Origin of the sequence: Streptomyces sp. ISL-66 (assembly GCF_018614135.1) — a bacterium.
Classification (GTDB): domain Bacteria; phylum Actinomycetota; class Actinomycetes; order Streptomycetales; family Streptomycetaceae; genus Streptomyces.
In genome coordinates this window covers 1-55,081 of record NZ_JAGGOW010000029.1, presented here as the reverse complement: position 1 = coordinate 55,081, position 55,081 = coordinate 1, and the positions used below count along the sequence as shown (strand labels likewise).

At 72.0% G+C, this 55,081-nt stretch carries 53 protein-coding genes, 1 tRNA gene and 1 riboswitch (1 of these 55 cut by a window edge); of the genes, 24 read left to right on the top strand and 30 right to left on the bottom strand.

What is annotated here, in order from left to right:
• On the top strand, positions 1 to 109 hold the final stretch of the coding sequence (locus tag J7E97_RS05820; RefSeq protein ID WP_215023054.1) for a hypothetical protein. It extends 560 nt beyond the left edge of the window; the window shows 109 of its 669 coding nt (coding positions 561–669); its start codon lies beyond the left edge, outside the window; it ends in the stop codon at positions 107 to 109.
• Positions 110 to 218: 109 nt separating this feature from the next.
• Positions 219 to 296: transfer RNA gene (locus tag J7E97_RS05815), tRNA-Thr, on the top strand.
• Positions 297 to 384: 88 nt separating this feature from the next.
• Here the strand turns inward: J7E97_RS05815 and J7E97_RS05810 are convergent.
• Complete coding sequence (locus J7E97_RS05810; protein ID WP_215023046.1) at positions 385 to 1,767, bottom strand: FAD-binding oxidoreductase; 1,383 nt, start codon at positions 1,765 to 1,767, stop codon at positions 385 to 387.
• 104 nt (positions 1,768 to 1,871) lie between these two features.
• On the bottom strand, positions 1,872 to 2,864 hold the full coding sequence (locus J7E97_RS05805; protein WP_215023134.1) for a zinc-binding dehydrogenase: 993 nt from the start codon (positions 2,862 to 2,864) through the stop codon (positions 1,872 to 1,874).
• Between the two features lie 237 nt (positions 2,865 to 3,101).
• On the opposite strand from J7E97_RS05805, the gene J7E97_RS05800 reads away from it, so the two are divergent.
• Positions 3,102 to 3,776: a pentapeptide repeat-containing protein gene (locus tag J7E97_RS05800; protein WP_215023044.1), complete on the top strand. Its 675-nt coding sequence runs from the start codon at positions 3,102 to 3,104 to the stop codon at positions 3,774 to 3,776.
• Positions 3,777 to 3,853: 77 nt separating this feature from the next.
• Here J7E97_RS05800 and J7E97_RS05795 read toward each other — a convergent pair whose 3' ends face one another.
• Entirely contained in the window at positions 3,854 to 4,357 is a 504-nt protein-coding gene (locus J7E97_RS05795) for a hypothetical protein (protein WP_215023042.1), read from the bottom strand.
• Between the two features lie 518 nt (positions 4,358 to 4,875).
• On the opposite strand from J7E97_RS05795, the gene J7E97_RS05790 reads away from it, so the two are divergent.
• Both J7E97_RS05790 and J7E97_RS05785 read left to right on the top strand, forming a co-directional pair.
• Complete coding sequence (locus J7E97_RS05790) at positions 4,876 to 5,592, top strand: sensor histidine kinase (protein ID WP_215023040.1); 717 nt, start codon at positions 4,876 to 4,878, stop codon at positions 5,590 to 5,592.
• The gene (locus J7E97_RS05785; RefSeq protein WP_215023038.1) at positions 5,589 to 6,215 is read left to right on the top strand and encodes a response regulator transcription factor; all 627 of its coding nucleotides are present in this window, start codon (positions 5,589 to 5,591) and stop codon (positions 6,213 to 6,215) included. The genes J7E97_RS05790 and J7E97_RS05785 overlap by 4 nt, the downstream gene beginning before the upstream one ends.
• A 109-nt stretch (positions 6,216 to 6,324) precedes the next feature.
• On the opposite strand, the gene J7E97_RS05780 is transcribed toward J7E97_RS05785, so the two are convergent.
• The 3 genes from J7E97_RS05780 to J7E97_RS05770 form a co-directional block, all read right to left on the bottom strand.
• A complete protein-coding gene (locus J7E97_RS05780; RefSeq protein WP_215023036.1) occupies positions 6,325 to 6,930 on the bottom strand; it encodes a nuclear transport factor 2 family protein in 606 nt (201 codons plus the stop codon).
• Between the two features lie 161 nt (positions 6,931 to 7,091).
• On the bottom strand, positions 7,092 to 7,715 hold the full coding sequence (locus J7E97_RS05775) for a response regulator transcription factor (protein WP_215023034.1): 624 nt from the start codon (positions 7,713 to 7,715) through the stop codon (positions 7,092 to 7,094).
• A complete protein-coding gene (locus J7E97_RS05770) occupies positions 7,712 to 8,968 on the bottom strand; it encodes a sensor histidine kinase (protein WP_215023132.1) in 1,257 nt (418 codons plus the stop codon). Before J7E97_RS05770 ends, J7E97_RS05775 begins: the two co-directional genes overlap by 4 nt.
• Before the next feature lie 452 nt (positions 8,969 to 9,420).
• On the opposite strand from J7E97_RS05770, the gene J7E97_RS05765 reads away from it, so the two are divergent.
• Positions 9,421 to 9,972: a heme-binding protein gene (locus J7E97_RS05765; protein ID WP_215023032.1), complete on the top strand. Its 552-nt coding sequence runs from the start codon at positions 9,421 to 9,423 to the stop codon at positions 9,970 to 9,972.
• A 205-nt stretch (positions 9,973 to 10,177) separates the two neighbouring features.
• Positions 10,178 to 11,635 carry a M1 family metallopeptidase gene (locus J7E97_RS05760; protein WP_215023030.1) on the top strand — a complete coding sequence of 486 codons (1,458 nt, stop codon included), beginning with the start codon at positions 10,178 to 10,180 and terminating at the stop codon, positions 11,633 to 11,635.
• Between the two features lie 88 nt (positions 11,636 to 11,723).
• Here J7E97_RS05760 and J7E97_RS05755 read toward each other — a convergent pair whose 3' ends face one another.
• Positions 11,724 to 12,233: a GNAT family N-acetyltransferase gene (locus tag J7E97_RS05755; RefSeq protein WP_251053918.1), complete on the bottom strand. Its 510-nt coding sequence runs from the start codon at positions 12,231 to 12,233 to the stop codon at positions 11,724 to 11,726.
• A gap of 96 nt (positions 12,234 to 12,329) precedes the next feature.
• Positions 12,330 to 12,905: a TerD family protein gene (locus tag J7E97_RS05750; protein ID WP_215023027.1), complete on the bottom strand. Its 576-nt coding sequence runs from the start codon at positions 12,903 to 12,905 to the stop codon at positions 12,330 to 12,332.
• 235 nt (positions 12,906 to 13,140) lie between these two features.
• Here J7E97_RS05750 and arfB point away from each other — a divergent pair, with 235 nt between their 5' ends.
• Positions 13,141 to 13,566: an alternative ribosome rescue aminoacyl-tRNA hydrolase ArfB gene (arfB, locus tag J7E97_RS05745; protein WP_215023025.1), complete on the top strand. Its 426-nt coding sequence runs from the start codon at positions 13,141 to 13,143 to the stop codon at positions 13,564 to 13,566.
• Positions 13,567 to 13,696: 130 nt separating this feature from the next.
• On the opposite strand, the gene J7E97_RS05740 is transcribed toward arfB, so the two are convergent.
• Positions 13,697 to 14,242, bottom strand: a complete 546-nt coding sequence (locus tag J7E97_RS05740; RefSeq protein WP_215023130.1) for a flavin reductase family protein — start codon at positions 14,240 to 14,242, stop codon at positions 13,697 to 13,699.
• Between the two features lie 350 nt (positions 14,243 to 14,592).
• Between J7E97_RS05740 and cdgB the strand changes: the two genes are divergently transcribed.
• Together cdgB and J7E97_RS05730 are read left to right on the top strand one after the other, a co-directional pair.
• Positions 14,593 to 16,326: a diguanylate cyclase CdgB gene (gene cdgB, locus J7E97_RS05735; protein ID WP_215023015.1), complete on the top strand. Its 1,734-nt coding sequence runs from the start codon at positions 14,593 to 14,595 to the stop codon at positions 16,324 to 16,326.
• A gap of 68 nt (positions 16,327 to 16,394) precedes the next feature.
• Complete coding sequence (locus J7E97_RS05730; RefSeq protein WP_215023006.1) at positions 16,395 to 17,438, top strand: CBM35 domain-containing protein; 1,044 nt, start codon at positions 16,395 to 16,397, stop codon at positions 17,436 to 17,438.
• Between the two features lie 20 nt (positions 17,439 to 17,458).
• On the opposite strand, the gene J7E97_RS05725 is transcribed toward J7E97_RS05730, so the two are convergent.
• From J7E97_RS05725 to J7E97_RS05715, 3 genes are all read right to left on the bottom strand, one after another.
• Entirely contained in the window at positions 17,459 to 18,382 is a 924-nt protein-coding gene (locus J7E97_RS05725) for a 1-phosphofructokinase family hexose kinase (RefSeq protein ID WP_215022998.1), read from the bottom strand.
• A 98-nt stretch (positions 18,383 to 18,480) separates the two neighbouring features.
• Positions 18,481 to 19,650 (bottom strand): N-acetylglucosamine-6-phosphate deacetylase, encoded by a 1,170-nt coding sequence (nagA, locus tag J7E97_RS05720; protein WP_215022995.1) that lies wholly within the window; start codon positions 19,648 to 19,650, stop codon positions 18,481 to 18,483.
• Positions 19,650 to 20,582 (bottom strand): ROK family protein, encoded by a 933-nt coding sequence (locus J7E97_RS05715; protein WP_215023128.1) that lies wholly within the window; start codon positions 20,580 to 20,582, stop codon positions 19,650 to 19,652. The genes nagA and J7E97_RS05715 overlap by 1 nt, the downstream gene beginning before the upstream one ends.
• 219 nt (positions 20,583 to 20,801) lie before the next feature.
• Here J7E97_RS05715 and J7E97_RS05710 point away from each other — a divergent pair, with 219 nt between their 5' ends.
• The 3 genes from J7E97_RS05710 (at position 20,802) to otsB (ending at position 23,355) form a co-directional block, all read left to right on the top strand.
• Positions 20,802 to 22,103, top strand: a complete 1,302-nt coding sequence (locus J7E97_RS05710) for an extracellular solute-binding protein (protein WP_215022993.1) — start codon at positions 20,802 to 20,804, stop codon at positions 22,101 to 22,103.
• A gap of 95 nt (positions 22,104 to 22,198) precedes the next feature.
• On the top strand, positions 22,199 to 22,447 hold the full coding sequence (locus tag J7E97_RS05705) for a DUF3263 domain-containing protein (RefSeq protein WP_215022991.1): 249 nt from the start codon (positions 22,199 to 22,201) through the stop codon (positions 22,445 to 22,447).
• A 53-nt stretch (positions 22,448 to 22,500) separates the two neighbouring features.
• A complete protein-coding gene (gene otsB, locus J7E97_RS05700; protein WP_215022989.1) occupies positions 22,501 to 23,355 on the top strand; it encodes a trehalose-phosphatase in 855 nt (284 codons plus the stop codon).
• Positions 23,356 to 23,590: 235 nt separating this feature from the next.
• On the opposite strand, the gene J7E97_RS05695 is transcribed toward otsB, so the two are convergent.
• Positions 23,591 to 24,940, bottom strand: coding sequence for a trehalose-6-phosphate synthase (locus J7E97_RS05695; protein ID WP_215022987.1), 1,350 nt, complete (start codon positions 24,938 to 24,940; stop codon positions 23,591 to 23,593).
• A 118-nt stretch (positions 24,941 to 25,058) separates the two neighbouring features.
• Positions 25,059 to 26,063 (bottom strand): glucosyl-3-phosphoglycerate synthase, encoded by a 1,005-nt coding sequence (locus tag J7E97_RS05690; RefSeq protein ID WP_215022985.1) that lies wholly within the window; start codon positions 26,061 to 26,063, stop codon positions 25,059 to 25,061.
• A 197-nt stretch (positions 26,064 to 26,260) separates the two neighbouring features.
• Positions 26,261 to 26,417: riboswitch (SAM riboswitch) on the top strand.
• Positions 26,418 to 26,434: 17 nt separating this feature from the next.
• Here J7E97_RS05690 and thrC point away from each other — a divergent pair.
• From thrC to J7E97_RS05660, 6 genes are all read left to right on the top strand, one after another.
• Entirely contained in the window at positions 26,435 to 27,748 is a 1,314-nt protein-coding gene (thrC, locus tag J7E97_RS05685) for a threonine synthase (protein WP_374224117.1), read from the top strand.
• 35 nt (positions 27,749 to 27,783) lie between these two features.
• Positions 27,784 to 28,062 (top strand): ubiquitin-like small modifier protein 1, encoded by a 279-nt coding sequence (locus J7E97_RS05680; RefSeq protein ID WP_215022983.1) that lies wholly within the window; start codon positions 27,784 to 27,786, stop codon positions 28,060 to 28,062.
• A 416-nt stretch (positions 28,063 to 28,478) separates the two neighbouring features.
• Positions 28,479 to 28,685: a cold-shock protein gene (locus tag J7E97_RS05675; protein ID WP_003967346.1), complete on the top strand. Its 207-nt coding sequence runs from the start codon at positions 28,479 to 28,481 to the stop codon at positions 28,683 to 28,685.
• Positions 28,686 to 29,014: 329 nt separating this feature from the next.
• Entirely contained in the window at positions 29,015 to 30,637 is a 1,623-nt protein-coding gene (gene groL, locus J7E97_RS05670; protein ID WP_215022981.1) for a chaperonin GroEL, read from the top strand.
• Between the two features lie 262 nt (positions 30,638 to 30,899).
• A complete protein-coding gene (locus J7E97_RS05665; protein ID WP_215022978.1) occupies positions 30,900 to 31,508 on the top strand; it encodes a phosphoribosylanthranilate isomerase in 609 nt (202 codons plus the stop codon).
• 189 nt (positions 31,509 to 31,697) lie between these two features.
• Positions 31,698 to 32,435: a beta-glucanase gene (locus J7E97_RS05660; protein WP_251053904.1), complete on the top strand. Its 738-nt coding sequence runs from the start codon at positions 31,698 to 31,700 to the stop codon at positions 32,433 to 32,435.
• A gap of 390 nt (positions 32,436 to 32,825) precedes the next feature.
• On the opposite strand, the gene J7E97_RS05655 is transcribed toward J7E97_RS05660, so the two are convergent.
• The 3 genes from J7E97_RS05655 to J7E97_RS05645 all read right to left on the bottom strand — a co-directional run bounded on the left by J7E97_RS05655 (position 32,826) and on the right by J7E97_RS05645 (position 35,270).
• Positions 32,826 to 33,404 (bottom strand): Uma2 family endonuclease, encoded by a 579-nt coding sequence (locus J7E97_RS05655; RefSeq protein ID WP_215022976.1) that lies wholly within the window; start codon positions 33,402 to 33,404, stop codon positions 32,826 to 32,828.
• Positions 33,405 to 33,610: 206 nt separating this feature from the next.
• Positions 33,611 to 34,060: a hypothetical protein gene (locus J7E97_RS36955; RefSeq protein ID WP_215022974.1), complete on the bottom strand. Its 450-nt coding sequence runs from the start codon at positions 34,058 to 34,060 to the stop codon at positions 33,611 to 33,613.
• A gap of 7 nt (positions 34,061 to 34,067) precedes the next feature.
• Positions 34,068 to 35,270, bottom strand: a complete 1,203-nt coding sequence (locus J7E97_RS05645; RefSeq protein ID WP_215023123.1) for an FAD-dependent monooxygenase — start codon at positions 35,268 to 35,270, stop codon at positions 34,068 to 34,070.
• 115 nt (positions 35,271 to 35,385) lie between these two features.
• On the opposite strand from J7E97_RS05645, the gene J7E97_RS05640 reads away from it, so the two are divergent.
• Positions 35,386 to 36,114 carry a TetR/AcrR family transcriptional regulator gene (locus J7E97_RS05640; RefSeq protein WP_308346405.1) on the top strand — a complete coding sequence of 243 codons (729 nt, stop codon included), beginning with the start codon at positions 35,386 to 35,388 and terminating at the stop codon, positions 36,112 to 36,114.
• A 118-nt stretch (positions 36,115 to 36,232) separates the two neighbouring features.
• On the opposite strand, the gene J7E97_RS05635 is transcribed toward J7E97_RS05640, so the two are convergent.
• From J7E97_RS05635 to J7E97_RS05620, 4 genes are all read right to left on the bottom strand, one after another.
• Positions 36,233 to 36,742: a GNAT family N-acetyltransferase gene (locus J7E97_RS05635; protein WP_374224116.1), complete on the bottom strand. Its 510-nt coding sequence runs from the start codon at positions 36,740 to 36,742 to the stop codon at positions 36,233 to 36,235.
• Between the two features lie 137 nt (positions 36,743 to 36,879).
• Entirely contained in the window at positions 36,880 to 38,358 is a 1,479-nt protein-coding gene (locus tag J7E97_RS05630) for a PTS transporter subunit EIIC (protein WP_215022972.1), read from the bottom strand.
• Between the two features lie 35 nt (positions 38,359 to 38,393).
• Positions 38,394 to 39,371, bottom strand: a complete 978-nt coding sequence (murQ, locus tag J7E97_RS05625; RefSeq protein ID WP_215022970.1) for an N-acetylmuramic acid 6-phosphate etherase — start codon at positions 39,369 to 39,371, stop codon at positions 38,394 to 38,396.
• Between the two features lie 28 nt (positions 39,372 to 39,399).
• Positions 39,400 to 40,449 carry a MurR/RpiR family transcriptional regulator gene (locus J7E97_RS05620; RefSeq protein WP_215022968.1) on the bottom strand — a complete coding sequence of 350 codons (1,050 nt, stop codon included), beginning with the start codon at positions 40,447 to 40,449 and terminating at the stop codon, positions 39,400 to 39,402.
• Positions 40,450 to 40,571: 122 nt separating this feature from the next.
• On the opposite strand from J7E97_RS05620, the gene J7E97_RS05615 reads away from it, so the two are divergent.
• Together J7E97_RS05615 and J7E97_RS05610 are read left to right on the top strand one after the other, a co-directional pair.
• Positions 40,572 to 40,952, top strand: a complete 381-nt coding sequence (locus tag J7E97_RS05615) for a hypothetical protein (RefSeq protein WP_215022966.1) — start codon at positions 40,572 to 40,574, stop codon at positions 40,950 to 40,952.
• Between the two features lie 7 nt (positions 40,953 to 40,959).
• A complete protein-coding gene (locus J7E97_RS05610) occupies positions 40,960 to 41,226 on the top strand; it encodes a DUF4031 domain-containing protein (protein WP_215022964.1) in 267 nt (88 codons plus the stop codon).
• A gap of 41 nt (positions 41,227 to 41,267) precedes the next feature.
• Here the strand turns inward: J7E97_RS05610 and J7E97_RS05605 are convergent, their stop codons facing one another.
• On the bottom strand, positions 41,268 to 42,479 hold the full coding sequence (locus tag J7E97_RS05605; protein WP_215023118.1) for a Cmx/CmrA family chloramphenicol efflux MFS transporter: 1,212 nt from the start codon (positions 42,477 to 42,479) through the stop codon (positions 41,268 to 41,270).
• Between the two features lie 81 nt (positions 42,480 to 42,560).
• The gene (locus J7E97_RS05600) at positions 42,561 to 43,286 is read right to left on the bottom strand and encodes a hypothetical protein (protein ID WP_215022962.1); all 726 of its coding nucleotides are present in this window, start codon (positions 43,284 to 43,286) and stop codon (positions 42,561 to 42,563) included.
• A 109-nt stretch (positions 43,287 to 43,395) separates the two neighbouring features.
• On the opposite strand from J7E97_RS05600, the gene J7E97_RS05595 reads away from it, so the two are divergent.
• Positions 43,396 to 44,097, top strand: a complete 702-nt coding sequence (locus J7E97_RS05595; RefSeq protein WP_215022960.1) for a copper homeostasis protein CutC — start codon at positions 43,396 to 43,398, stop codon at positions 44,095 to 44,097.
• Between the two features lie 117 nt (positions 44,098 to 44,214).
• On the opposite strand, the gene J7E97_RS05590 is transcribed toward J7E97_RS05595, so the two are convergent.
• Positions 44,215 to 46,371: an ATP-binding domain-containing protein gene (locus J7E97_RS05590; RefSeq protein ID WP_374224115.1), complete on the bottom strand. Its 2,157-nt coding sequence runs from the start codon at positions 46,369 to 46,371 to the stop codon at positions 44,215 to 44,217.
• A 372-nt stretch (positions 46,372 to 46,743) separates the two neighbouring features.
• Here J7E97_RS05590 and J7E97_RS05585 point away from each other — a divergent pair, with 372 nt between their 5' ends.
• Complete coding sequence (locus J7E97_RS05585) at positions 46,744 to 46,953, top strand: hypothetical protein (RefSeq protein ID WP_215022958.1); 210 nt, start codon at positions 46,744 to 46,746, stop codon at positions 46,951 to 46,953.
• Positions 46,954 to 47,076: 123 nt separating this feature from the next.
• On the opposite strand, the gene J7E97_RS05580 is transcribed toward J7E97_RS05585, so the two are convergent.
• The 6 genes from J7E97_RS05580 to J7E97_RS05555 form a co-directional block, all read right to left on the bottom strand.
• Positions 47,077 to 48,720, bottom strand: a complete 1,644-nt coding sequence (locus J7E97_RS05580; protein WP_215022956.1) for a DNA repair helicase XPB — start codon at positions 48,718 to 48,720, stop codon at positions 47,077 to 47,079.
• Between the two features lie 89 nt (positions 48,721 to 48,809).
• Positions 48,810 to 49,640: a restriction endonuclease gene (locus tag J7E97_RS05575; RefSeq protein WP_215022955.1), complete on the bottom strand. Its 831-nt coding sequence runs from the start codon at positions 49,638 to 49,640 to the stop codon at positions 48,810 to 48,812.
• On the bottom strand, positions 49,637 to 50,773 hold the full coding sequence (locus J7E97_RS05570) for a helix-turn-helix domain-containing protein (RefSeq protein ID WP_215022953.1): 1,137 nt from the start codon (positions 50,771 to 50,773) through the stop codon (positions 49,637 to 49,639). The genes J7E97_RS05575 and J7E97_RS05570 overlap by 4 nt, the downstream gene beginning before the upstream one ends.
• Positions 50,774 to 51,567: 794 nt before the next feature.
• Positions 51,568 to 52,212, bottom strand: a complete 645-nt coding sequence (locus J7E97_RS05565) for an HAD-IA family hydrolase (RefSeq protein WP_215023114.1) — start codon at positions 52,210 to 52,212, stop codon at positions 51,568 to 51,570.
• Between the two features lie 260 nt (positions 52,213 to 52,472).
• A complete protein-coding gene (locus J7E97_RS05560) occupies positions 52,473 to 53,750 on the bottom strand; it encodes an LPXTG cell wall anchor domain-containing protein (protein WP_215022951.1) in 1,278 nt (425 codons plus the stop codon).
• A 352-nt stretch (positions 53,751 to 54,102) separates the two neighbouring features.
• Positions 54,103 to 55,081, bottom strand: a 979-nt coding sequence (locus J7E97_RS05555) for a helicase C-terminal domain-containing protein (RefSeq protein WP_215022949.1), incomplete at its 5' end; no start/stop codon positions are given.

Below are 55,081 nucleotides of genomic sequence, written 5' to 3'. Positions count from 1 at the left end.
GTGGTCGCTGCGCCCGCTCACCCAGGAGATCGTCGACGCCCTCAACCCGGGGCTGCCGCTGGAGGCGGTGGGCCCGCGACTGGGTGGTGCGGGGTACCCGGGGGTGTGAGGGCGGCGGAGGCGGGCGAGGGGTTGCAGGGGCCGGAAAGTTCTTCGCTGGGGCGTCTGGTGGATGTGTAGAGTGAAGGCGATTCTGTGCGTTGTGCAGTGTCACGTGTGCCCCCTTAGCTCAGCCCGGCCAGAGCAACGCACTTGTAATGCGTAGGTCGTCGGTTCGAATCCGACAGGGGGCCCCATCCCTGATCAGCGGCATGATGATCAAGTGGATTCGTACAGAAGTGGAAGGCCCCGGGTGATCGCCCGGGGCCTTTTGCGTGCCCGCTCTCAGGCTCGGCCCGAGATGCGGTTCGCCAGGCGGGCCAGTGGGGTCGTGGCCGGGGTGTGGGTGGTGGATTCGCGGCGGTCGGCCTCGCGGTAGGCGGCGTACAGGGCCTGGACGCCGAGCCAGCGGAAGGGCTCCGGCTCCCAGCGGCGGACGCGGTGGTTGACCCAGGGGAGGGTCGTGAGCTCGGTCGGGTCGCCGAGGACCAGGTCGCGCAGGGTGCGGGCGGCGAGGTTGGCGGTGGCCACGCCGGAGCCCACGTAGCCGCCGGCCCAGCCGAGGCCGGTCGTGGCGTCCAGGGTGACCGTGGCGCACCAGTCGCGGGGCACGCCGAGGACGCCCGACCAGGCGTGGGTGATCTCGACTCCGGTGAGGGCGGGGAAGAAGGACTCCAGGAGGCGGGTCAGGGCGGTGATGGTGGCGGGCTGGGTGCGGCCGTCGTTGTCGGTGCGGGAGCCGTAGCGGTAGGGGACGCCGCGGCCGCCGAGGGCGATGCGGTCGTCGGCGGTGCGCTGGGCGTACATGTAGGCGTGGGCCATGTCGCCGAGGGTGGCGGCATCGGACCAGCCGATCTTGGACCAGACCTCCGGGGGGAGCGGCGCCGTCGCGATCATCGAGGAGTTCATCGGGAGCCACGAGCGCTTCTGGCCCTTGAGGGAGGCGGTGAAGCCTTCCGTGCAGCGCAGGACGTAGGGGGCACGGACGGTGCCGTACGGGGTGCGGGCGCGGCCGGGGCTGATCTCGGTGACCGGAGTGGATTCATGGACGGTGACGCCGAGGCGTTCGCAGGCGGCGGCCAGTCCCTTGACGAGTTTCAGGGGGTGGACGCGGGCTCCGTGCGGGGTCCAGCTGGAGCCGACGGCGTCGGCGATGTCGATGCGGGCGCGGGTGTCGGTGGCGTCGTAGAGCGCGCGGTCGGTTTCGCCGAAGGCGAGTTCGGCGGCGTGGAAGGCCTTGAGGCGGCTCAGTTGGGCGGGGGTGCGGGCGACTTCGAGGACTCCGCCGCGGTGGATGTCGGCGGCGATGCCCTCTTTGGCGGCGGTGTCGATGACTTCGGTGACGGTCTCGTTCATGGCGTGCTGGAGGCGCTGGGCGGCCTGGCGGCCGTGGAGGGCGGCGTAGCGGTCGCGGCCGGCGATGCCGTTGTAGAGCCAGCCTCCGTTGCGGCCGGAGGCTCCGTAGCCGCAGAACTTCTGTTCCAGGACGGTGATGCGGAGGTCGGGGGCGGCGGTCTTGAGGTAGTAGGCGGTCCACAGGCCGGTGTAGCCGCCGCCGACGATGACGACGTCGGCCGTGGAGTCGCCGGTGAGGGGGGTGCGCGGTGGGTGGGTGGTGGCGGTGTCGTCGGTCGCGTACCAGAAGGAGATGCCGCCGTTGATCGTCATGGGGGAGTTGCTACACCGCGTTCCGGAGGGGTGTCCAGGGTCGTGGCGTCGGGCTGCCGGGTAGGGGTGCGTTGGGTTGGGTTGGGCTGGGCCGCGGTCCGGGGTCAGGGTTCCAGGACGACCTTGCCGGTGGTGGCGCGGGTTTCCAGGTCGTGGTGGGCGGTGGCGGCTTCGGCGAGGGGGTAGCGCTGGAGGGCGGGGCGCAGGCGGCCGGCGGCGGCTTCGTCGAGGGCGCGGGTTTCGAGGAGGCGCAGCGGGTTGTCGCCGCCGGCGAGTTGGAGCATGGCGGGGCCCAGGACGCTCTGGGTGGTGACGCGGCGGGCGTCGAGGTCGGCGCGGTCGGCGTCGGTGAGCGGGATGGGGCCGCAGGACCAGCCGAAGACGAGGTGGAGGCCTCCGTCGGCGAGGAGGTCGAGGGCGGTGCGGGCGAGGGGTCCGCCGACGGAGTCGAAGAGGACGGTGGCACCGGCGGGGTGGTGTGCGCGGACGGTGTCGGCCCAGTCGGGGCGGGTGTAGTCGAGGGCGAGGTCGGCGCCGTTGGCGGCGGCGAGGGCGGTTTTGGCGGGGCCGCCGGCGAGGGCGACGACGGTGGCTCCGGCGTGCTTCGCGTACTGGACGAGCAGGGTGCCGATGCCGCCCGCGGCGGCGGGTACGAGGGCTACGGAGCCGGGGCCGAGGTCGGTGAACTGGAGGATCCCGAGCGTGGTGCGGCCGGTGCCGATCATGGCGACGGCGGTGGCGGGGTCCAGGCCGGGTGGGATGGCCTGGAGGCGGTCGGCGTCGGTGACGGCGTACTCGGCGTAGCCGCCGGGGGCGAATCCGAGGTGGGCGACGACGGGGCGGCCGAGCCAGGCGGGATCGGTGCCGGGACCGAGGGCGTCGACGGTGCCGGCGACCTCGCGGCCGGGGATGGTGGGGAGCTCGGGGAGGGGCGTGGGCGGGCCCTGGACGCCGCGGCGGAGGGAGGTGTCGAGGAGGTGGACTCCGGCGGCGGCGACGGCAATGCGGACCTGGCCGGGGGCGGGAACGGGGAGGGGGGTGGGTTCGTAGGTGAGGTTTTCGGCGGGGCCGAAGGTGTGGAGGCGGATGGCGTTCATGGTGGCTCGGGTGCCGGTGGTGGTGCCGGTGGCGGTGGCGGTGCCGGTGGCGGTGCCGGTGGTGGTGCCGGTGGCGGTGGCGGTGTCGGTGGTGGTGGTGGTGGCGGTTGTGCTCGTGGCGTTCGAGGCGGTCGGGGTGTTCGGGGTGGCGCTCGTCGTGGTCATGCGGTCAGCCTGTGACCTCAAGTGGGATCGAGGTCAAGGGGTTCTGTCAGTGCTGTGGTTCAGGATGGGGGAATGGCGCGCAAAGGGCACGAGCAGGATGTGAAGGCGGCGCGGCGGCCGGAGGTTCGGCTGCCGGAGCTGAGTGCGTGGGGCGGCGGTGAGCTGGAACCCGACGGGGACTACGACGGGCTGGAGCTCGCGGACGTCGACCTGACGGGCCAGGAGGGGATCGGGGCCCGGTTCATGGACTGCGCGCTACGGCGCTGCGCGCTGGACGAGCCGGGGCTCGCGAAGGCGAGGTTCCTGGACTCGGTGCTGGAGGGGGTCCGGGGCGTCGGGACCGACCTGTCGGGGGCTTCGCTGCGGGACGTGGAACTGCTGGAGGCGCGGCTGGGCGGGGTTCAGCTGCACGGGGCGGTGCTGGAGCGGGTCCTCGTACGCGGGGGCAAGATCGATTACCTGAATCTGCGGAGTGCGAAGCTGAAGGACGTGGTCTTCGAAGGGTGCGTCCTGGTGGAGCCGGACTTCGCGGGGGCGGTGCTGGAGCGGGTGGAGTTCCGGGACTGCGCGCTGCGGGGGGCGGACTTCACGGGGGCGCGGCTGTCGGAGGTGGACCTGCGGGGCGCGGCGGAGCTGGGCATCGCGCGGGGGGTGGAGGCGTTGTCGGGGGCGGTGATCAGCCCGGGGCAGCTGTTCGAGCTGGCTCCGGCGTTGGCGGCGCAGCTGGGGCTGAGGGTGCTGGCGTAGGGGCCGCGGGCCGGCAAGATCCGAAAGGGACGGCCACAGCACTAGGACCAGGCAGGGACCAGGCGACTAGGTAGGGACTAGGCAGGGACCCGGGGGAAGCGGGACTGGAGGGTCCAGATGACGGGGTTGTCGGCGAGGCCGTCGTGCATGTCGATGAGGTCCGCGATCAGGTCGTGGAGGAAGTCGCGGGCTTCGCGGCGCAGCAGGCGGTGGCTGAAGGTCAGCGGGTCTTCTTCCGACGGCATCCAGTCCGCCTCGACGTCGACCCAGCCGAAGCGGCGTTCGAAGAGCATGCGGTCGCTGGACTCGGTGAAGTCGAGTTCGGCGTACTGGCGGTTCGCGGAGCGGCTGCCGCGGGGGTCCTGGTCGAGCTGCTCGACGATGTCGCACAGGGCCCAGGCGAAGTCCAGTACCGGCACCCATCCCCAGGCTGTGGATACTTCCCGGTCCGCGTTGGTGTCGGCGAGGTAGACGTCCCCGCAGAACAGGTCGTGGCGCAGCGAGTGGACGTCCGCCGAGCGGTAGTCGGTCTGCGGAGGGTCGGGGAAGCGCCGGGAGAGGGAGTAGCCGATGTCGAGCACGTATCCGATGGTGTCACGCCCCCGTCGGTGTCCCGCACATCCGGTGCCCTGGTCGCTCGCCTTCGCCCCTCGCCTCCGGCCCTCGCCTTCGCCCCTCGCCTCCGGCCGGCCTCGTCACCTCTGACGGGGCGGTCGGCGCCGTCACCTGACCGGGCGGCCGCGTCGTCACGTCTGACCGGGCGGTCGGCGTCGGCGCGAATCAGAGTTCCTGATTCGTCGTGGGGGTCGGCGGCGGCTGCGGGCCGGTCTCGGGCTGTGGTGTGGCGGGCGGCGGGCTGGTGGTGCGGGCGGGTCGTCGGATCCCGTGTCACCTGCGCAAACGCTCTTGGTGGCGGTGTGTCTCACCAGGGCCGTCGGGCCGGTTGTGCGGGTGCGGTCCGGGGGAATTCGTCCCGGGGCGGGGGTGTGCGGGCGGCCGCCCGGGTGCCGGGAGGGCTGGGGGGAGCCGGGGGAGCCGTCTTAAGCTCGGCGCGTCCGGGGGGTCCGGGATCCGGGGGTGGGGGAGGGGACGGGTCGGCGTGGCTGGATCGGGGGGACGGCGCGAGGCGCCCGGGGCCGGGGTGCTCCAGGAGCGCAACCGGCTGGCGGCCGAGCTGCACGACACGGTGGCGCAGGGCCTGACCAGCATGCACATGCTGCTCGACGCGGCCGACCGGCAGTGGACGCGGGAGCCGGGGCAGGCGCGGGTCCTGGTACGGCAGGCCGCGGCTGCGGCGCGCGAGAACCTCGCGCAGGCCCGTCGGCTGATCCACGACCTGGCCCCGCCCGAACTGGACGGCACCTCGCTGCCGCAGGCCCTGCGCCGGATGTGCGCCGCGGCGCAGACGGGGGCCGGGGCGGGGGCGGGAGACGGAGACGGGGTGTCCGGGGCGTCCCGCGCGCCCGGGGCGCCCGGGGGGCGGGTTCGGTTTCGGGTGGTGGGGGAGGCCCGCGGGGTCGGGGGGATCGTGGAGGGGGCTGTGGTGCGGGCGGTGCAGGGGGCCTTGGGCAACGTGCGGCGGCACGCGCGGGCTTCGGAGGCGGTGGTGACGCTGACCTATCAGCCGGACGCGGTCGTGTTGGACGTGTGGGACGACGGCGTCGGGTTCGATCCGGCCGAGCTCCGGGGGGACGGGCTGCGGCTGCTGCGGCGCCGGATCGAGTACCTGGGGGGTACGGCCGTGGTGGAGAGCACGCCGGGCGGTGGCACGGTGGTGTCGGTGTGTCTGCCGGCTCCGGCCGGGGGCCCGGCATGACGCGGATCCTGCTGGTGGACGACCATCCGGTGGTGCGGGCGGGACTGCGGGCGCTGCTGTCGGGCTCCGCCGAGTTCGAGGTGTGCGGGGAGGCGGCGGACGGTGTGGCGGCGCTCCGGCTGGTCCGCGAACTGTCCCCGGACCTGGTCCTGATGGACATCAGGCTGGGCGAGGGGATGTGCGGGCTGGAGACGACGCGGCGCATCGCCCGGCTGCCCGACGCGCCCCGGGTGGTCGTCCTGACCAGCTACGAGTCCGACGCGTACGTGGTGCGGGCGGTGGAGGCGGGTGTGGCGGGGTACCTGTTGAAGGGGTCCCCGCCCGACCTGCTGTTCCAGTCGCTGCGGACGGTCGCGGCCGGTGAGTCGGCGCTGTCGCCCTCGGTGGTCTCGCGGCTGATGAACCGGTACCGCGCGCCGCGGACGGTGCTCACGGCCCGGGAGACGGAGATCCTGGAGCTGATCGCGACGGGCCGGTCCAACCGGGAGATCGGCTCGGCGCTGTTCATCAGCGGGACGACGGTCAAGACGCACCTGGCGCACGTCTACGAGAAGCTCGGGGTGGAGAACCGTACGGCGGCCGCGCGGGTGGCGGCCGACCGGGGTCTCATCGTCCCCGGATAGCCGGATAGCCGGATAGCCGGATAGCCGGTAGCCGACAGCCCGGATGGCCGGACGGATGGCCGGGGACGGACGGCCGGACGGACGGTCCGCGCGTGCTGTGGCCCCCGGCCTAGTTCGGGTAGGCGATCTGGACGGCGGTGCCGTTGTACTGCCACAGCGGGGAGAAGACGCGCTTGCGGATCTTCCAGCCGCCCGTGGTCTTCACGTACTCGTCGCGGTAGCGGATGCCGCGCACGACGACGGTCTCCGGCGCGGTCGCGGTGGCCGGGTACACGAGCTGCGCGGTGGCGTGGCTGTCACCGGTCGCGGTCCTGCCGGCCACGCGGACGAAGGCGTTCGCGGTGACGTGGGTGGAGTAGCCCCAGGCAGCGGCGCCGTCGAGGTTGGCGACGACCGCTTCGATGCCGGACTTTACGATGCCGGCGGTGCCGTCGGGGTGGGCCATCACCGTGAGGGTGGCGTCGTCGGTGAAGAGGGTCCGGAAGACCGCCTTGTCCTTGGTGTCGACGGCGAAGAGGTAGGTCTCCAGCAGGCGGTGGATCGCCAGCTCGTCCTCCACCGAACCGGTCGGCCCGCAGGAGGAGGTGGTGGCGGCGAGGTCCTCGGCGTTGGCGGGCGTCGCGGCGGCGAGTGCGCCGAAACCGGCGACGGCCGCGCCGGCGCCCAGCATGGTGAGCATGCGGCGGCGTTCGGGGGCGAAATCGGTGGGCGGCATGGCGGGTTCCTCTCGACACGGCGGGTGGCGCCCTGGTCCGTGCGGGGCGGTCCGGGGCACTCACGAGCCTCCCGCCTGGCCGCCTGCGGCGGATCGGCGCGGCGTACGAGCCCGATCTCGTACGGATGGACGATGTGCTCGGCGGTCGTGTCCGCGCGCGTTCAGGGCAGGAGGCGTTGTTCCTTGGCCACCGAGACCGCTCCCGCGCGCGTGTCGACGCCGAGCTTGTCGTAGATCCGGCCCAGGTGGGTCTTGACCGTGGCCTCGCTGATGAACAGCGCGCGGGCGATGTCGCGGTTGCCGAGGCCACGCGCGAGCTGGCCGAGGATGTCGAGCTCGCGGTCCGTCAGCGGGGTGGGGCGCGTGCCGCGCATGTGGGCCATCACGCGGCTGGCCACCGGCGCGGAGAGCGTGGTGCGGCCCTGGGCCGCCGAGTGGATCGCGGCGAAGAGCTCTTCCGGGCGTTCGGCCTTGAGGAGGTAGCCGGTGGCGCCCGCGCCGATGGCCCGGGTGATGTCCGCGTCCGTGTCGTACGTGGTCAGGACCAGTACGTGCGGGGGGTGCGGGGCGGCCGTGATGCGGCGCGTGGCCTCGACCCCGTCGATGCCCTCGCCCAGCTGGAGGTCCATCAGGACGACGTCGGGGCGGAGCTTGGCCGCGAGCGCGACCGCCTCCTCGCCGCTGCCCGCCTCGCCGAGCACCTCGATGTCCGGCTCGCTGCCGAGGAGCGCGAGCAGGCCGGCGCGGACCACCACGTGGTCGTCGCACAGGAGGATCGTCGTCATGGTGTGGGCTCCAGGGGGATCGAGGCCGAGAGGACGGTGCCCTCGCCCGGGGTGGATTCGACGGTCAGGGTGCCGCCGAGCTGACGGACGCGGGCGCGCATCGCGGGGAGGCCGTGGCCCCGGTTTCCGGTCCGGCTCCGGTGTCGGGGTCCGGTGCCGCTGCTGCCGGTGTCGCTGCCGGTCCCGCTGCTGCCGGTGCTGTTTTCCGGACCCGGGTCCTGGGCGAAGCCGTGGCCGTCGTCCGCGATGTCCAGGACCACCTGGTCGCCCAGGAAGCTGAGCGTGAGGGCGGCGGTACGGGCCCCCGAGTGCTCCCGTACGTTCGCCAGCGCGCCCTGCGCGATGCGCAGCAGCGCCGACTCCGCGCGGTCGGGCAGCCGTACCGGCGTGCCCTCCAGGTGGAAGCGGACCTCGATGTCCGGACCCGCGCCCAGCGCGCGCAGGGCCTCCGGGAGGCCGGCGCCGTCGGCGAGTTCGGGCGGGGCGAGGTCGTGGACCAGGCGGCGGGCCTCGGCGAGGCCGCGCGCTGTGATGTCGGTGGCGGTACGGACGTGCGCGCGGGCGGTGGCCGGGTCCGTGTCCCAGGTGCGGTCGGCGGCCTGCAGCAGCATCTGCTGGCTGGACAGGTGCTGGGCCAGGGTGTCGTGGATCTCCATGGACAGCCGCTGCCGTTCGGCGAGGGTGCCTTCGCGGCGTTCGGTGGCGGCCAGTTCGCGTCGGGTGCGGATCAGGTCGTCGATCAGCGTGCGCTGGGCGGTGGCCTGGCGCTCCATGTGGATGAAGACGGCGGTCGCGAGCGCGGCGACGGCGGGCGGGGCGAGGAGGAGGTTGGGGTCGAAGGGTTCGCCGCCGCCGGTGGTCCCGGAGAGCTTGAGCTGCGCGGCGACGACGAACACCGTCAGCAGGGCGACGAGGACGACGGCGGCGCGGGGCGGGAGGGTGCGCAGGGCGGTGTAGAAGAGCGGGACGGCGCACCAGGCGAAGCTCGGGGCGAGGACGACGAGGACGACCCAGACGGCGACGACGAGGCCGAGCCAGAGGAAGCGGCGGGGGCGGGCGGCGCCGGGGCCGGGGCCGGGGGTGGGGCCGGGGGTGGTGGAGGCGGAGGTGGCGCCCACGGCGGGGCCGAGGACGTACAGCGCGGCCAGCGTGAGGCTGAGGGCGATGATCCACGGCGTGCGGGGTTCGCCGGGGTGGCGCAGGAGGAAGCGGGCCACGGAAGCGCCGAGGAGGAGGAAGAACGCGGTGTGCATGACCGTGGCCAGTGCGCGGGTGCCCTGGGGGGGTGGGGTGGGGGTCACGGGGCTCGTGGGGCTCGCGCTGGTCACGTGGTGCTCCTGGCTGCTGGTGGTGCGTCCATCGTCGTCGGTCGGGGGTGTGGCGCGGGGGCGGCCGGGCCGGTCGGGCGGGCGCCGAAGCGCGGGGCGGGGTCCCTACCCACCCTTCCATCGTTCCCAGGGCTCCCGCCCGTTCCCGCCCCGTCAGGGCCCGGCCCGCGCCCGAGGATCCTGGGGCCCCGCCCGGGGCCGTGACCAGGTAAGCCGTCGCCGGAACCACACCGCATCAGCCGATCGGTTGACCCCGGGGTCAACCGGTGGGGTGGGCGTTGCGAGCCGGTACGGGGACGGGTGGGCGGGGGTGGCGGGGAGAGGGTGGGAACACGGCAGGAGAGCCCGCCGCGCCGACGTCCACAGGAGCAGCAGACATGAAGACCCGCACCCGCGTTCTCACTGGTACCGCCCTCGCCGTCGCCCTCGGCGCCGGAACGTTCGGCGCCGTCAGCGCCAACGCCGCGTCGGCCCCGGAGTCCGCCCCGGCGGCGGCCTCCGCCAAGCGGGACGACGACAGCAACTTCACCACCTCCACCCACCTCACCGTCGACGCCGCCACCCGCGCCGCCCAGGCCGCGCTGGACGCCGCCGCGAAGGAGAACCAGAAGGTGACCGTCGCGGTCGTCGACCGCAACGGCAACACCATCGTCACCCTGCGCGGCGACGGCGCGGGCCCGCAGTCCTACGAGTCGGCGCAGCGCAAGGCCTACACGGCCGTCTCCTGGAACGCCCCGACCTCCGTGCTCGCGGGCCGCCTCGCGCAGACCCCGAACCTGAAGGACATCCCCGGCACCCTCTTCCTCGGCGGCGGCACCCCGGTGCAGTCGAAGGGCGCCCCGGTGGCGGGCGTCGGCGTGGCCGGCGCCCCGAGCGGCGACCTGGACGAGAAGTACGCCAAGGCGGGCGTGGACGCGCTCGACAAGTAGTCGGGCAACACGGCGTCCGGGCGCCACGGCGTCCGGGTGACGAGGCGTCCGGGTGCAAAGCGGTCCGGGCGCCGAACAGCCCGGCCAAAGGAGCGTCCGGACGCCAAGCAGTCCGCGAGCCACGCGTCCCGGCGCCGAACAGTCCGGGCGAAGGGGCGCGGTCGTCGGCGCCCCCCGGCGAAGGTGCTGCGCGTAGGCTCGGCGCGTGGATCACCGTTTTCCGCGGCGTCTCGCCGCCTGCGCCCTCGCCGCCCTGTTCGCCCTCACCACGGGTTGTACGGGCGGCGTCGTGCAGGGGCGGCCGGGTGCGCCGGGGGTGCGCGACCCGTTCTTTCCGAAGGCCGGGAACGGCGGGTACCAGGTCGAGCACTACGATCTCGACCTCGACTACGACCCCGTCAGCGGCCGGATGGACGCCACCGCCGTCGTCACCGCGCGCGCCGAGCAGGCGCTGAGCTCCTTCAACCTCGACCTCAGCGGCCTCGATGTCGAGGGCGTCACCGTGCAGGGTGCCGGGGCCCGGTTCAACCGGACCGGCAACGAGCTGACCGTGCGTCCCGCCGAGGACGTGCGCCGGGGCCAGGTCTTCCGCACGGAGATCGAGTACGGCGGCAAGCCCCAGCACGTCACCGATCCGGACGGCTCGCGCGAGGGCTGGATCCCGCTCGCGGGCGGGCCGGGCGCGGTCGGCGTCGGGGAGCCGGTCGGGTCGATGGCCTGGTTCCCCGGCAACCACCACCCGAGCGACAAGGCTTCGTACGACATCACGGTCACCGTCCCCAAGGGCTACGAGGCCGTGTCGAACGGGGAGTTGGGTGCGCGGACCGACGATCCGGGCGAGAGCGAAGGCTCCGGCGACGGCGCGCGGACCGTGTTCTCCTGGCACAGCGCGGAGCCGATGGCGAGTTACCTGGCGACGCTCGCCGTCGGGAAGTTCACGGTGACGAGCGGCCGGACCGCGTCCGGGATCCCCGTCTACGACGCGGTCGCGCCGGGGGAGGCGGCCGCGAGCGCGCCCGTGCTGGGGCGGCTGCCGGAGATGGTGGAGTGGGGCAGTGGCCGGTTCGGCCCGTACCCCTTCTCCGCGACCGGCCTGATCGTGCTGCCCAAGGGAACGCTCGGCTACGCCTTGGAGACGCAGACCAGGCCCGTGTTCTCGGGGGCGCCCACCGGTGAGGAGGGCGAGCTGCTGGTCCTGCACGAGCTGGCCCACCAGTGGTTCGGGAACTCGGTGTCGCCGAAGTCGTGGAAGGACATGTGGCTCAACGAGGGCTTCGCGACGTACGCCGAGTGGCTCTGGTCCGAGGACCACGGCGGGCCCGGCGCGCAGCAGCACTTCGACGCCTACGTGGCCGGGGACACCGACGTCGACAAGGCGGCGGACTCCGACTGGGACGCCTTCCCGCCGGCCGCCCCGCCGGGACCCGAGGACATCTCCGAGCCCCCGGTGTACGGGCGCGGGGCGATGGTCTTGCAGCGGATCCGGCAGGAGGTCGGCGACGAGAAGTTCTTCGCCCTGGTGCGGGGCTGGGCCGCCGACCACCGGCACGGGAACGCGAGCACGGCCGATTTCACCGCCTACGCGCAGGAGAAGACGGGCCACGACCTGAAGAAGGTCTGGGACGTGTGGCTGTACGGCAAGGAGCGGCCCGAAGCCCCTTAGACCCAAGGCCCCTTAGACCCAAGGCCCCTTAGGCCCGAGGCTCCCTGGTACCGGGTGGCGAACCTTCCGGGCCACAGTGCGAGCCCGGCTAGAGCGCCTTGCGCAGGACCGTGCAGGGGCGGCCGGCATCGCGGTCCGCGGCCTGGCGCAGGACCGTGTACCCCTGGGACCGCCAGAACGCCAATCCCTCCGGGTTGTTGTCGAGTACGGCGATCCGTACGCCCGTGCGGCCGGCGGCGCGGAAGCGGTCCTCGACCAGGGCGGCCACGGCGCGCCCGTGCCCCTCGCGGTGGGCGGTGGCGTCGATGAGCAGCAGGCCGATCCACGGGTCCGGGTCCTCGGCGGCCGGGTCCGGGTGGTGGGCGAGGGTGGCTGCCAGGCCCACGAGGCGGCCGCCGGAGCGGGCGAGGAGGACCTCGGCGCCCTCGTGGGCGAGCTCGTCGGCGAGGGCGGCTGCGACCTGCTCGACCGTGATGCGGCCGGGGTCGGGGAAATCGCCGCTGAGCTCGAAGAACGCGTGGTTGGTCGCGTAGAGCGCGGCGATTTCGGTGAGGACCGGGCCCGGCAGGGCGCCGTCCTCGACAGGAGCGAGTGGCATGAGGATCACGTGCCGAACGGTAGCGAAGTCCCCTCCCCGGACGGCCGGGAGGGGACTTCTGCCGCTGTGACGCCCGGGTGGGGGCGGCGGCCCGTCTTAGACGTTGACGCCGAAGTCCTGGGCGATGCCGGTCAGGCCCGAGGCGTAGCCCTGGCCGACGGCGCGGAACTTCCACTCGGCGCCGTTGCGGTAGAGCTCGCCGAAGACCATGGCGGTCTCGGTCGCGGCGTCCTCGGAGAGGTCGTAGCGGGCGATCTCGGCGCCGCCGGCCTGGTTGATCACGCGGATGTACGCGTTGCGGACCTGGCCGAAGTTCTGGCTGCGGGTCTCGGCGTCGTAGATCGAGACCGGGAAGACGATCTTGTCCACGTCGGGGGAGAGGCCGGCGAGGTTGACGTTGATCGACTCGTCGTCGCCCGAGCCCTCGCCGGTGCGGTTGTCACCGGTGTGGACGATGGTCTGGTCCGGGGTGGACTTGTTGTTGAAGAAGACGAAGTGGCCGTCGGAGACGACCTTGCCCATGGGGTTGACCGCGATGGCGGACGCGTCGAGGTCGAAGTCGACACCCGTCGTCGTACGGACGTCCCAGCCGAGGCCGACCGTGACGGCCGTGAGGCCCGGGGCCTCCTTGCTGAGCGAGACGTTTCCGCCCTTGGAGAGGCTTACTGCCATGGTGACTGGTGTCCCTTCCTAGTCTCACTTGGACCGTGAGATGCCCAAGCCAAGTTACCGCTGACCTCCATAACGCGGGGAGGGGGCCCGTAGGTTCCGGGGGCCGTGAATTGTCCCCGGGATCGTCCGTCTGGTGGATCGTGCCGGTGGATCGTGCGGCCGGTGGATCGTGCCGTTGGATCGGCCGTGCGAAATGCGGGTGACGGGGGCCTGGCGGGGCGGGATCATAGGGGGCATGCCTGGTCCCCATGTCATCCGCGGTTCCGTCGTGCTCCCCGAGGGCGAGCTCGCCTGGCGCTTCTCGCGGTCCTCCGGACCCGGGGGCCAGCACGTGAACACCTCCGACTCCCGCGTGGAGCTCCTCTTCGACCTCGCGGCGACGAAGTCGCTGCCGGACGTGTGGAAGGAGCGCGCGCTGGAGCGCCTCGCGTCGCGTCTGGTCGACGGGGTGGTGACGGTACGGGCCTCCGAGCACCGCTCGCAGCTGCGCAACCGGGAGATGGCGCTGGTCCGGCTGACCTCGCTGCTGGCGGAGGCGACGGCGCCGCCGCCGAAGGCGCGCCGGGCGACGAAGATCCCCCGGGGGATCAACGAGCGGCGGCTGCGCGAGAAGAAGGCCCGCGGCGAGACGAAGCGGGGACGCACCGCGCGGGACTGGTAGCCCCCGCCGGGGACCCGGGCCGGGGCTACGGCTACGCGCCCACCGGCCCACTCGCCACCGCATACGCGCCAACCGCCCACCGGCTACGTACCTACTACCGCACCCGCTACCGCACCCACTACCGCACTCGCTACGGCGCCAAGTGGCGGTAGCGCCCGCGGAAGTACGTCAGGGGCGGGGAGTCCGGCGACGGCTGGGAGGCGCCCAGGACGCGGCCGATGACCAGGGTGTGGTCCCCGGCTTCGACGCGGTTCTCGGTTCGGCATTCGAGTGTGGCGAGGGCGTCGGTCAGGATCGGGGCGCCGGAGATCTCGCCGCGCGTGACGGGCATGTCGGCGAAGAGCAGGCGGTCGCTGATGCGGCCCTTCATGGAGAACCGGCTCGCCACCTGGACCTGGTGGTCGGCGAGGACGGACACCGACCACAGCGGCTGCTCCGCCAGCAGGTCGTCCATCCGGGAGCCCTCGCGCAGGCTGACCAGGACCAGGGGCGGGTCCATGGACACGGACATGAAGGCGGTCGCCGTCATGCCGACGTCCTCGCCGGCCCGGCCGCCGGCCCGCAGTGGGGGTTCGGTCGCGGTGATCAGGCAGACGCCCGCCGCCAGTCGGGACATCGCGGCCCGGAACTCGTCGTTGCTCACTCCCTCAGGATGGGGTGCGGGATGGGGAAGCATGGTCGCGGGGGTCGTGTTCGGCACAGTGGGGACGCTACTGTCGCCCTCTTGCGCGGCACATCGGGCTCAGGTCTGAGCCGCGCCCCCGCCCCTCGGCCTAGGCCCAGGCGTATCGTTTGCTTCCGGGAACGAACCGGAGTGACAAGGGGAGCGCTCCCAGTCGGCGCGGGTCCGGAGCGGGTCCCAAGGCACCGCTTTATTCATCTCATGTGACTTGAGTCACACAGGGCAAGATTTGTTGACCCTGTGTACCTGCCGCACAGCTCACTGTGATTCAGTGGACGGGACACCGCAACGAAACGCCGATGCCAAACCTGGAGTTGCTGTCGAGGTCTCGGGGAGAGCGAGCAATGGAGACCGAGTCGGAGCCGTACGTCCGTCTTGCGACCCTGCGTCAGCTGCACCAGGTGGTGGCCGAGCTCAATACGGCCAGGAGCCTGGCTGACACCCTGCAGACCGTCGTGGACGGCATCGTCGTGGGCCTCGGCTACGAACTCGCCTGTGTCAACCTCGTGCGCCCGGACGGAGATCTCGTCGTCGCCGCCTTCGCGGGCGACCCCTCGGCCGAGGCCCTGATCACCGGCCGCGTCGGCTCGCGACCCTCCTGGGAACGTCGTCTGACGATGGGTGAGAGCTGGGACGGGCTGCGCTTCATCCCGCACACCGAGGGCTGGGTCCTCATGGAGGACGACGTCCCCCAGTGGCATACCGAAGGCCCCGATCCGCGCTTCGAAGACGAGTGGCACCCCGAGGACCGGCTCTACGCACCCATGTACGCGTCCGGCGGCGAGCTCCTCGGCGTGATCTCCGTGGACCGGCCGCGCAACGGGCGCCGGCCCGGCGCCTGGGGCCGCGAAGCACTCCAGATGTACGCCTTCCAAGCCGCGATCGCGATCAGCAACGCCCGGCTGCGCGCGAACATGCAGCGGGCCCTGGTGCGGCTCGAGCGCGAGCAGCAGGCGCTGCGCGCGAGCGAGGAGTCGTTCCGCCAGGCCTTCGAGTACGCGCCCAGCGGGATGGCCATCGCCGAGATGGGCGGTGACCAGCACGGCCGCCTGCTGCGCACCAACGACGCGCTGTGCCGGCTGCTGGGGCGGCCCGCCTCCGTGCTGCGCCGGTACTCCTTCTCCGACCTCGTCCACCCCGAGGACATCGGCACCCTGCTGCGCACCTCCGCCGAGGGCGGCCGGGCCGAGCTGCGGCTCGGGCGGCGCGACGGCACGTATGTATGGGTCTCGCTGCGCAACTCCGTCGTCGCGGACGCCGCCGACGGGCCCCGCTTCCTCCTCACCCACGTCGAGGACATCGAGGAGCGCAAGCGGCACGAGCTCCAGCTCGCCCACCGGGCCAGCCACGACTCCCTGACCGGCCTGCCCAACAGCGCCGAGCTGCGCTCCCGGCTCGGCGCCAGGCTCTGTCGCCTGCCGCAGTCCGTGCGCGCCACCGCCGTCGAGGCGCTGGACGCCGCCTTCGAGACGCGGCCCGCGGCGGGCGGCGGCTCCGGCGAGCACGGCTTCCGGCCCGACGGCTTCGCCGACCCCTTCGAGTTCCCCGGCGGCCCGGCGGGAGCGGGCGCCGCCGGCGCGGGCCCGCACGGCGGGGGCGGCGGCCCGGGCTCCGCCGGGGTGGGCCCGTACGAGCACCACGTGCACACGGTGGCGCCCGCGACCGACGTCGACGACGGTACGAAGGGGCTCGCGGTGCTCTTCTGCGACCTCGACGGCTTCAAGTCGATCAACGACCGGTTCGGGCACCACACCGGGGACGCGGTCCTGATCGAGGTCGCCCGGCGCCTGACGACCGGCGTCAGGGACGGGGACACCGTCGCCCGGCTGGGTGGTGACGAGTTCGTCGTCCTCGCCGACGGACTGGGCGCCGCCGACGCCGCCGACCTCGCGGTCCGGCTGCGCAACGCGATCATCCCGCCGATCCGCGTCGACGGCCGCGCGGTCCGTGTGGGAGCCAGTTTCGGCATCGGATGGGCGAGCTGCGGCATGTCCGCGGACGAGGTCCTGCGCTCCGCCGACCAGCGGATGTACATCGAGAAGCGGTCCCGCTCGAAAGCCCACCGCCGGGCCGGGTGAGGTCGCGCGGCACCCGTGGGTGCACGTGTTCGGGGTAGGCTCGCCGCGGTCGAAAGGAGTGACCTGCGATGACGACGCCCGCGAACAACAGCCCGAACGGTGGGGCGAAGAAGCCCGAGGACGACGATCCGTTCGGCTACCTCTACGCGGACGGCCAGGCCGCCGGAGCCACCCCGCCCGGCCAGGGCGGCGGGTACGGCTACCCGGGTGCCACGCTCGGCGGTCAGTCGGGCGCCGCGCAGCCGGGCGTGCCCCGGACCTCGTACAACCAGGTCCGCACGGTCGGCGACCGGCCCTACGGCGGCCAGCGCGGGCAGGTTCCGCCGCAGCAGCAGCCCCCGGCCTACCAGGCGCAGTACCAGGCCCCCGAGGCGCTCCAGGCGGCGGGCGGCTACGGAGTTCCCCCGCAGCCGCAGTACACCCAGTCGTCCCCGCTGCCGGGCGGCGGCGGTCACGGCGGCGGTCACGGCGGCGGTGGCGGGTCCAGCCGCAACGGCATGCTCATCGCGGCAGTCGCCGTGGTCGCCGCGGTGGCGATCGGCATCGGCGCGGCGGTGGCCTTCGGCGACAAGGACAAGGGCGAGAAGGGCAAGGACAAGGCGAATCCGGGCGCCGGCCAGCCGTCGGCCCCGCAGTCCCCGTCGGGTAAGCCGAGCGACTCGGCGTCGCCGAAGGTCGAGCTGCCGAAGGGCGACGCGGGCGGTCCGGGCATGGTGATCAGCGGCGGTGCGTCGCTGATGAACGCGGTGCCGGGAGCGAAGAGCGCGAGCGGCCAGTACGTCGGCAACTTCAACCAGCCGGGTGCCGGGGTGACCTGGACGCTGGATCTGCCCAAGGAGGGCACCTACCGGCTCTACGTGCGCTTCGGGATCCCCGGCGAGGACGCGAACGGCACCCTCGCGGTGAACGGCAAGCCCAACAGCTCGCCGTTGAACATGCGCAACTTCGCCAATTCGCCCAAGGGCGACTGGGAGAAGGGCTGGCAGACCACCTGGGGACCGGTGACCCTCAACAAGGGCACCAACACGATCAAGCTGTCGTGCGAGACCGGCAACAAGTGCCAGGTCAACATCGACCAGCTCTGGCTGCAAGAGGGGTCCCCGAACCCGTAGCCAGGGGCCGCCCGCCGGTCCTAGCCCGCCGTGACCTTCACCGACCCCCGGACCTCCTCGTAGGTGCGGGGGTCGAATTCTCCCGCCGTCGGGGCCGCGACCGTGGCTGCCGAGAGGGCGACCGCGCGGGTCAGGCGGGCCGGCCAGTCCAGGCCTTCGGTGAGGGCGGAGAGCAGGCCCGCGACGGCGGAGTCGCCGGCGCCGGTGGGGTTGCCGGTCAGGGTCCGGGGCGGGGCGGCCTGCCAGGTGCCCCCGTCGTCGGTGGCGGCGAGCAGGCCGTCCGGGCCGAGCGAGGTGATCACCGCGTGGGCCCCGCGGCGGCGGGCGTCTCGGGTGGCGGGCAGCGGGTCCCGGGATCCGGTCAGCTCGGCGAGCTCGGCGGCGTTGGGCTTGATCATGTCCGGGCGGGCGGCGACCCCGCGCCGCAGGGCCTCCCCGCTGGTGTCGAGGAGTACGGGTACGCCGGCCGCGCGGGCCGCCCGTACCAGGTCGGCGTAGGCCCCGACCGGGACGCCCGGGGGCAGGCTGCCGCACAGGGCCACCGCGCGGGCGCCGCCCGCGAGCAGGGCCTCGTAGCGGGAGCGCAGCCGCGACCACTCGGCGGCGGTGATCAGCGGGCCCGGTTCGTTGAACTGCGTGGTGTCGCCGGAGGCCTCGTCGACGACGGCGAGGGTGCGGCGGGTGGTGCCGGCGCAGGGGAGCAGTTCGTCGCGCACGCCGGGGGTGCCGGCGAGCAGTTCTCGTACGACGGCTCCCGTGCGGCAGCCGGCGAAGCCCGTCGCGGTCACCTCGTGGCCGAGCGCGGCCAGGACGCGGGCGACGTTGAGGCCTTTGCCGCCGGGGCGTTCGGTGACGTCGGTGACGCGGTGGGAGGCGTGCGCGTGCAGGCGCGGAACGCGGTAGGTGACGTCGAGTGCGGTGTTGAGCGTCACGGTAAGGATCATGGCGGACCCCGGTCTCGGTGTGTGCCGCCGGTTTCCAGGACGGCAGCATGCCAAACGGAGGGCGGTCGGCCCGGTATCCGGGCCGACCGCTGCTTCTCTCAGCCCTGTGCCGCGACCGGTTCGACGATCCATTCGCCGCGGCGCATGACGCCCTTGACGTCGAAGCCGGCGTCGAGGACGACGAGGTCCGCGTACTTGCCCGGTTCCAGCGAGCCGACCCGGTCGTAGAGGCCGATCAGCTTGGCCGGGTTGGCGGAGATCGCCTGGACCACGGATTCGACGGGCAGCTTGTCGATGGTGACGGACCTCTTGAAGGCGGTGTCCAGGGTGAGGGTGGAGCCGGCGATGGAGCCGCCCTCGACGAGGCGGGCGACGCCCTGCTTGACCTCGACCTCCAGCGGGCCGAGGTGGTAGGTCCCGTCGCCGAAGCCGGCCGCGTCCATCGCGTCGGTGATCAGCGCCACGCGGTGCGCGCCCGCGTGGTGGAAGGCCAGCTCCAGCATGGCCGGGTGCAGGTGGGTGCCGTCGTTGATCAGCTCGACGGTGACCCGCTCGTCCTCCAGCAGCGCGGCGATGGGACCGGGGGCACGGTGTTCCATGCCCGGCATCGCGTTGTAGAGGTGGGTGGCCACGGTGGCGCCCGCGTCGATGGCCTCGCGGGTCTGCTCGTACGTGGAGTCCGTGTGGCCGATCGCGGCGATGACCCCGTGCTCGGCCAGCAGCCGTACGGAGTCCAGGCCGCCCGGGAGCTCGGTGGCGAGGGTGAACATGCGGGCGGCGCCGTGCGCGGCGTCGATCAGCTTGCGGACCTCGGCCGGGTCGGGGTCGCGCAGGAGGTCCTCCTTGTGCGCGCCCTTGCGGCAGGGGTTGATGAACGGCCCCTCGAAGTGGATGCCCGCGATCTCGCCCTGCTGGGTCAGTTCGGCGAGCAGTGCGGCGCGGCGGGCCAGTTCGTCGAGGTCCCCGGTGACGGTGGAGGCGACCACCGTGGTCGTGCCGTGCTCGCGGTGGGTCCGTACGCCCTTGAGGACTTCCTCGGCGGTGCCGGAGGTGAAGGAGGCGCCGCCACCGCCGTGGTTGTGCATGTCGACGAAGCCGGGGACGATCCAGTGCCCGGAGAGGTCGAGGACGGGGGCGTTCTCGTGGGCGCTGCCGGCGATGCGCTCGCCGTCGACGATGAGGCGCCCGCCCTTCACCGTGCCGGTGGGCAGCACCACGCTGGCACCGGAGAGAACGGTACTGCGGCCCACGTGTGCGCTTGCGGACATCAGGCAGGTACCTCCGTGGCGAGTAGATCCCAGGCGAGCAGCCCTGCGCCCAGGCATCCGGCGGTGTCCCCTAGGGCCGCCGGAACGATGTGGGGCAGCCGCTGGAACGTGACGCGTTCCTCCACGGCCGTCCGCAGTGGTGTGAACAAGGTTTCCCCTGCCTCCGCCAACCCGCCACCGATGATCAGCGTGCGCGGGTCCAGCAGGGTGATCGCGGTGACCAGGCCGTCGGCGAGCGCCCCGATGGCGGTGAGCCAGACCTCTTCGGCCGCGGCGTCGCCGGACACGACGGCCTTGGCGCAGTCGGCGGCGTCGGCTTCGGGGTCGCCGGAGGCGGCCGCCCAGGCGCGGCTGACGGCGGAGGCGGAGGCGAGGGTCTCCAGGCAGCCGTGCTGGCCGCAGCCGCAGGCGGGTCCGCCGGGGCGGACCACGATGTGGCCGATCTCGCCGGCGTAGCCGTGTGCGCCGGCCTCGATGCGGCCGGCGATGCCGATGGCGCCGGCGATGCCGGTGCCGAGGGGGACGAACAGGAAGCGGTCGGCGCCGCGGCCCGCGCCGATGCGGCCCTCGGCGAGTCCGCCCGTGCGGACGTCGTGGCCGAGCGCCACCGGGATGCCGCCGAGGCGTCTGCTGAGCAGGGCGCGCATCGGTACGTCGCGCCAGCCGAGGTTCGCCGCGTAGACGGCGATCCCGTTGTCGGCGTCGACGATGCCGGGGACGGCGACACCGGCGGCCGAGGCGGGGCGGCCGAAGTGCTCCCGGCCGAGGTCGAGGAGCTCGGCGGCGAAGTCCTGGATCGTCTCGACGACGGCTTCGGGTCCGCGTTCGCGGCCGGTGGCGCGGCGCGCTTCGTGGAGGAGGCTGCCGTCGTCGGCGACGAGGGCGGCCTTCATCCCGGTGCCGCCCACATCGAGGGCGATGACGTGTTTCACGGGTTTCACGGGTGACAGTCTCGCGTGCTCGGAGGGGAAAGGTCTAGTCCACTGAGGGGATTGTTGAGCAGCCATACAAATTCGGGGCCGGTTTCGGGGGCCCGGCGTGCGCACGGCGTGCGGGCCGTGTGCACGTTCAGGGCCGGATGTTGACGAGAGGGGGTGGTGGTGTAGACCTTTACGCGAAGCGAACGGAACAACCTGGGGTGGAAGAGAACTGTGAAGGCCCGATACCTGAACCTGGCCGCATCCGGCGTCGCGCTGTGCCTGGCCACCGTGACGCTGAGCGGCTGCGGAGCCGTCTCGAGCCTCACCGGTACCAACGAGGTCACCCTGCGGGTCGTGGCGGCCGACTACGGAGACAATCCGGAGAACTCCTCCAAGGGCTACTGGAAGGACCTCGCCGCGTCCTTCCAGAAGACCCACCCCGACATCAAGATCCAGGTCGAGGTCTACTCCTGGTCCGAGGTCGACGCCAAGGTCGCCGCGATGGTCAAGGACGGCAACGCCCCCGACATCGCCCAGATCGGCGCCTACGCCGACTACGCCGCCGAGGGCAAGCTCTACTCCGCCGACGAACTGCTCTCCGTACAGACCGAGGCCGACTTCCTCGCGCCGCTCGCCGAGGCCGGCAAGGTCAGGCGCGTCCAGTACGGCCTGCCCTTCGTGGCCAGCACGCGGCTGATGTTCTACAACGAGAAGCTGCTCACCGACGCCGGGGTCATCGGCAAGGACGCCAAGGGCCCCTGGCAGCCCAAGAGCTGGACCGAGCTGGAAGCGGCCGCCAAGAAGCTCAAGGCCGCCGGAGTCGCCACCCCCTTCGCGCTGCCCCTGGGCCGCGAGGAGGCGCAGGCCGAGACGATGCAGTGGATGCTCGCGGGCGGCGGCGGCTACAGCGACAACGAAGAGAACTACTCGATCGACTCCGCGGACAACGTCAAGACCTTCGAGTTCCTGCGCGACAAGCTCGTCGGAGCGGGCCTGACCGGCCCCGTGGAGCCGGCCAAGCTCGACCGCCAGGCCGCCTTCGACTCCTTCACGCGCGGCGAGGTCGGCATGCTCAACGGCCACCCGACGCTGATCAAGCAGGCCGCGGCCAAGGGCGTGAAGTACGGCATGGTCCCCATGCCGACCGCCGACGGCACCGAGCACTCGACGATGGGCGTCGCCGACTGGGTGATGGCCTTCAAGAACGGCCACCCGAAGGAGGCCGGGAGCTTCCTGGACTTCCTGTACGAGCCGGACAACCAGACCGCCTTCACCGAGAAGTACGACCTGCTCCCGGTCACCACCAGCGGCTACCGGCAGACGGAGGCCGCCAGCGGCGCCTCCTCGGCGCAGCTCAAGACCTTCCTGCACGCACTGCCGAACGCGCGGCTGTACCCGGTGGGCAAGAAGTCCTGGGCGGGCGTGAGCGAAGAGGTCAAGAAGAGCATCGGCACGAGCGTGCAGCCGGGCGGACAGCCGGGGAAGGTCCTCGGGGACATCGCGGACGCCGGGCGCAAGGCGGATTCGCGCTGAGCGCGACCGACCGCCGCGGCGGCCGTGAGGCCCACGGCCGGCCGGCGGGCCGCCGCCGCCCGGTGGGTGTCGGTGCGCGGCGTTAATCTGGCCGTATGACGGACGAGGGGCGGCCGGCGGCCGGGCTGACCGCGGAGGAAGCGGCGGTGCTCGCGTACGAAGCCCGGACCTGGCCCGGCCCCGGCGCCAAGGAGCGGGCCATACGGGAAGGACTGGGGATGCCCCCGGTCCGCTACTACCAGCTGCTCAACGCTCTGATGGACGATCCCAGGGCGCTGCGGCACGCGCCCGGCACGGTGAACCGGCTGCGGCGCATCCGTGAAGCCCAGCGGGCCAGGCGGTAGCGGGGTGCCACGTGCCGTAGCCGTGGCCCGGCAGGCCCGTTAGGGTCGACCGTATGGGGAGCCGTCCGCACGACCTGCCGATGCCCGAAACCGCCGCCGGACGCGAGGGCCTCGAAGCCCTCCTGCGCGCACCGCGCCGCTCCGTCGTGGCCCTCGACTTCGACGGCACGCTCGCCGAGATCGTCCCCGACCCCGACCAGGCCCGCGCCCACCCCGGCGCCGTCGCCGCGCTGTCCGCGCTCGCGCCCCAGGTCGGATCCGTCGCGGTCGTCACCGGCCGGCCGGCCGGGGTCGCCGTCCGCTACGGGGGCTTCGCGGGGGTCGCCGGCCTGGAGCACCTGGTGGTCCTCGGCCACTACGGAGCCGAGCGGTGGGACGCCGTGACCGGCCTCGTGCGGTCTCCGGCGGAGCATCCGGGAGTGGCGGCGCTGCGCGCCGAGCTGCCCGGCTTCCTGGACGCGATCGGCGCCTGGCGCGGGACGTGGATCGAGGAGAAGGGCCGGGCCCTCGCTGTCCACACCCGCCGGGCGGAAGACCCGGAGGCCGCCTTCGCGGCGCTGCGCGAGCCCCTGGAGGGGCTGGCGGCGCGGCACGGACTGGTGGTCGAGCCGGGCCGGGCCGTGCTGGAACTGCGGCCGCCGGGGATGGACAAGGGCGTCGCCCTGACGGAGTACCTCGCGGAGGTCGGGGCGCAGTGCGTGGTGTACGCCGGGGACGACCTGGGGGACCTCGCGGCGTTCTCGGCGGTCGAGAAGCTGCGGGCGGGAGGTGTGCCGGGGCTGCTCGTGTGCAGTGGCTCGGCGGAGGTTCCCGAGCTCGCCGCCCGGGCCGATCTGACGGTGTCCGGGCCGGCGGAGGTCGTGGGGTTCCTGGCCGCCCTGGCCGGGGCGATCGCGGCTGCGTCTTGATGCGTTGATCCGGGTGCGGGGTGTGCCGCTGCGCGGAGCCCGTCCCCTACCCTCCCTTCCACCGTTCCCCGGGCTCCGCCCGGACCCTCCTGGGGCTCCGCCCCGGACCCCGCGCCTCAAACTCCCCCAGCTACCGCTGGGAGGGGCCCCCTGGCGGGGCTGAAAGATCCAGGCCCGTCGGCGTTCGAAGCGCGGGGCGCCCCGGGCTGCGCTCAGTCCCCCGCCGGGTACGGAGCTAGAGGCGGGCCAGTTGGGCCGTGAACCAGGCTGCCGGGGGGAGGGCCGTGGCGGCCGCGGACAGGCGTTTCGTGCGCTCCGCGCGCTCCGCTTCCGGCATGGACAGGGCCGCGTGCAAGGCCTCGGCCGTCTCCGTGACGTCGTACGGGTTCAGCGTCAGCGCGTCCCCGCGGAGCTCCTCGTACGCCCCGGCTCCCGTCGACAGCACCAGCACGCACCCGGCCTCCGAGACGACCGGGATCTCCTTCGCCACCAGGTTCATCCCGTCCCGCACCGGGTTCACCAGTGCCACGTCCGCCAGTCGGTACGCCGCCAGTGAGCGCGCGAAGTCGTCCTGCACCGAGACGAGCACCGGCTGCCAGTCCGGCGTGCCGAACTCCGCGTTGACCGAGGCCGCGAGTTCCGCCACGTCCTGCGTGTACGTGCGGTACACCGTCAGGTCCTGCCGGGACGGATAGGCGGAGGCCAGGTGGACCACCCGCCCGCGCCACTCGGGGTGGGTGGTCAGCAGCTCCCGGTACGCCAGCAGGCCGCGCAGGATGTTCTTCGACAGCTCCGTCCGGTCCACGCGGACGATCGTCTTCAGGCTGCCGACCTCCGCCCGCAGCGCCGCCAGCTTGTCGTTCACCTCGGGCCGGTTCGCCAGCGAACGCAGCTCGTCCCCGTCCACCCCCAGCGGGAACACCGCCACCGGTGCCTCGGCCCCCGCGGAGGCCGTGAACTCCCGGGCCCAGGCCTCGGTGTGGAAGCCCACCAGGTCGGCGCCGAGCATCCCCCGCAGCAGCTGCTCGCGGATGTCGGCCGGGAGCAGCCCCAGGTAGGCCGGCGAGGCCCAGGGGGTGTGCGTGAAGTGGCCGATCCTCAGGTCCGGCCGCAGCTCGCGCAGCAGTCCGGGGGCGAGGGCCAGGTGGTAGTCCTGGATGAGGACCTTCGCGCCCTCGGCGGCCTCCTCGGCCAGGGCCCGGGCGAAGGCCTCGTTGTACGTGACGTACGACTGCCAGCGCTGCCGGAACCGCGCGTCGAAGACGGGCTCGCGCGGGATGTCGTAGAGGTGGTGGTGCAGGAACCACAGCACCGTGTTGGCGATGCCGTTGTACGCGTCGTCGTACACCGCCGGATCGATGTCGAGCATCCGCACGCCCGGCTCGGCCACGCCCCGCCGTACGGCCTCCCGGTCCGCGTCCGAGAGCGCCGTGCAGATCCACAGCGCATCCGGTTGGTCCGCTAGGGCGGCGGAGAGTCCGGAGACGAGGCCGCCCCCGCCGCGGCGGGCACTGAGCGTGCCGTCCGCGGCGAGGACGTACGAGAGCGGGCCGCGATTCGCGGCGACGAGTACCTGAGAAGCCATGCGGCGAACCTAGCCCGCCTCGCGCGCCGTCAAACGTCGGCGCCCGCGCGTCCGTCCGGCATACCGGGACGAAGGCCACCCCGCCGCGCGCCGTCGGGGTGGCCGCGGCGCGGGCCGTTCACGCCACGCGACGCCGCGCGTACTCCTCGATGTCCCGCATCGGCGGCCGCTCCTCCGTGTCCACCGCGTAGGTGTGCGGAACGAACCCGTCCGGGCCGCGTTCGAACTGCGTGAGCTCCGGCCGTACGAGGTGCCCGCGCGAGAGCCGCAGCAGCGCCGTCCGGTAGATCGCCGCGGCCATCCGCCCCAGCGCCTGGCCGTCCTGATGACGGTGGAGGCGTACCCCCACGTCCACCTGGCCCAGCGCGTCCAGGCCGACCGTGTGCAGGGCGTCCACCAGCAGCCCCAGCTCCACGCCGTACCCGACGGGGAACGGCAGCCGCTCCAGCAGCTCGCGGCGCACGGCGTACTCGCCGCCCAGCGGCTGGACGAAGCCCGCCAGCTGCGGCCAGTGCAGATTGAGCAGGGGGCGGGCCACGAGCTCCGTGACCCGGCCGCCCTGGCCGTGGGTCTTGCCGGAGGCGAGCCCAGTGGGCACAGCGCCGGAGGCGAGAGCGCCGAATTCCGGGCCCAGCGGGCGGTCGTACATGGCCTTGACGAAGTGGACGTCCGGGTCCGTCAGCAGCGGGCCCACGATCCCGGAGACGAAGGTGGACGAGAAGTCCCGCAGGTCGGCGTCCACGAAGCAGACGATGTCCCCGTCGGTGACCAGCAGCGAACGCCACAGCACCTCGCCCTTGCCGGGCAGGGCCGGCAGCCTCGGCAGGATCTCGTCGCGGTGCACCACCCGGGCCCCGGCCTTGGCCGCGACCTCCGCCGTACGGTCGGTGGAGCCCGAGTCGATCACGATCAGCTCGTCGACCAGGGGCGTGCCCGGTCCGTCCATCAGATCGCGGCGGATCACCTCGACGATGGCCCCGACCGTGGCCTCCTCGTCGAGCGCGGGCAGCACCACGCTGACCGTCGTACCGGCTGCCCCTTTGGCGGATAGCAGCTGGTCGAGCGGTCGGTCGGCGGCGGACCAAGAGCGGGCGGCAAGCCAGCGCTCCACCTCTTCCAGCACCTTCGGGACTCCTCTGTCGGTCGGTGGAGCACCGGCGTTTTCAGCCGAAATATGATCCATCTCGCGGTTCGGACGGCTGTCTCAACCGCCCGGGCCTTCGGTTACAGTCTTGAACAACGCGAAGGCCCACCGCATGCCGGGGGGCCTCGCGCACAAAAGCCCGGGCGCGCCGCAGAGCGTGTCGCCCGGTGCCATACCGCTCATCCAGAGGGGCAGAGGGACACGGCCCGTTGAAGCCCCGGCAACCCTCCAGTCGGTTCTCGCGATCGCCCATGCGGCAGATCAGTGGGGTCCCCGGCTAGGGAAGGTGCCAATTCCGTCTCATGGCGACGTTCGTCATGGGGAAGATGAGGAGAAAGGGCCTCGCCATCATGGCTGCACAGACTGCCGAAACCTCTGCTGGAACCCCTGCCGGAACCTCCGCTCCCGGCGCCACCGTCGATCTCGGTCCCGCGACCGGCCTCTCCTGTCGCGAGTGCGGCACCCGCTTCGAACTCGGCCCGATCTTCGCCTGCGCGGAGTGCTTCGGCCCGCTCGAAGTCTCGTACGACCTGCCGCTGGGCGACCCCGAGGCGCTGCGCGCCGCGATCGAGGCCGGCCCCCAGAACATCTGGCGCTACGCGCCGCTGCTGCCCGTCCCGGCGGACGTGGCCTCCAAGCCGAGCCTGAACCCGGGCTTCACCAAGCTGGTGGACGCGCGGAACCTGGCCAAGGAGCTGGGCGTCACCGGCAAGCTCTACGTCAAGGACGACTCCGGCAACCCGACGCACTCCTTCAAGGACCGCGTCGTGGCCATCGCCGTCGAGGCCGCCCGTGCCTTCGGCTTCACCACCCTCTCCTGCTCCTCCACCGGCAACCTGGCCGGCGCCGTCGGCGCCGCGGCCGCCCGGGCCGGCTTCCGTTCCTGCGTCTTCATCCCGCACGACCTGGAGCAGGGCAAGGTCGTCATGGCCGGTGTCTACGGTGGCGACCTGGTCGGCATCGAGGGCAACTACGACGACGTGAACCGCTTCTGCTCGGAGCTCATCGGCGACCCGCTGGGCGAGGGCTGGGGCTTCGTCAACGTCAACCTGCGCCCGTACTACGGCGAGGGCTCCAAGACCCTGGCGTACGAGATCTGCGAGCAGCTCGGCTGGCAGCTGCCCGACCAGATCGTCATCCCGATCGCGTCCGGCTCGCAGCTCACGAAGATCGACAAGGGCCTGCAGGAGCTGATCAAGCTCGGCCTCGTCGAGGACAAGCCGTACAAGATCTTCGGTGCCCAGGCCGAGGGCTGCTCGCCCGTCTCGACCGCCTTCAAGGCCGGCCACGAGGTGGTCCGCCCGCAGAAGCCGAACACCATCGCCAAGTCGCTGGCCATCGGCAACCCGGCGGACGGCCCGTACGTGCTGGACATCGCGCGCCGCACCGGCGGCTTCGTCGAGGACGTCAACGACGAGCAGGTCGTCGAGGCCATCAAGCTCCTCGCGCAGACCGAGGGCATCTTCGCCGAGACGGCGGGCGGTGTGACCGTCGGCGTGACGAAGAAGCTCATCGAGGACGGCCGGCTCGACCCGGCGCTGACCACGGTGGTCCTCAACACCGGCGACGGCCTCAAGACCCTGGAAGCGGTGGCCGCCGACAGCGGCCTGAGCGCCACCATCCGTCCGAGCCTGGACGCGTTCCGCGCCGCCGGCCTGGTCTGATCTTCCTCCCCGTACCCGGAAAGGCAGTAGCGCCCATGAGCGTCAACGTCCGCATCCCCACCATCCTGCGCACCTACACCGGCGGCAAGGCCGAGGTCGCCGCCGAGGGCGCGACCCTCGCCGAGGTCATCGAGTCCCTGGAGAAGAGCCACCCGGGCATCGCCGCCCGCGTCCTGGACGACCAGGGCAAGTTGCGCCGCTTCGTGAACGTCTACGTGAACGACGACGACGTGCGCTTCGAGGGCGGGCTGCAGACGTCCACGCCGGACGGTGCGGGCGTCTCGATCATCCCGGCCGTCGCGGGCGGCTGCTGACCCTCCGGCCGGACCGGGCGGTAACGCCTCGCGCGCGCACCACCCTGAATTGCCCCCTCCGTTAATAAACGGAGGGGGCAATTCTGCTTGATTGGGCGCGGTAGAGTTGGGGAAGTCCCCACCGCTGCTCTTGCCCGCCGCATATGAGCGGGCCGCGGAAGGGTTGACATTGAGTCAACATGCAAGCCTGCTATGGGTCGTTGGTGCGGTTTGTCCGGCCCGAGTTGCCCTGGAATATTCCTGGTTTTCACCCTATTTCAATGTTTTGGCGTGTCCAGAATTCTCGTCGGAATGACCTGTTGCAGACAGCAGCGGTGCGGATACATTCAGCCCCGGTCGAGGCGTTCCGGCGCAAGTTCTGACCCGGGACCGCGAAGTGCGGTCCTGCGCAAGGGCCAGTAATAGGGGAGTTAGGCATGGCTCAGGGCACCGTCAAGTGGTTCAACGCGGAGAAGGGCTACGGCTTCATCGCGGTCGACGGTGGTGCGGATGTGTTCGTCCACTACAGCGCCATCCAGATGGACGGGTACCGCACCCTTGAAGAGGGTCAGCGGGTCGAGTTCGAGATCTCGCAGGGCCAGAAGGGTCCGCAGGCGGACATGGTCAAGCTCGCCGTCGGCTAGTCCGGGCGCGATCGACCACCGACACGCACGTATACGAGGGGCCCACATCCTGGACACGGGATGCGGGCCCCTCGTGCGTCGTGGCTGCTCCGGACCCTTGCGGCGCCCGGGTCTTCGTGGCGGGTTGCTCGAAGCCGCTTGCACTCGGGGGTGCCGAGTGCTAATCATTGGCGTTAGCACTCTCCGGGTGAGAGTGCTGATATTCGAGGACCGGGTCGGTGAGGCCCGCAGGGTCCGGTGGGAAGGAACCGCCGGGCACGCAGGCCGTCCGTCGCGGGCGCGGGCGCGGTCCGGGAGCAATCCACCGCTGTCCGGGAGGACCACTTCAGATGGCCAAGATCATTGCGTTCGACGAGGAGGCCCGCCGCGGCCTCGAGCGTGGGATGAACCAGCTCGCCGACGCCGTCAAGGTCACCCTTGGCCCCAAGGGTCGCAACGTCGTCCTTGAGAAGAAGTGGGGCGCGCCCACGATCACCAACGATGGTGTCTCCATCGCCAAGGAGATCGAGCTCGAGGACCCGTACGAGAAGATCGGCGCCGAGCTGGTCAAGGAAGTCGCCAAGAAGACGGACGACGTCGCCGGCGACGGTACGACCACCGCCACCGTCCTCGCCCAGGCGCTCGTCCGCGAGGGCCTGCGCAACGTGGCCGCCGGTGCGAACCCCATGGCCCTCAAGCGCGGCATCGAGAAGGCCGTCGAGGCCGTCTCCGCCGCCCTGCTGGCGCAGGCCAAGGACGTCGAGACCAAGGAGCAGATCGCTTCTACGGCCTCCATCTCCGCCGCCGACACCCAGATCGGCGAGCTCATCGCCGAGGCCATGGACAAGGTCGGCAAGGAAGGCGTCATCACGGTCGAGGAGTCGCAGACCTTCGGCCTGGAGCTCGAGCTCACCGAGGGCATGCGCTTCGACAAGGGCTACATCTCGGCGTACTTCGCCACCGACATGGAGCGTATGGAGTCGTCCCTCGACGACCCGTACATCCTGATCGTCAACTCGAAGATCGGCTCGGTCAAGGACCTGCTGCCGCTCCTCGAGAAGGTCATGCAGTCCGGCAAGCCGCTGCTGATCATCGCCGAGGACGTCGAGGGCGAGGCGCTGTCGACCCTGGTCGTCAACAAGATCCGCGGCACCTTCAAGTCCGTCGCCGTCAAGGCTCCGGGCTTCGGCGACCGCCGCAAGGCCATGCTCGGTGACATCGCCATCCTCACGGGCGGCACGGTCATCTCCGAGGAGGTCGGCCTCAAGCTCGAGAACGCCGGTCTCGACCTGCTCGGCCGCGCCCGCAAGGTCGTCATCACCAAGGACGAGACCACCATCGTCGACGGCTCCGGCGAGAGCGACCAGGTTGCCGGTCGCGTCAACCAGATCCGCGCCGAGATCGAGAACTCCGACTCGGACTACGACCGCGAGAAGCTCCAGGAGCGCCTCGCGAAGCTGGCCGGCGGCGTGGCCGTCATCAAGGCCGGCGCCGCGACCGAGGTGGAGCTCAAGGAGCGCAAGCACCGCATCGAGGACGCCGTTCGCAACGCGAAGGCGGCCGTCGAAGAGGGCATCGTCGCCGGTGGCGGCGTGGCCCTGCTGCAGGCCTCCTCGGTCTTCGAGAAGCTCGAGCTCACCGGCGACGAGGCGACCGGCGCCAACGCCGTCAAGCTCGCGCTGGAGGCCCCGCTCAAGCAGATCGCCATCAACGGTGGTCTCGAGGGTGGCGTCGTCGTGGAGAAGGTCCGCAACCTGCAGATCGGTTGGGGCCTGAACGCCGCGACCGGCGAGTACGTCGACATGATCGCCTCCGGCATCATCGACCCGGCGAAGGTCACCCGCTCTGCCCTGCAGAACGCGGCGTCGATCGCGGCCCTCTTCCTCACCACCGAGGCCGTCATCGCCGACAAGCCCGAGAAGGCCGGCGCCGGCGCCGGCGGCGGCATGCCGGGCGGTGACATGGACTTCTGATCCGCCCCGGGCTCCGGCCCGAAGCTGATCGGCTGTTCTTCACGCACCGAGGGCGGCACCCCTTCACCACGAAGGGGTGCCGCCCTCGGGCGTTTCACCGGCCCGGGGGTCTCGCCGTACGGATCCGTCGTACGGGCGGGGTATCCACCGCGGACGGGCCGCCTTGCCCGGACCCGCCTTGCCCGGACCCGCCCCCGGACCCGCCCTGCCCGGACCATGGGACGCATCGCCCCGCGTCGGCCGGATTTGGTTCACTGTGGGTATGACTGAGCCGTTCATCAAGATCTGCGGGCTGCGGGACGCGCGCGACGTCGAGGCGGCCGTGGCGGCCGGGGCCGATGCCGTCGGGTTCGTCTTCGCTCCCGGGAGCCCGCGCACCGTCGACGCGGCCACCGCCCGGCAGCTGATCGCAGCGGTGCCGGACGGGGTGCTCACCGTCGGGGTGTTCCGCGGCCAGCCCGTGGAGGAGGTGCGGCGCTTCGTCGAGGAGAGCGGGGTGCGCGGCGTCCAGCTGCACGGCGAGGAGGGCCCCGAGGACTTCGCGGCGCTGCGCGCCGAGGGCCGGACGCTGCTGCGCGCCACCGCCCGGCACGTACGGCGCTGCGGCGACCACGGGGAGGACCTGCTGCTGATCGACGCCCCCGACCCGGGCTCCGGCAAGCCGTGGAACTGGGCCTCGGAGGAGTTCGTGGCGCCGGCCGGCCGGTGGCTGCTGGCGGGCGGGCTGACGCCGGCCAACGTGCGGGAGGCCCTCGAGGCCACCGGGGCCTGGGGCGTGGACGTGTCCAGCGGGGTGGAGCGGGAGCGCGGGGTGAAGTCCCCGGAGCTGATCCGCGCGTTCGCCGAGGCGGCGCGGACCGCACGGGCGTGACGTAGGACGGCGGCCGCGGGGACGGTCGGCGGGGCCGATCCGCAGGACCGATCCGCAGGGGCGGCCCGCACGGCCGTACTGCAGGGCGGTCCCGCAGGGGGCTCACCGTCAGTCGCGCAGCGAATTCATCTGATTACTCTTGGCGAGGATTCGGGTGTGCGTCCCCGCCCGGATGGGCAGACCGCACCCATGGACAGGGACATGGCCGGATGGCTGCGGCGACTGGCAAGCAGGCTCGCCCCGAGGGGCGGTGCCGGCGCGGTGGGCTTCACGCCGCGCCGCGCACCCGTCTTCACCGCGGACTTCACCTCCCCCGCCCAGTGGGTCGCCGGACGCTCCTGGGCGTATCCCGACGGCGGCCCGGTCAACCCGGGCGACAACAAGCTCGACCACCTCGTCCCCGACCCCTCCTACAGCCGCGAAGGAGTCTTCCGCGCGACCCTGCGGACGGACGGGAACTGGGACAGCGGGCTGCTCACCACGGAGGGCAGTGACGAGGACTTCATGGTGCGCACCGGGGACGTGCTGGAGGCGAGGGTGCGGCTGCCGGGGGAGCTGGGGGCCTGGCCGGCGATCTGGACCTGGCGGGACGGCGGCCAGGAGATCGACGTCTTCGAGTACCACCCCGACAACCCGGACCTCCTCGAACTGTCCAACCACGTCCGGGAGGCTCACCGCTACCACCGGGACCCGTCGGTGCGGCCCGGCGCCTGGGTGGACCTGAAGGTGGAGTTCGGGCGGAACTCGGTCGTCTGGTGGGTCAACGGCGCCCGCGTGTTCGGCGACGGGAAGGGGGTCGGCCGCGCGTGGCGCGCGTACCTCATCGTCAACCTCTCGGTCTCGGCGGGCCGGTACCACCCGGCGCCGGACGCCGGGGTCACCGCGATGTCCTACGAGGTCTCCCAACTGCGGGTGTACCGGCGGTAGGGGGCCGGCGGCGGGGACCGGTTGGTGGGGGGTGCGGGGTGGGGGGTGGGGGGCTTGGCCGACCGTCGCGACGAGTGGGTGGCGGCCCGCTCCGTGCGCTCCGGCCGCTCCACGTGCTCCGCCCGCTCCGCCCGCTCCGCCCGCTCCGCCCGCTCCGTGCGTTCCGCCCGCTCCGGCCCCGCCGTGGTGGGCCGGAGCGGGCAGCGGGTCAGTTCGGGCCGTGGAAGTACACCGAGCGGACCTTGAGGTGTTCCGTGGCCGGCTTGCCGTGGGGGCGCAGCTTCCAGGTCGGGCCCTCGCAGTCGGCGCCCTCGTAGACGGTCACCCACTGGTCGGTGTTGTTGTGGGGCGTGTGGCCCGCTTCGATGGTGATCGCCGCGTTGATCTTGCCTACTCGGCGAAGTCCTTCAGGGCTTCAGTGTCGAGACTGATGCCGACGGGGGCGGGGATCTCCACGGTCTCGCCGTAAGCGAAGGCCGGGTCCTGGACGTACCGCCCCTCCTCGGGCTCGCTGTAGACGGTCAGGGTGTGGCGGTCCCGGTCGATGAGGAGATAGATCGGGATCCCGGCGGCGGCGTAAGCCTCCCGCTTCTCGTTACGGTCCCGGCTGTCCGTGTCGGAGTCGTGGGAGGTCACCTCGGCGACCATCAGGACATGGGCGGGGTCCGCCCATTCGCCCTTGCCCGCGAATGTGCCACGAGGGGCCAGCGATCCGTCCGGGCGGGCGCGGCCGGCGCGGTATCGCTCGACCACCAACCCTTGTTCCGGGTACAGCGCCAGATCGGGGCGCTGTTGCATGCACTGCAGAAGCAGCCACATGGCGATCTCTGCGTGGTCGCCGTCAGGCACAGGCTTGACCTCTAGCTTTCCCGCGATGAATTCGAGCGTCACGGTCTCGGGAGCGCCGCGCTCAAGTTCTTCGAAGTCATCGAGGGCCATCTGCGGGCGCTTGGCGGAGCTAGCGGTCATGGGGTCGCCTCCTCGACTCCATACTGCCCTCTGCGCCTTGTGGCGGACCGTCTGAAGCGCCATGTGTGACTCCGTTCGGCTACGGCTGCGGCACACGCTAGTGGCATATGACCGAGCGTATCGACTCCATAGCGTGAAGTTAACGCGCTGGGGTGATCTGATCAGAGGCCGGTGACCCGTCGACCGGTTCACCTTCGGCGGCAACGTCATCCGGACGGGAACCGAGTCCTACCGCCTCGCCGCGACCAAAGCCCAGGCAGAGCGAGCAGCCGGCTGAGGGGCTTAGGAGCTGCGTCCTGAGGCGCTGACGGGGTTCCAGCTTCGATCTCCCGTAGCAGTTCCCCGTCCTCGTCATAGAGTTCAAGGCTGAACGGCATGCCGAACCGGGTCAGTAGCGCTGCCAGATCCTCGAACCGCTGAGGATCGACGACTCCGTTCAGAAGCGTGTCACCCTCGGTCGGATCGACCTCGAGGCGACACCAGCCGGTCTCGACTTCATACGACTCCCACGAAGCCGACCTGGAACTCCAGCCGACCCCGATGAACCGCTCGGCCACCAACGAGGCACTCGGGGCCCCTGCCAGGCCGCCACACACGTTGTTGTTGATCTCAAGCCAGGCGGGATCGAGCGGCTGTCCTTCATCGGATATGTCCACAGTTGGATTATCGGCCGGGACGCTTGCTGAGCCGGCTGAGCTGAGACTCGTAGTCGGGCAGGTCGATGCTGCTGGTCTTCTGCCCTTCCTTGAGCATCCAGTTCAGGAGGGGGCGCCTGCTCAGGAGGCCGTTTCGGATGTGGAGGCCGATCGTGGTGGCCGGGGCGAGGAACTTGCCGGTGCGGCTGCCGCCCTTCTGGCAGCCCTGGGCGTAGCCGCGCATCGCGTTCTCGTACCGGCTGAAGGCCGCACGGTGGCCGTCGTTGGCCAGCGCGAGTTCGCCGGCCAGTACATAGGCGGCCACCACGCCGGTTCCGGTGCCCATGCCGCCGATCGTCGCGCCGCAGGCGGCGTCCCCGACGAGGCCGATGCGCCCCACGGACCATGTGGGCACGTCGGCCCGGCTGATCGAGTCGAAGTACAGCTCCGGGGCCCGGTGCAGGGAGTCGAGGAGTCGTGGCACCTCCCAGCCGAGCCCGCCGAATGCCGTGACGATCAACGCCTTCTGTTGCTCCAGGTCATGGCGGTCGTACGTGGCCTGGGGCGCGGCGAAGACGAAGAAGGCGCGGGCCTTCGCGGCGTCCCGGTGATCGCCGCCGACGCTGGCGAGTCGGCCCGGCGTGTTGTAGCCCACCGAGCCCCGCCCGAAGCCCAGGTCGTTGGGGAGCTGCCAGGTGGCTGCGTAGTAGCCGAGATGGCGGACGAAGCTCTCCTCGGGGCCGAAGGCGAGTCGGCGCACGTTGGAGTGCAGTCCGTCCGCACCGATCACGAGGTCGAACTCGCGTGGTGCGCTGTGCCGGAAGGTGACCTGTACACCTCCGGCAGTCTCGGTGAGGCTGGTGATCGAGTCGCCGAAGAGGTATTCGGTGTGCGGGCGACTGCGCTCGTAGAGCACCCGGGCCAAATCGCCGCGGAGTACCTCGACGTCGCCGCCGGCGAACTCGGCAGGCAGGTGGAGAAGGGGCCGGCCGTGTTCATCGACGAAGCGGATGGGGCTGCCGCCGGTTTGCATGCGGCGAAGCTCCGTGAGCACACCCATGCGCTCCAGCACGGTGAGGTGCGTTTCTCCGCGGAAGTCGACGGCTTGGCCGCCGTCGCGCAAGGTCGGCGCCAGCTCGACCACGGTGGGCTGGAACCCGTAGCGGCCCAGCCAGTAGGCCAGGGCCGGACCGGCGATGCTGGCACCGGAGATGAGGACGTTCTTGCTCAGGGAGACCACTCCTCACAGAAACTGTGTCCACCGGATACTGATTATTAATGTGTACGGTAGACACAGTTTTGGTGGTTGGCAACCCCGCAGATGGGAGCGGAGAAGTGAGCGAGAAGTGAGCGGAGAAGTGAGCAGCGAGCGGAGCGAGGCCGTACGGCTGCTCTGGGGCCCGCACCCGAAGCCCTCACGGGGGCCCAAGCCCGCACTCAGCCTGGACCGGATCGCGCGGGCCGGCATCGAGATCGCAGAAGCGGAGGGGCTGGCCGCTGTGTCGATGCAGCGGGTTGCCGGGCTGCTGGGCGTCACCAAGATGGCGCTCTACCGGTACGTGCCCGGCAAGGCCGAGCTGGTCGCGTTGATGGTGGAGGCCGCGATCGGCGAGGCACCACCGCCGGACGGACCGCGCTGTGGGTGGCGCGAGCAACTCAGCGACTGGGCCTGCCGACTGGTCGGTGTCTTCCAGCAGCACCCATGGCTGCTGGACGCAACCGTCGGCCAGAGGATCCTGGGCCCCGGGGAGCTTGCCTGGATGGAGCAGGCCCTCGCCGCACTGGACGGCACGGGCTTCTCGGGCGCCGAACGGCTGGACGCGGTCGTCCTGCTGTCCGGCCACGTGAGGGGAGCCGTACAGCAGGCCCGCGCGGCAGGTCCGGCGGGCAACCCCGAAGCGCAACTCATCGTCACCCTCGGGGAACTGATGCAGACGCACGGCGAGCACTACCCCGCTCTGACTGCCGCGTTGGCCTCGGTGACCCAGCACGGCGGGCAGGACCAGGGATTCGAGTTCGGCCTACAGCGGATCCTGGACGGTTTGGGTCTACTCATCGCCCAGCGTTCGAACTGACCTGGACGGTGCTGGTCGGTCGGCGGCGACGGCCGCCGTACGGGGATGGGGCGATGAGCCGCGCTTCGGGGGGCTGGCGGGGGTCCGTGCCGGGTGCGTGGCAGAGCGCGCCGCCGGGTCAGTCCGTACGCAGGCGGGCGTGGAGGTGTTCGTCGTGCCAGCCGTCCACGTGGAGGAGGGCGCCGCGCATGGTGCCTTCCAGGGGGTAGCCGGCCTTCGTCGCCACGCGGCAGGAGGCCGGGTTGGCGGCGGAGTGGTAGCGCGCGATCCGCTTCTGGGCCTCGGCCGAGGTGAACCGGTCCGTACGGTTCCAGTGTCGGATGTCCGGGTCGAGGTCGGCCGAGATCAGCGAGGGGGCGTCGTCGGGCTCCCAGGGGCGCAGGTGGAGGCCCTTGGCGCCGGGGAGGCCGAGTACCGGCTGGGGGAGCGCGCTCGTCCGCCCGGACGGAACGACCGCCGGTATCTCCTCGCAGGCGCGGAACAGGGACAGGAGCGCCTTGGCCGTGGGGCTCTCGCCGTCGAAACCGTGGCTGCGGTCCGGCCGTTCGGGCACCGCCGGGCCGGTGAGGAGGCCCCGGTTGCAGGAGAAGCAGGGGACGACGGCTTCGGCTTCAGGGGGGATCTCCATGCCCGCGAGTATGCCGAAGGTCTTGCCTGAGCCCAACGCCCTGCCTGAGCAGGGCGTTGGGGACGGGAGCGTGGGGCAGCGGGAGGGTCGGAGAGGGAGTGGGGAGCGCGGAGTGGGGAGTGTGCCGGTGGGCCGGGTCAGGCCAGCGCCGGTTCCGTTGCGGGTTCCGGGGCGGTGGCGGCCGCCGGCTCGGGGTCGTGGTTCAGGTCGGTCAGCATCTGCCGCGTGAAGCCGAAGAAGTAGGTGGCGGCGAAGCCGACGAGGTAGCCGACGGCCAGGCCGCCCGCGTAGATCGCGATGGTCATGCCCATCCCGGACTTGCCGTCCAGTAGCGGGAACAGGGCCCAGCCCGAGGGGCCGATGGCGGTGGAGCCGAAGGAGGTGCCCAGTTGGTTGGAGAGGCCGACGAAGGCTCCGCCCGCCGCGCCGCCGACGCAGGCGGTGATGAAGGGGCGGCCGAGGGGGAGGGAGACGCCGTAGATCAGGGGCTCGCCGACACCGAGGAAGCCGGCCGGGAGGGCGGACTTGATGGTGGAGCGGATCGAGCGGTTGCGCGGGAGGCGGTAGTAGACGGCGATGGCCGCGCCGACCTGGCCCGCGCCCGCCATGGCGAGGATGGGGAGCAGGACGGTGTAGCCGGTCTGCTCGATCAGGGTGGTGTGGATGGGGATCAGGGCCTGGTGCAGGCCCAGCATCACCAGCGGGAGGAAGAGGCCGCCGAGGACCAGGCCCGCGAAGGCGCCGCCGGTGGCGAGGAGCCAGGTGGCGAACGTACCGATGGCGCTGGAGACCTCACCGGCGACGAACATCAGACCGAAGATCGTGACGAGGCCGGAGATCAGGACCGTGAGGGTGGGGGTGACCAGGACGTCCAGGGCTTCCGGGACCCACTTGCGGCACCACTTCTCCACCTGGACGGCGAGCAGGGCCGCCGCGAGGGCGCCCAGGACGCCGCCCTGGCCCGGGGAGAGGTGCTGGCCGAAGGCGTCGATCTTCGTGACGCCCGGGAAGACGATGATCGCGGCGACGGCGCCGCCGAGGATCGGCGTGCCGCCGAACTCCTTGGCCGTGTTGTAGCCGACGAAGACGGCGATCAGGGACATGAAGCCGGTGGCCATCGCGGCGAGGGCCGGTACGACGGCGGGCAGCCAGCCCATGTTCGTCATGAAGCCGTTCAGGCCGGCGATGATGCCGCAGCCGATCAGGGCCGGGATCAGCGGGACGAAGATGTTCGCGATGCGGCGCAGGAACAGTTTGACGGGGGTGGAGTTCTTCGCCTTCCGGGCGTTCTTGATGGCCGCGCCCTGGGCGGCGAGTTGATCGGCGGTGACGGCCCCACCGGCCGGGGCCGCCGAGCGGCCCTCCTCGACCAGGGCCTCGAACTCGGGCGTGACGCGGGCGACGGTGCCCGGGCCCAGCACGATCTGGTACGTGTCGTCCTCGACCACGCCCATCACGGCGGGCACCGCCTTGAGCGCCTCGTCCTGGACCAGCGAGCGGTCGCGCAGGGTGATGCGCAGGCGGGTCATGCAGTGCGCGATGGAGAGGACGTTGTCCGGGCCGCCGACCAGAGGAAGGATCGCGGCGGCTGTGACGCGGTTCTTGTCAGTGGACATGTGGTGTTCGCCTTGCTGCTCGGGTTCGGCCGGGGTCAGCGGGATCGGTGAGGGTCAGCGGGAGTCAGCGGGAGGTCTGGGCGAGCTCTGGGCGAGGTCTGGGCGAGGGCGGCCCGGAGGTGGCCCCGGGAAGCGGTGAGCAGTCCGGCGGCCGTGGGGCCGTCGACGCCGCCGAGGATGACGAGGATGGCCTGCTTGACCTCGCCGTCGGACGCGGTGAGCGCGGCCTCGATCTCCTCGTCCGGGGCGCCGGTCGCCAGCGAGACGATGCGGCGGGCGCGGGCGCGCAGCTTCTCGTTGGAGGAGCGCATGTCGACCATCAGGTTTCCGTACGTCTTGCCGAGCCGGATCATCGTGAGGGTCGAGATGAGGTTGAGTACGAGCTTCTGCGCGGTGCCGGCCTTCAGCCGGGTGGAACCCGTGAGGAGTTCGGGGCCGACGACGACCTCGATGCCGTGGTCGGCGGCCGCGGCGAGCGCGGAGCCGGCGTTGCAGGACAGGCCGACGGTGAGCGCGCCGCGGGCGCGGGCGAACTCGACGGCGCCGATCGCGTACGGGGTGCGGCCGGAGGCGGAGATCCCGATGACGGTGTCCTCGGCGGTCAGGGCCAGCGCGGTCAGGTCCTCGGCGGCCAGTTCCTTGGAGTCCTCGGCGCCTTCGACGGCCTTGACCATGGCGGAGGGACCGCCCGCGATGAGGCCGACGACTTCGGAGGGGTCGGTGTTGAAGGTGGGCGGGCACTCGCTGGCGTCCAGGACGCCCATCCGGCCGGCGGTGCCGGCTCCCGCGTAGACCAGGCGGCCGCCGCGGGCCATCCGCTCGGCGATCCCGTCGATGGCGGCGGCGATCTGCTCCAGCTGCCCGGCCACGGCGGCCGGGACGGTGGCGTCCTCGGCGTTCATGAGGCGGGCGATCTCCAGGGTGGGCAGCCGGTCGATCCCGGCCAGTTCGGGGCGGAAGGCCTCGGTGGTCAAGGTGGCGAGCTGGGCGCGGAGTTCGGCGTACGCGGTCATGGGTGGGGGCTCCTGGGCCGGCGGGCTGCTAGCGGGTGGTGCTGTCGCGCTTGATGGTGGGTACGGGGGTGTGGTGCCGGGGCGCGAGCGCCTCGTACGAGGCTGCGAGCGCGGGCGCGGCGGTCTCGTACGTCTGCTGCGCCACGCCGACGAAGAGGCAGTCGACGACGAGGAGTTGGCTGGTCCGGCTGGACATTGCGGCCGGGCGCAGCTGGGTCTCGCGGGCGGCGGAGGTGGCCAGTACGAGGTCGGCGTAGTGGACGACGGGGGCGTTCGGGCGGCCGGTGAGCGCGAGGGTGGTGGCGCCGCGCTCGAAGGCGATCCGCAGGGGCTCGATGACGTCGCCGGTGCCGCCGGAGTAGGTGATGGCGACGGCCACGTCGCCGGGGCGGAGCAGGACGGCGGTGGTGACGGCCAGGTGCGGGTCGTTGTGCGCGTGGGCGACGAGACCGATGCGCTGGAGCTTCTGGGCGAGGTCCTGGGCGACGAGGCCGGAGGCGCCGACTCCGTAGATCTCGATGCGGCGGGCTGCCGCGAGGGCGGAGACGGCCGAGCCGAGGGCGGCGACGTCGAGGCCGGCGGCGGTGTCGGCGAGGGTCTGCGCCTCCTCGTGGGCCAGCTTGGCGACGACGTCCGCGAGGGAGTCGTCGAGCGCTATGTCCACGGTGACGGCGGGCGCCGCGCCGGACTCCTGCTGCGCGGCGAGGGCGGCGAGCGCGAGGCGCAGGTCGCGGTAGCCGGGGTAGCCGAGGAGGCGGGCGGTGCGCACGACGGTGGCCTCGCTGGTGCCGGTGCGGGCGGCGAGGTCGGTGACGGTGAGCGCGGCGCAGGCGGCGGGGTCGGCGGCGACGGCTTCGGCGACGGCCTGCATGGAGCGGGTCATCGAGGGGCCGAGGCTGCGCACGCGGGCCCGCAGGGCGGCGGGGGCGGGGACGGGAGGTGCGGGGACGGGGGGCGCGGGGACGGGGGGTGCGGGTGCCGACTCGGGGTCGGTGCCGCCACTGCCACCCGTACCACTCGTACTAGGACCAGTACCAGTACTCCTACTACTGAAGGCTTCTTTCACATGCTTGCTCACGTCTGAAATCTATTTTCAGTCCGGGCGGGCGTCAAGACGCCACAAGGCACCTCACAAGGGTGCGTACGCCGGCGGTCAAGAGGACCTTCGCCACTTGGCCCGCGCGGGTCCACAATGTGTCCATGGACCACGCGACCCCTTTGGAACAGGCGCTGCACGCCGCCCGCGCCCTCGTACTCGCCGATCTCGTCGCGGGCGAGGCCGCCGAAGCCGATGTCGTCTCCCTCGTCGAGGACTCGGTCACGCACCGCCGTTGGTGGGTGGAGCAGTGGCCGGAGGGTGTCGACTACCTCGCCGGACTCGTCGCCCAGGACGTGAAGGACGCGCTGCTGCAGAAGCACGGGCGCTGGCCGCTGTGCCCGGTCTGCAACCACGGCGAGCCGCACGCGCTGGACGTGGAGCCCGAGCTCGGAACGGACCCGCAGTGGGTGTGCTCGGAGGCCGGCGTGCGGGTGGCGCCGGTGGGCGGGCTCGGACCGGTCTTCGGCGGGCGCGTCGAATGAGCCGCCGGTGACCGTGTACATCGACCCGCCGACCTGGCCGGGCCACGGCCGGATGTGGTCGCACCTGGTCAGCGACGTCTCGTACGAGGAGCTGCACGCCTTCGCGGCATCGATCGGCTGCCCGCCCAAGGCCTTCGAGCGCGACCACTACGACGTGCCCGAGCAGCGGTACGCGGACGCGGTGGCCGCGGGCGCGGTCGAGATCGGCAGCAAGGAACTGGTCCGCCGCCTGACCCGGGCGGGCCTGCGCCGGCCGAAGGGACGCCCGGCGTAGGCCCTGCGGGGTGCTCGGCTAGACCTTCCCGGTCGCGGCCGTTAAACCTTCTCGGTCGCGGCCGTCAGCGGCGGCGTCGACGTGGCCACCAGGCGGGTCCGGGCGGGGGTGCGGCGGTCCAGGCGGAGGGACACGAGGCCCAGGGCGATGGCGGTGACCGTCATCGCGGCGCCGGCCCAGGCGGTGGCGGAGAAGCCGTAGCCGGCGTCGATGACGGTGCCGCCGAGCCAGGGGCCGCCGGTGTTGCCGAGGTTGAAGGCGGCCGTCGTCGTCGCCCCGGCCAGGGTCGGGGCGGCGCCCGCGACGTTGAACATGCGGGCGTTGAGCGCCGGGGCGGTGAAGAACGCCGAGAAGCCGATCAGGAACGAGAGCCCGATCGCGGCCGCTGCCGTGGAGGCCAGCAGGGCCAGCGCCGCCAGGAAGACGGTGGAGGCGGTGATCCCCCAGAGCATCACGCCGAAGAGGTGCGCGTCGGCGATCCGCCCGCCCAGGGTGGTGCCCAGCAGCGCGCCCACCCCGAAGAGGCCGAGGATCCACGGCACCCAGCCGGAATCCAGCCCGGCCACGTCCGTGAGCAGCGGGGACAGGTAGCTGAACGCGCAGAACACGCCGCCCGCGGCGAGCGCGGTGACGCCGATCGACAGCCAGACCTGGCGGTCGCGGTAGATGCGCAGCTCGCGCGAGAGCGTCGGCTTCTCGGCGGGCAGCGGGATCCGCGGGATCAGGGCGAGGATGCCGGCGAGCGCGATGGCGGAGGCCGCGCCGACCGACCAGAACGCGGAACGCCAGCCCAGGGTCTCGCCGAGGAACGCCCCGGCCGGGACGCCGAGGACGTTGGCGATGGAGAGCCCGCCGATCATGACGGCCATGGCGCGCGCCCGCTGGTGCTGCTCGACCATGGCGATGGCGACGGCCGCGCCGACGGCCCAGAAGCCGGCGCAGGCGAGTGCGGAGACGATGCGGGAGGCGAAGAGCAGCTCGTACGAGGGGGCCAGCGCGCCCGCGACCTGCCCCAGGCCGAAGAGGCTGATGAGCGAGACGAGGGTGGTGCGGCGGGGCAGCCGCAGCGTGGCGACGGCCAACAGTGGCGCACCGATGACCATGCCGATCGCGAAGGCGGATATGAGCAGGCCCGCCTGGGGAATGGTGACGCCCATGTCATCGGCGATGGGCGGCAGGAGCCCGGAGAGCATGAACTCGCTGGTCCCGAGTGCGAAGACGGAGAGGCCGAGGACATAGACGGCGACGGGCATGCGGGCGCGGGTGCGTTCGGCTGCAACGGGCATGAACTACATCAACCGTCGCCGGCGTGATCGGATTCCCCCCGTTTCGTATCAGGTGTGTGAAATGAGCCGCTCGAGCTCCGCCGCCAGGTTGGCGCGGGCCGGGGCCTCCCAGTGCGCGGCCCCGTACGGGGTCCGGAAGAGCCGGGGCAGGGCCAGGAGCTGGCGCAGGACGGCGGCGCGGCCGTCGCGGAAGGCCCCGTCGGGGACGAACCCGTACTCGGCGCGCACGGCCGCCGCGTACGCCGCGTACTCGGCCGGGGTGCCCGCGAGGACGGCGAGGTCCGCGTCGCACAGGACCTCGCCGTTGGTGTCGCCGGGAGCGGGGTCGTGGGTGACGGTGAGGCGGACGAGCCGGGCCACCTCGGCGGTGGTGGCCGCGTCGATGCCGAGCTCGGGGAGGGCGCGCTCGGCGAGGGCGGCGCTGCGCTCCTCGTTCTCGGACCGGTCGGGACGGTAGACGGCGTCGTGGAACCAGGCGGCGAGCTCGATGGCGGCCGTGTCCGGGGCGGCCGTGTCCGGGGCGGCCGGGTTCGGGGCGGCCGGGTTCGGGGCGTCCGCGTCGTCCGCCGTGTGCGCGGCGAGTACGTCGATCCGTGCGAGTACGTCGGCCAGGTGGGCGGTGGTGTGGAACTTGCGCTGCGGCTCCGCCCAGGCCGTCAGGAGGCGGTCGGCGTAGGGGGCCGGGTCGCGGTCGGCCGGGGCCCCGGCGGCAGTGGTGGCGCTCTGCCAGCGGGCGCGGAGCTTCTTCTCGCGATGCGTCGCGTCGGATGTCATGCGCACATTGTGGTGGTGGCGTGATGGTGCTGGTGAAGCGTGGGTGAAGGCCCGTACCCTGGATATTGGACTAGACCTATTTCCATTACGGGACTAAGGATGGGATTACATGAGCAACCGTGCGCTCCTGGAGGTGATCGCCCTCGACGTGGAGGACGCGGTCGCGGCCCGGGCCGGTGGGGCGGACCGACTCGAACTGGTCACCGACATGGCCGCCGACGGGCTGACCCCGTCGCGCGAGACCTTCGCGGCGATCAGGGAGGCGGTCGACATCCCGCTGCGCGTGATGCTCCGCAGGGCCGACGGCTTCTCGGCGGGCTCCGCCGAGGACCTGGAGCGGCTGGTCGCGGAGGCGCGGGCGCTGCGCGCGGAGGGCGCGGAGGAGTTCGTGCTCGGTTTCCTGAACCCGGACGGCGGCCTCGACCTGGCCGCCGTCGAGGCGCTCCTGGCGGAGCTCGACGGATGCCGGTGGACGTTCCACCGGGCGATCGACCGGGCCGGCGACCGGGACCAGCTCCGCAAGGCGCTGGCCGAGCTGCCCGGCCTGGACACGTACCTGACCGCGGGCTCGGCGGCCGGGGTCGGCGAGGGTCTGCCGGTCTTGCTGGCCGAGGCGGAGGCGGCGAAGGCGGGGGCGCCCGGCTACGAACCGCGGATCCTGGTCGGCGGCGGCCTGGCGCTGTCGCACCTGCCGGTGCTGTGCGAGGCGGGCATCGACGCCTTCCACATCGGCGGCGCGGCCCGTCCCTCCGGGTGGGGGCGGCCGGTCTCCGCGGCCGCTGTCGCGGACTGGCGGGCCGTCCTGGGCTGAGCCGGCCCTTCGCCTGCCGAGCCGGGCCGGGCCGCGCCTCAGACGCCGGCGGGGCTGGATTTGGCGCCGCGCCGGGCCCGGGCCTTACGGGTCCGGGCCGGCCCGGGGAGGGTTGGGTCAGGCCAGGGCCGCCGGCAGCGGCGCCGCATGGACGAGGGTCAGGCCCGATACGGCTCGGGTGAGGCAGACGTACAGGCGGCGCAGGCCGGTGCGTTCGTCGGGCTCGCCGCTGACCACCGCCGACGGCTCGTCCAGGACGACGTAGTCGTACTCCAGACCCTTGGCCAGCGACGCCGGCACCAGCGTCAGCCGCGCCCGCGCCGTGGTCTCCTCGCCGGGCGAGAGGTACGGGAGCCCCGCCGCGGCCAGGGCCTGCGCCAGCTCCGGGATCCGCGCGTCCGCCGCGATCAGGCCGATCGACCCCTCGTGCGCCAGCGAGGACCGGCAGGCCTCGATCACCGAACCGGTGAGGTCGCACGACGACGCGACCGGCGTGACGACCAGCGAGCCCGGGGTCTCGCGGACCGAGGAGACCGGGGCCAGGCCCGGGGAGATCGACGGGAGCAGGCGGGACGCGTAGGCGATCACCTCGCGCGGCACGCGGAAGCCCGCCGTCAGCTCCTCCAGCACCGCGCCCGGCTTGCCCAGGTGCCCCAGCGCCTCGTCCCAACTGCGCGTCGCCCACGGGGTCGTGCCCTGCGCGAGGTCGCCGAGGACCGTCGCCGAGCCGGTCGTGCAGCGTCGGCCGACCGCCCGGTACTGCATCGGCGAGAGGTCCTGCGCCTCGTCGAGGACCACGTGGCCGAGCGAGTGCGTGCGCTCCACCAGGTCCGTGGCCTCGTCGATGAGGACCAGGTCCGCCGCCGACCACTTCGCCGACTTCACGCTGCGCGGCGGCTTGGCCCACAGCAGCAGCCGCTGTTCGTCCCGCGACAGGATCCCCTCCGCGTGCGCCGCCAGGAACTCCGCGTCGGAGAGGAGGCGCAGCACCAGCTTGGCCGGTTCCACCAGCGGCCACACCGCCTTGACCACGGCCTTGACGGCCGGGTTGCGGGCCACCGCGTCCTGGACCCGGTCGTCCGGGGCCTCGCCCGCCTGCTCCATCCGTACGAGGACCGCGTGCGCGATCCGCTGCGGGAGGGCGTCGCGCGCGGCGCCGTAGCGGATGTCGCGGTTCTGGAGCTCCGCGACGATCTCGGCGATCTCGTACGCCGGCACGCGCCAGCGGCGCGACCCGCGGACGACCATCAGCGGTTCGACGGGCTCCGTCACGTGGGAGTGGACCGCGCGGCGCAGCACCTGCGCCATCCGGGCATCGCCCTTGACGACGGCGGTCGCGGCGGCGTCCGTGCCGCCCACCTCCGTGCCCGCGCGGGTGACCAGGTCGTCGACCGTGGCCTGCTTGACCTCCAGCTCGCCCAGGGCGGGCAGGACCTGCTCGATGTAGTGCAGGAAGGAACGGTTCGGCCCGATGACCAGGGTGCCGGTGCGGGCGAGGCGGTCGCGGTGCGCGTAGAGGAGGTACGCGACGCGGTGCAGGCCGACGGCCGTCTTGCCGGTGCCCGGGCCGCCCTGCACGCAGATCGAACCGGACAGGCCGGAACGGACGATCTCGTCCTGCTCGGGCTGGATCGTCGCGACGATGTCGCGCATGGGGCCGACGCGCGGCCGCTCGATCTCCTGCTGGAGCAGCTTGCTGACGGCCGTCGTCTCGGCGGGGTCGCAGAGGTGCTCGTCCTCGTACGCGGTCAGCTCGCCGCCCGTGTAACCGAAGCGGCGGCGCAGCGAGACGTCCTGCGGGTCGGCCTTCGAGGCCCGGTAGAAGGGCTGGGAGACGGGTGCGCGCCAGTCGATGACCATCGGATCGCCGCCCGCGTCGTGGACGTGGCGGCGGCCGATGTAGAACTGCTCGCCCTCCGCGCCTTCGGCGAGCTCGGCGCCGGGCGCGTGCAGGTAGTCGAGGCGTCCGAAGAAGAGGGGGGTGTGGGCGAGGTCCGCGAGGGCCTTGATGCGGTCGTCGATCTGGGCCTGCAGGACGATCGCGTTGACCCAGTTCGCGGTGACGTCGCGGATGTCGAGGGCCTCGACGTCCTCGCGCATCGCGCGGAGCGCGGACCGGGAGTCGGCGAGGTGGGCCCGCTCGCGGCCCAGGGGATCGGCGGCGCCGTCGGTGTCGGCGTCTGTCTCAGCCTGTGCGCCGACGTCTGTGTGTGCGTCTGCGTCTGAGGTGCCGTACGTGTCTGTGGGGACGTCTGCGTGGGCGTGCGCGGGCACGGAACTGCCTCCTGCTGCTTCAAGGGTGACTGCGTGATGCGGACGGACAGACCCGCCGGTTTCCGTCCGGCGGGCGGCTCTCCCCGGTACGGCAGCGGGAGGCGGCAAGAGCGGAGATTGTAGTCACCGGGCGCGTGGCGCGCGAACGAATATGACGACGGACGGGGCGGCTCCGGCCCGGAGCCGCGCACCAGGTCGGAGGTGCCTTCCCCCGATGCCCCCGAACGGGTGCCGTAGGGGTGCCGCTCGGCCGCCTCCTCCCTCGGGTAGAGCTCGTGGGGGGACGCATGAGCCGGTAGTCGTAGGCGGGAGGCCCGCAGGCTCCGACCCGCGGGCGATGTGCCGGGCGGGGCGAAAAGCCACCATGGATCCATGAGCACCGCAACCTTCATCCCGATCCAGGGCGCGCGCCCCGGGGGCACCTCCCGGCCGAAGGCCACAGGAGCCACCGCCATCTCCGACTCCCGGTCCCGCCACGGCGTCGGCGGCTTCCTGCGGGCAGCCAAGGTCTTCGCGGCGACCGCCGTGAGCGTCGTCGTCCTCGGTGAATACGCCGAGGACGCGGGCGTCATACGCCGCTGACGCCCTACCCCCCCGGCTGCGCCGCTCGCGCTCGGCGTGCTCTGCGTCGTCCCGGCGTCTCCATGGCCGACGGGCTCGTCCACGGCCTCTCCGCCGCCGAGTGGAGTCCGCCCGCCTCGTCCGTCAGTCCGCGGCCAGCAGCTCGTCCGCGTCCATGATCCGGTAGGCGTAGCCCTGCTCGGCCAGGAAGCGCTGGCGGTGCGCCGCGAAGTCCTGGTCGATGGTGTCGCGCGCGACGACCGAGTAGAAGCGCGCCTCGTGGCCGTCCGCCTTCGGGCGCAGGACGCGGCCCAGGCGCTGCGCCTCCTCCTGGCGGGAGCCGAAGGTGCCGGACACCTGGATGGCGACCGTGGCCTCCGGCAGGTCGATGGAGAAGTTCGCGACCTTCGAGACGACCAGCACGCTGATCTCGCCCTCGCGGAAGGCGTTGAAGAGCTTCTCGCGCTGCGTGTTGGAGGTCTCGCCCTTGATGACGGGCGCGTCCAGGTGCTCACCGAGCTCGTCGAGCTGGTCGATGTACTGACCGATGACCAGGGTCTGCTCGCCCGCGTGCTTGCGCACCAGCGCCTCGGTGACCTTCCGCTTGGTGGCGGTGGTCGCGCAGAAGCGGTACTTCTCCTCCGTCTCGGCGGTCGCGTAGGCGAGGCGCTCCGAATCGGTGAGGTTCACCCGGACCTCGACGCAGTCCGCCGGGGCGATGTAGCCCTGCGCCTCGATCTCCTTCCACGGGGCGTCGAACCGCTTCGGACCGATCAGCGAGAACACGTCCGACTCGCGGCCGTCCTCGCGCACCAGCGTCGCGGTCAGGCCGAGGCGGCGGCGCGCCTGGAGGTCGGCGGTGAACTTGAACACCGGCGCCGGCAGCAGGTGCACCTCGTCGTAGAGGATCAGGCCCCAGTCCCGGGAGTCGAAGAGCTCCAGGTGCGGGTAGATGCCCTTCCGCTTCGTCGTCAGGACCTGGTACGTGGCGATCGTGACCGGCCGGATCTCCTTGCGGGTGCCGGAGTACTCGCCGATCTCCTCCTCCGTCAGCGAGGTCCGCTTGATCAGCTCGTGCTTCCACTGGCGGGCGGAGACGGTGTTCGTGACCAGGATCAGCGTGGTCGCCTTGGCCTTCGCCATCGCACCGGCGCCGACCAGGGTCTTGCCGGCGCCGCAGGGCAGCACGACCACCCCGGAGCCGCCGTGCCAGAAGCCTTCGACGGCCTGCTGCTGGTAGGGGCGCAGCGCCCAGCCGTCCTCGTTCAGGTCGATCGGGTGCGCTTCGCCGTCCACGTACCCGGCGAGGTCCTCAGCCGGCCAGCCCAGCTTGAGCAGGGTCTGCTTGATCTGCCCGCGCTCGGAGGGGTGCACGGCGACGGTGTCGGCGTCGAGCCGGGCGCCGACGAGCGGGGCGATCCGCTTGGACCGCAGGATCTCCTCCAGCACCGGCCGGTCGGTGCTGGTCAGGACCAGCCCGTGGACGGGGTGCTTGGAGAGCGTCAGGCGGCCGTAGCGGGCCATGGTCTCGGCGATGTCGACGAGCAGCGCGTGCGGGACGGGGTAGCGGGAGAACTCCACGAGCGCGTCCACGACCTGCTCCGCGTCGTGGCCGGCGGCCCGCGCGTTCCAGAGGCCGAGCGGGGTGATCCGGTACGTGTGGATGTGCTCGGGAGCGCGCTCCAGCTCCGCGAACGGCGCGATGGCACGGCGCGCGGCGCCCGACAGCTCGTGGTCGATCTCCAGGAGGAGCGTTTTGTCGCTTTGGACAATCAGTGGACCATTCACGCGCGGCGCCCCGTTTCACTCAGGTCAAACCTCCAGTGTGCCGTACGCCGGCGGAACAAACGAGCCGCGGGACGGCGTGTGTCCGTCGTTCAGCCGCGAGGAGGGTTGTCAAACGATGCCGGGACCTCGTCCGCCCAGTATTCGTGGGCGAGGTCCTTGGCGGTCCAGCCGTGGCACGCGATTCTCGGTGCGCCGTGCTCGTCGGCGAAGGGCAGGCAGATCGCGAAGTTCCGCCTCTCGTCGTGAGCCATCAGCGTGAGGAAGCGGAGCATGGACTGTTCCACCCCGCGTACACAGACGTCGGCCGAGTCCTGATAGCGGAGGGTACGAAAACTTTCGGCGTGCGGACGTGAATAGAACAAGGGGAAGGCGCCCGTGTCGTTGTCGCGCTCGGTCCCTGAGGCGTTCCGGGGGTCGTTCGGATCCGGAATCAGGCACCACTCTCCGGTGGCTTCCCCGTTCTCCTGCCTCATCAGGGTCCAGAAGGGCTGTCCCACCGCGGACTCCGCCGGGCAGGCGATCGGGGAGATCATGGCGGCGATCACATTGCCGAGGTGGGGAAGATCCCCTCCGGCGTAGTGGACGATTCCGTGGTCCTGAAGGTACTTGCGCGCGGCGGGCTGGAAGCCGCTCTTCGAAATGAAGATCCCGATGGTGCTGGGCAGATCCCTGATCTTCCCGGCGAAAGCGATGGCGTCGTCGCGTTCCACGGGACGACGGGTGTCCTTGCACTCGATGGCCACCCTGTGGTGGAGACCTGCCACATCGAACTCGTAGAAGATGTCGATGTTGTAGGAGTTTCCGTGGTTGTCGAAGACCGTCGCTCGCCTAGACACCGAGATGTTTCGCCCCTGGGCTCCCAGCAGGGTCTGATAGACGAACTGGACATAACTTTCGAAGGATTCGCCCGTATTCTTCAAGAGTGCTCCGATCGTGAGGCAGGGATTGCGCGCTCTTCGATCTCCTCCATGAGGAGCCGCAGAGTGAGCGAGTGCTTTTCCGGTGGCAGGGCATCCAGCGCGCCCCGCGCGTAAGCGGTCCCACCGGATACGTCGCCGGAGCGGGCAAGCATGAGGCCACGGTGCATCTCGAGATGAGTCGCGAACCGAGGCAGCTCTGCGGGTAGTTCACGCCGCGCCGCTTCCTGTGCCTGAACTGCCCCTTGTTCGTCACCCAGGCGGGCCAGGAGGAGCGACAGGAAGACATTCATGCGCCACCAGGGCACGGCGTAGTCGCTGGTCTGCTCGTAGGAACCGGCCTTGTCGAAGATTCGCCGGCCGTCCTCGGCGAGCTTGAGTGCCGTGGCTCGGTCACCTCGAAGCGCTGCGGCGTGAGCCTTGCCCATTACGGCGTTCAGGAGGCCCAGAGAGGGCCGTTCCGATATGGCCAAGGCCTGGTCCGCGAGCACATCGGCGACTCCCAACGATGCCCCCTCGTAGCCCAGGGCGATAGCAGCACGTCCACGCACCCACACTCGTGCGTCATCGTCTCCGGACTCGTCTGCGGCTCTCGCTGCCATCCGGTACCAGTGGACAGCTTTGGAGCCATCCGAACCCGGAAACGTCTTGGCGTACAGGGTCATCAGACGGGAGGCGACCGACCACAGCCGGGGGGTGTCTAGCTGCTGCTGGACGACGACGAGTTCACCACTGATGCGACGCTGAATGTCGGCAGCCCCAAGGCTCATGTATTCCGTGCCGTAGGTGGTCAGCTTGGCCTCCCAGGCGTCCACTGAGGGCCCGCCGGAGAGTCGGGCAGCGAATCCTGCGGACAGCAGGTCTGAGGCCACGACAGGGGCTATGGCGACCCCTGCCACGTCGGTGAGGAACTCGCGTCGGTCCACTTGGCCTTCCAGGACAGCTAGGGGCACGTCGAGCGTGGCGGACAGCGCGGCAAGGTAGAACGCGCCGGGCGTCACCTTGGAACGCTCCCAGTTGCTCACGTACTCCCGCGTGAGCGTGGTGCCGTACGCCGTGTTGATCGCTGACGCTAACCGCCCCTGGCTCCACCCGCGAGCCTTGCGGAGATCACTGATCAGTGCCCCGAGTTCCATGGGCTCAGCCTGCCACCCGGAGTGCCACTAGACAGCCCTCTTTCCTTCCGCCGGCTGGGGTTGCCACTAGGGATCTCACTAGGCCGTGCAATTGGAGGGGCCGATGGTTAGAGCACGCTCGATGGGCAACGCAGAGGGGTGCGGCATGGTGGCGACGGCACAGCGGCTTTGGGTTCAGGTGCCCCAGCGGGACCCCTTTGAGCGGCCTGACGCGGAGCCCCACCCCGGGTGCGATGTGTGCGCCGCCCTGGTGAACCAGCGGGCCGCGTATCGGAGCGAGCGCAACGCATCCGGGGTCACTGACTGCAATGTGGAGATCCGGCAGCACCCGCACCCGGGACGGAAGCGGTGACCACCGTCATGCGGTACGTACAACACCGCATCACCTCTCATCCCACCGGGGAGATCAGCGTGTCGGCGCAGTGTCTCGACCCTGATTGCCGATGGGCGTCAGCGGTGATCCCGGACGTGGCCGCCGTGGACGTGGCGTGCCTGTCTCACACGGGCCGTACGGGTCACCCCACGTTCGCGAGGAGGTACGAGGACGTGGCCCTTGTGACGCGCGTCGAGTAGCCCCTTGAACGGCCCCGTCCGGCGCCGGTTAGCGGACAGCCGGGCGGGGCTTCCCGCTCAGCTCCCCGGCGGGCTAAGTATGTGTATCGGGCTTGATCGAATGGACAATCAGTGGACCATTCACGCGCGGCGCCCCGTGTCACTCAGGTCAAACCTCCAGTGTGCCGCATCGCCACTTGATCGGGAACATGCCGCTCGGACGGCTTCGGGGGCCGGTGGCCTCAGGCCCGGCCGGCGGCGAAGGCGAGGATGGCGGGGGCGGCCTCGCGCAGGGTGGGGAAGTGACGGTGGCTGCCGGGGGGCGGGGTGGGGGTGTTGACGGACCAGACCGTCATGCCCGCGCTCAGCCCCGAGCGGATGCCCGAGGGGGCGTCCTCGACGACCAGGCAGTCCCGCGGATCAGCGCCCAGGCGCCGGGCGCCCAGCAGGTACGGGACCGGGGACGGCTTGCCCTCCGCGACGCAGGCGGCGTCGACGAGGACCGGGGCAACTGGCAGGCCGGTGCGGGCGAAGCGGCCGCGCACGCGGTGTTCGTAGTTCGAGGTGACCAGTCCCCAGCGGGCCGGGGGCAGAGCGCCCAGCAGCTCGGCCGCGCCGTCGAAGGCCTCGTAGACGCCGCTGCGCACGTCCTCGTCCTCCAGCGCGTGGAGCGCGGCCAGGCACGCCTGCGGGTCCTGGTCCGGGGCGACGGCCGCGAAGGTCTCCAGCGGCCGGGTCCGCAGCGCCACCGCGTGGACCTCGTCCGGATCCAGGCCGTACCGGACCGCCCAGGTAGCCCAGACCCGGCGCTGATTGGCGACGGCGTCGATGAGCGTGCCGTCGACGTCGAACAGGACGTACCGGGGAGCGGGGGCGAGAGCGGGCACGGGCGGGGACCCGGCCGTAGATCCGGCCGTAGATCCGGCCGTGGATCCGGCCGTGGATCCGGCCGTGGATCCGGCCGTGGATATCTCGGTGGATCCGTCCGCTGATTCGAATGTGCTGGTCACGACGGGATCATGCCAGGCCCCGCAGCGGCGGCTGATCGGTAGGTACTCGTGCCGGAGCACGACGCGCGGGAAGCGGGACGGCGCGGGGGTCCGGCACATGGTGTGCCGGACCCCCGCGCCGTCGTCGGAGGGTGGGACTAGCCGCGGACGGCCTTGCGGCGGCGGGCGCCGAGCCAGGCGGCCGCTCCGCCCAGGGCGATGAGTGCGGCGGCGAGGGCGGTGTAAAGGCCGGTGTTGGAGTCGGATCCGGTGTGCGCGAGGGAGCCGGTCGCGACGGGGGCGTTCGCCGCGATCGGGGTCGTGGAGGCCACCGGGGTGGTGGTCGTGGAGCCGGTCGGGGCCGGGGTGGTGGGCGCGGGGGTGGCCGGAACCGGCTTGGTCGGGGCCGGGCTGGTCGGGGCCGGGGTGGTGGGCGCGGGGGCGGCGGGGCCGAGCGAGAACTGCTGCGAGTTCTCCACGAAGCTGAAGACGAGACCCTCGGTCAGGTGGACCTGGGCGGTCGCCTTGGCCTTGGTGAGCTTCTTGATCTGGGACTTCGGGCCGAGCTTGAGCTGCACGTACGTGACGCGGTCGCCGGAGGCGGCGCCGAAGCCCTTGGGGATGACCGGCATGTTGACCTCGCCGTGCGCGACCTTCACGTCCTTCCACTGGCCGTCGACCCTGACGCGCGCCTGGAGGTCGGCCTTGTTCCGGTCCTCGTCGGGCAGGTCGACCGAGAACCAGGTGCCGAGGGCGGAGTTGAACTCGCCGTCGCCGGTGACCGAGTAGCGCAGGGCCATCATCCGGCAGTCGTCACCGCCGTTGACCTCGCAGGGGCCGAGCTGCTCGAACGCGGCCTTGAGGGTGCCGGGCTTCGTCGCCGGGCTGGTCTTGAAGGTCAGGGAGGGGACGTCGCCGCTCGGGTGGCTGTAGTTCGGTACGGCCAGCGTGAAGTCGCCGTTGACGGTCGGGTAGCTCGCGCCGAGGCCGATGGTGATCTTCCAGGTCAGCTTCCCGCCCGCGGGGATCTCGAAGGGCTCGAACTCCTTCGGGCCGGTCGGGTAGAACATGCCCTGCCAGCCGCCGTCCTGGTGTCCGATGCGGGCGGTGGTCGCGGGGGCGTTCACCGCTTCGACCTTGAAGGACACGTCGCCGTCCTGGACGGGGCTGTTGCCGGTGTGGTCGAGGATCGCCCACGGGTGGTAGGCGGAGACCTTGTCCGTCGGGTTGGCCACCGTCAGTTCGAAGGTCTGCGCCGCACCGCCGCGGGTCAGCGGGCCGCTCGGTACCGGGGCGGTCATCGTGGTCTTCAGACCCGTGGAACCGTCTTCGCTTCCGGCCGCGTGGGCCGACAGCGGCATCAGGACGGTACCGGCGATGGCGGCGGCGACGACGGCGGCGGAGGTGTTGCGGAGGGCGGCGGTGCGAGCGGACATGGTGGACTCCCCCAGGAATCTTCAAGATCAGATGGCAGTGGCGGCCGAGAGGCCGAGAGGCGGAGCGGAGGATGAGCGGCCGAGCGAGGTGTGGCCAGGGGGCACCTCCCGGCGGTAGCTGGGGGAGGTCGAACGCCTGGCGTGTGGTGCGGTTCTCGCTGGCGGTCCGGTTGCTTTCCCCCCGGTCGCTGCTGCGATGAACTGATCTTCACACGGAGCGCGTCTCCGACCCGTCGTCGGAACGTCACCGCTGTGCAACAGCGGCAGTTACGCGCCATCTGACCTGCGGAAACGGAACCACTCGACCTGTTTGGCCCCAGGGGCGTCGATGCCGGGGAGCCCCGGACTCCCGCTAGACCTGATCCTCCGCCAGTTCCGCGACGCCCGTGATCCGGTGCAGGGCGTACGTCCGGACCTCGTCCGCGGTGTGGTCGTAGCCGGTGACGAAGCCGCCCTCCACCCGGACCGGGGCGATGACCCGCTGGCTGGCCGCCCCGTCCGCGTTGACGTAGCCGATCCACACCGCCGAGCCGGTCAGCGCGGCCGCCTGCACCGTCGCCAGGGTCTCCGCCGCGCTGGTGCGCGGGAGTGCGCCCGCCGCGCCGCCGGCGGACCCCGAAGTCCCGGAGGCCGCAGGCTCCTTGCGCACCGCCGTCGCCGCCGCGTCGCCCGCTCGGATGGCCCGTAGCGCCGCGCCCAGCAGGGTCGCGTCCGGCACCGGCGGCCCGTCCGGGACGGGTACGGGCGCCGAGCGGGCCGGCGTGCGGTGGGCGTCGGCGCGGGAGACCAGGACGTCACCCGTACGGGATTCCGCGGCCGGTGCGTACCCCATGCCCCGCAACCCGTCCAGCAGCGCGCCCGGTTCGGCCTGCGCCGCCAGCACGGTGGGCGCGAGGCGGCGCAGTCCCAGGCCCGCCGAGCGCTTGTCGGCCAGGATCTCGTTGAGCATGCCGTCGTCGTCGCAGCGCACGTAGGAGGAGGCCGCGCCGACCCGGAGGTGGCCGTGGCGGCGCGCCACGTCGTCGATGAGGTACGACAACGGCTGCGGCACCGGGGTGCGGCTGTGCTCGGTCAGGAACGCCTGCAGGTCGACGGCCGTGTGGCCGGCGTCCAGGGCGCGGCGCACCGAGCCGGGCGTGAAGCGGTACACGGTGGCCCCGCCCTTGGACTCCACGTCCGCGAGCACGGCCAGGACGTCGGCGAGCGCCCGGCGCAGCGGCCCCGGGGCCACCGCCGTCAGGTCGGCCTGGAGCAGTACGTGGTCCACCGGCTCGGGCAGCAGCGGCGCGAGCAGCGGCGCCGGGTCCCCGCCCGCCAGCAGGGCGCGGCCG

What these genes read in the sequence shown, in the direction of transcription:
- J7E97_RS05810 (WP_215023046.1), bottom strand. Translation starts at nt 1,767, where the DNA reads ATGACGATCAACGGCGGCATCTCCTTCTGGTACGCGACCGACGACACC.
- J7E97_RS05805 (WP_215023134.1), bottom strand. Translation starts at nt 2,864, where the DNA reads ATGAACGCCATCCGCCTCCACACCTTCGGCCCCGCCGAAAACCTCACC.
- J7E97_RS05800 (WP_215023044.1), top strand. Translation starts at nt 3,102, where the DNA reads ATGGCGCGCAAAGGGCACGAGCAGGATGTGAAGGCGGCGCGGCGGCCG.
- J7E97_RS05785 (WP_215023038.1), top strand. Translation starts at nt 5,589, where the DNA reads ATGACGCGGATCCTGCTGGTGGACGACCATCCGGTGGTGCGGGCGGGA.
- J7E97_RS05780 (WP_215023036.1), bottom strand. Translation starts at nt 6,930, where the DNA reads ATGCCGCCCACCGATTTCGCCCCCGAACGCCGCCGCATGCTCACCATG.
- J7E97_RS05775 (WP_215023034.1), bottom strand. Translation starts at nt 7,715, where the DNA reads ATGACGACGATCCTCCTGTGCGACGACCACGTGGTGGTCCGCGCCGGC.
- J7E97_RS05770 (WP_215023132.1), bottom strand. Translation starts at nt 8,968, where the DNA reads ATGCACACCGCGTTCTTCCTCCTCCTCGGCGCTTCCGTGGCCCGCTTC.
- J7E97_RS05765 (WP_215023032.1), top strand. Translation starts at nt 9,421, where the DNA reads ATGAAGACCCGCACCCGCGTTCTCACTGGTACCGCCCTCGCCGTCGCC.
- J7E97_RS05755 (WP_251053918.1), bottom strand. Translation starts at nt 12,233, where the DNA reads ATGCCACTCGCTCCTGTCGAGGACGGCGCCCTGCCGGGCCCGGTCCTC.
- J7E97_RS05750 (WP_215023027.1), bottom strand. Translation starts at nt 12,905, where the DNA reads ATGGCAGTAAGCCTCTCCAAGGGCGGAAACGTCTCGCTCAGCAAGGAG.
- arfB (WP_215023025.1), top strand. Translation starts at nt 13,141, where the DNA reads ATGCCTGGTCCCCATGTCATCCGCGGTTCCGTCGTGCTCCCCGAGGGC.
- J7E97_RS05740 (WP_215023130.1), bottom strand. Translation starts at nt 14,242, where the DNA reads ATGCTTCCCCATCCCGCACCCCATCCTGAGGGAGTGAGCAACGACGAG.
- cdgB (WP_215023015.1), top strand. Translation starts at nt 14,593, where the DNA reads ATGGAGACCGAGTCGGAGCCGTACGTCCGTCTTGCGACCCTGCGTCAG.
- J7E97_RS05730 (WP_215023006.1), top strand. Translation starts at nt 16,395, where the DNA reads ATGACGACGCCCGCGAACAACAGCCCGAACGGTGGGGCGAAGAAGCCC.
- J7E97_RS05725 (WP_215022998.1), bottom strand. Translation starts at nt 18,382, where the DNA reads ATGATCCTTACCGTGACGCTCAACACCGCACTCGACGTCACCTACCGC.
- nagA (WP_215022995.1), bottom strand. Translation starts at nt 19,650, where the DNA reads ATGTCCGCAAGCGCACACGTGGGCCGCAGTACCGTTCTCTCCGGTGCC.
- J7E97_RS05705 (WP_215022991.1), top strand. Translation starts at nt 22,199, where the DNA reads ATGACGGACGAGGGGCGGCCGGCGGCCGGGCTGACCGCGGAGGAAGCG.
- otsB (WP_215022989.1), top strand. Translation starts at nt 22,501, where the DNA reads ATGGGGAGCCGTCCGCACGACCTGCCGATGCCCGAAACCGCCGCCGGA.
- J7E97_RS05695 (WP_215022987.1), bottom strand. Translation starts at nt 24,940, where the DNA reads ATGGCTTCTCAGGTACTCGTCGCCGCGAATCGCGGCCCGCTCTCGTAC.
- thrC (WP_374224117.1), top strand. Translation starts at nt 26,435, where the DNA reads ATGGCTGCACAGACTGCCGAAACCTCTGCTGGAACCCCTGCCGGAACC.
- J7E97_RS05680 (WP_215022983.1), top strand. Translation starts at nt 27,784, where the DNA reads ATGAGCGTCAACGTCCGCATCCCCACCATCCTGCGCACCTACACCGGC.
- J7E97_RS05675 (WP_003967346.1), top strand. Translation starts at nt 28,479, where the DNA reads ATGGCTCAGGGCACCGTCAAGTGGTTCAACGCGGAGAAGGGCTACGGC.
- groL (WP_215022981.1), top strand. Translation starts at nt 29,015, where the DNA reads ATGGCCAAGATCATTGCGTTCGACGAGGAGGCCCGCCGCGGCCTCGAG.
- J7E97_RS05665 (WP_215022978.1), top strand. Translation starts at nt 30,900, where the DNA reads ATGACTGAGCCGTTCATCAAGATCTGCGGGCTGCGGGACGCGCGCGAC.
- J7E97_RS05660 (WP_251053904.1), top strand. Translation starts at nt 31,698, where the DNA reads ATGGACAGGGACATGGCCGGATGGCTGCGGCGACTGGCAAGCAGGCTC.
- J7E97_RS05655 (WP_215022976.1), bottom strand. Translation starts at nt 33,404, where the DNA reads ATGACCGCTAGCTCCGCCAAGCGCCCGCAGATGGCCCTCGATGACTTC.
- J7E97_RS05635 (WP_374224116.1), bottom strand. Translation starts at nt 36,742, where the DNA reads ATGGAGATCCCCCCTGAAGCCGAAGCCGTCGTCCCCTGCTTCTCCTGC.
- J7E97_RS05630 (WP_215022972.1), bottom strand. Translation starts at nt 38,358, where the DNA reads ATGTCCACTGACAAGAACCGCGTCACAGCCGCCGCGATCCTTCCTCTG.
- murQ (WP_215022970.1), bottom strand. Translation starts at nt 39,371, where the DNA reads ATGACCGCGTACGCCGAACTCCGCGCCCAGCTCGCCACCTTGACCACC.
- J7E97_RS05615 (WP_215022966.1), top strand. Translation starts at nt 40,572, where the DNA reads ATGGACCACGCGACCCCTTTGGAACAGGCGCTGCACGCCGCCCGCGCC.
- J7E97_RS05605 (WP_215023118.1), bottom strand. Translation starts at nt 42,479, where the DNA reads ATGCCCGTCGCCGTCTATGTCCTCGGCCTCTCCGTCTTCGCACTCGGG.
- J7E97_RS05600 (WP_215022962.1), bottom strand. Translation starts at nt 43,286, where the DNA reads ATGACATCCGACGCGACGCATCGCGAGAAGAAGCTCCGCGCCCGCTGG.
- J7E97_RS05595 (WP_215022960.1), top strand. Translation starts at nt 43,396, where the DNA reads ATGAGCAACCGTGCGCTCCTGGAGGTGATCGCCCTCGACGTGGAGGAC.
- J7E97_RS05585 (WP_215022958.1), top strand. Translation starts at nt 46,744, where the DNA reads ATGAGCACCGCAACCTTCATCCCGATCCAGGGCGCGCGCCCCGGGGGC.
- J7E97_RS05570 (WP_215022953.1), bottom strand. Translation starts at nt 50,773, where the DNA reads ATGGAACTCGGGGCACTGATCAGTGATCTCCGCAAGGCTCGCGGGTGG.
- J7E97_RS05560 (WP_215022951.1), bottom strand. Translation starts at nt 53,750, where the DNA reads ATGTCCGCTCGCACCGCCGCCCTCCGCAACACCTCCGCCGCCGTCGTC.